We start from the raw sequence: 55,873 nt of genomic DNA on the forward strand, positions 1-55,873 counted from the left end.
GGTTAGGCGCCGGTGCGTAGGCGACGAAGGAGCAAGCACCGGCGCCTAACCGGCGGCCCCTTGGGGCCGCGACTCGAGCGCGCCAGCGCTCCAATAAACACAGCGTCAAACCTCAGGGACTACTCAAACCCAGGCTCTGCCAAACAACCCATCTAGCCCCTGCCACAACCCATCTGGGACTACCAAACCTCTGTGGCCTTGCCCTACAACCCAACCCGGTACTACCAAACAATCAACCCAGCTCGGTACGGCCTACCCCAGCACCACATTCCGGCGCTTGGCCAACAGCTTGTACAGCGTCTGCTGGATGGTCTCACGCACCTGGTCGGTGACATCGAACATCGTCATCGGATCATCGGCCTCTTCCGGCTCGAACGCCGTAGTCGCGATCGGCTCACCGAACTCGATGTACCACTTCGACGGCATCGGCACCGCACCCAACAGCCCCAGATGCGGGAACAGCGGCGTCACCGGGAAATACGGCAGCCCGAGCAGACGAGCGAGCGGCTTGATATCGGCCAGTTTCGGGTAAATCTCCTCCGAACCGACGATCGACACCGGAATGATCGGCACCCCGGCCCGCACCGCAGCCGACACGAACCCGCCGCGCCCGAATCGCTGCAGCTTGTACCGATCGGCGTAGCTCTTGCCCACGCCCTTGAACCCTTCCGGGAACACCCCCGCGATGTGTCCGGAGCGCAGCAGCCGCTCGGCATCGGGATGGCAGGCCAGCGTGTGCCCGGCCTTGCGTGCCAACGCGCCCAGCAGCGGCATCTCGAAGATGAGGTCGGCGGCCAGTAGTCGCAGTGCTCGCTGCTGCGGGTGCTTGTCGTGCACGGCCAGCTGCAGCATCAGCCCGTCGATCGGCACGGTGCCCGCGTGGTTGGCGACCAGCAGCGCGCCACCGACCGCGGGAATGTTCTCGATGCCAGCGACCTCGACGCGGAACCAATAGTCCGACAGCGGCCGCAGCGCGGGCAGGATGACCGATTCGAGCAGGTGCCGGTCGTAGCCGAACTCGTCGACCTGGTAGTCGCCGGTGAGTCTGCGGCGCGCGAACTCGGCAGTCTTCTCGATCTGCTCGCCGACGGCATCGCGCACGATGTCGGTGAGCGACTTCGCAGGCAGCGCGGGCATGCCGGGCCGACGCTCGCTGAGGGAGGTGACCGGCATCGCCTGCATCGGCTGATCCGGCCATCGCCGGGTCTGCGGTCGCTGTCGGGTCTCGACATTCACGTCGAGACGAATGACTTTCGCTCCCTCGTTCATGTACGCGCTCCTGTACCGGCCCCGATGAGGCCGAGCAGTTTGTGTTCCGCGGCGTCGATCCAAGCCGGATCGAAGACGGGCCGCAACGCTGCGCCCGCGATGAAGTCATCGAACGCCTGGACCGTGGTCCAGCGTGGGGTGAAACCGAGTTCGGTACGCATACGGGTGGTGTCGAGCCCGCAGCCGAAATAGAAATAGTCGGGTTGTTCGCCACTGAATCCGCGCATGATCGGGCCCATCAGCGAGCGGCCGACCGTGCGGAAGACGAAAAAGGGCACCGGCGCGACGATGCGCCCGGCTCGGCGGATGGCCTGCGACATGGCCAGCGCGCCGTCTCCGGCAATATTGACCGTGCCACCGTGCGCACGCTGCGCCGCGTGCACCAGCACCGCGACCGCGTCTTCCTCGTGCAGCAATTGCAGTCGGGCTTCGCGACCCAGGACGGTCGGGGTGATCGGCGAACGCAGGTATTGCACGCCCCGATCGGCCAGGCGCGGACCCACGATCGGCGCGAAACGCAGAATCGATGCGGAGATATCGGGCCTGCGCCGCGCCATTCCACGCACCAGCGCCTCGATATCGATCATGTCGCGCGCGAACCATCCCGCGGGCGGGGTGCGCGCGCCCATTTCCTCGGTGAATTTCGCCGGATCCTTGGCGCTGCAGCCGTACACCGCCGATGACGATCGCACGACCACGCGCCGCACCGACGGCGCCTTCTGACACACGGCGAGCAATTGCATCGCGCCGAGCACATTGAGATCCTTCATCACCGCACGTCCACCACCGGCGGGCGGACGGGTGAGCACGGCCGCGTGCACGACGGTGTCGACGTCGTTGTTCTCGACGACCTTGCGGATCAGCGGGTTTCTGATATCGGCGCGCACGAACTCGGCACTACCCATTTTTCGGCGCAGCTCACGGCTGGGGGTGACGGTGTCCACCGCGATGACACGTTCGACGCCGGGTTCGGCAGCCAAGCGTGCCGCGACGTTGCCACCGAAGAAGCGGCTGGCACCAGTGACCAGCACAACCTTCGGCGCGTGTCGTTCCCGTGTGTCGGAACTCGAACCTGACCCCACTCAAAGCCCCCTGCTCATCGTGTTTCGCGTACCAGAGTAGCCGCATTCGCGCCACTCACCGTCACGATCTACAAGCTTTTAACACTGGCGAGGTATTCGCACACAGCAAGATTCACAAACCGGGTCATTTCACAGCGAGAGCCCGCCACCATCGAAACGGTGACGGGCCCATCGCAGGCACGCAGGCTTACTTGCCGAGTTTGCGCCGCTGAACACGCGTGCGGCGAAGCAGCTTGCGGTGCTTCTTCTTCGACATACGCTTGCGGCGCTTCTTGATCACAGAACCCATAGGGTTTCCTCGCGTTCTCTCTACTCGGCATACACACGCGGTCTTCACGTGCGTCGTTTGGCGCCCGCGCCGCCGGGGCAACCGGACACCACGAACGGTGCCACCGGCAGGCGGACACGAACCAGTTGTCCATGCTACCGGTGGACCGTCGCGGCAACGAAACCGCCCTTACACCTGGCCGGACCAGCTCACCCAGCGTCGAAGTACGACGTCTCCAGGTAGTCGTGCACCGCCTTCGCGTGCACTCGGAACGAGCGGCCGACCCGCACCGCGGGCAGTTCACCCGAGTGCACGAGCCGGTACACCGTCATTTTCGACACCCGCATGAGATCGGCGACTTCGGCGACGGTGAGAAACTGCGTGCCACCGCCGATCACCGTTTGCGGGGTGGCGCCGACCCGTGGTGCGGGCGAACCCGAACCACCGCCCGACGCCGATGGATTACTTGACATTCTGTTCGCAGACATCATGGCACCATTGACCTCCGGCACGCCCGCGCCGCCGGCTTCCCCACCAGCGGAACAGACACGCACGTGCTTCTACGAGCTTAGCGGGACCAGTGGGATTACTGCGACGGGTGGGAGAAATCGGTTTTCAAACCGGGTACCCAATCGTCACTCGTTCGTTGCGCCCTGTTCGGCCGATCGCCGCTTGGCTGCGTGTAGCGCCTCGGTGAAGGCCGAGCGCAGCGAACCGCGCTCCAGCTCCCGCAGTGCCGCGGCGGTGGTGCCCGCGGGTGAGGTGACCGCGGCGCGCAGTTCGGCCGCGCTCTGACCGGTCTCGTCCAGCAGGGCCGCCGAGCCGATCATGGTCTGGACAACCAGTTCGCTGGCCACCTCGCGGGTGAGACCGAGGCCGACACCGGCATCGATCATCGCCTCGACGACGAGGAAGAAATACGCCGGGCCCGAACCGGACACCGCGGTGACCGCGTCCATCTGCGCCTCGGGCACCGTCACCACTTTACCGACGGCTTCGAGCATCTCGCCGACCTGCTCTAGCTGCTCGGCCTTGGCGTAGCGGCCGGGCGATTGCACGCACATACCCTGTCCGACCAGCATCGGAGTATTCGACATCACCCGCACGACCGCGAAACCGGCGGGCAGTTTCGACTCGAGCCGCGCGGTGGAGACACCGGCGGCCAACGAGACGAGCACCTGATCGCGACCGTTGTCGAGGTCGGCCTTTGACAGGTCGGTGAGCACCGAGTCGACCACGCCGGGCTTGACCGCGATGACCACGATGTCGGCGCCCTCGACCGCGTCGGCGACCGAACCGCTCACCCGAATCTTGAAGCGCTCGGCGAGCTGCGCGGCGCGCGCGGCGAGCGGCTCGACGACAACCAGATCCTTGGTCGCCCTACCGGATTCCAGCAATCCGGCCACCAGAGCCTCACCGATCCGACCGCCACCGACTACCGCAATTCTCGTCATGGGGACAAGGTTAGTTGGCCGGTCTGGGTCAGCGCGCCGCCGGGATCAAGGCCAGCTGACGACTCTGGGCCACCACGGCGCCGGTGGAGTCGATGACCAGGTGGTCCTCGTCGAACATGCGCTCGCCGACCTCACGGGCGGTGGCGATCACGCGTAGCCAGCCGGGGGCGGGGATGCGGCGCAGGTAGGTGGTCATCTGGACGGTCGGCGACCAGCCGAAGTGGCCGAGGTTCATCGGCACCGGCGGGCTGATGTCGGTGGCCATCATGGCGAAGGCGGCGCGGGCACGCGGATCGGCTTCGTCGCCGTCGAACGGGCGGATCCACAGCCGCAGCCGGGGCGGGCCGGTCTCGCCGCGCAGGAATTCGCCCCAGGTCGGGTCGATCACCATGTGCGCACCCTGGCTGACGTGCACGATCTTGCCCATCGGCGACTCGTCGGTGTAGCGGAACGACTCGTCGACGGGCTCGGCGGGCATGTCGGTATCGGGGCCGGTCCAGCGGGTTTCCGTCGAATCCAGGTGACCGAAGGTGAAGGCGGTGCGTACGAGGGTGCGGCCGTTCTGGATCAGGTCGACGTCGGCCAGGCAGATCTGGCGGCCCTTCTTGCGGATGTGCACCGCGTACTCGACCTCGCCGGGGTCGGGGGCGCCGAGGAAGTCGGTGCTGGCCGCGATGGGGGCCATCTGGGCGAGGGATTCGTCGGCCTCGGTGAGCCAGCGGGTGGCCGCGGCGGCGGTGGCGGCGACCATGGTGCCGCCGTGGACCTTGGGGCCGATGGTCCAGGTGGGGGCGATGACGCCGGTGTAGCGGCCGGTTTCGGCATCGGTGGTGGTGAGCTCGGTCAGGTCGAGGACCTGGCTGAACGGGGCGTCGGTCGCGAGTTCTCGCGTCATCGTCACTCCTGGTCGGGGGGTGCAGCGGTTCGTACAGCGTACAAGTGTGGTGGGGTCGCGGGTATTCCGCGGTGGGTGGTGGGAGGGTGGGAGGCAGGGGTGTGGCGGGTGTGGCGTGGTTTTGCTTGGCGGTTTTCCGGGTGCGGGTGGTGGCAGGCAGGTGTGCTCGGTCAGGGTGGTTTGCCTGGCGGTTTACCGGGTCCGGGGCAGCTGTACCTTTGCTGTGTTTTTGGAGCGCTGGCGCGCTCGAGCGGGGCCCCGGAGGGCCCCGATCTTCCCTCCCTGCGGGTACTCCTTCGTCGCACCCTCCGGTCAGTCCAGATCGGGGCGGGCCCCTTTGGGTAGAGACTGCCTGGTGATTACCCGACCCAGAGACGTGCTCAATTGGTTGCTACGCACCGGCGCTGACCCGACCCAGGATGTCAACATCGATCGTCGCTTCGCATCCACCCGACCCAGGATGTAGGCATCGGTCGCTACACATCTTGGCCCCCGACCCAGGGGGTGGACATCGATGGTCGCTACGCATCCACCCGACCCAGGATGTAGACATCGGTCGCTACACATCTTGGCCCCCGACCCAGGGTGCCAGCAACGGTCGCTTCGCACTGGCTGGCTGGACCCGTTCGATTACGGCAGGTCGGCGTGGTGGGGTTGGGGGTCGGGGGTGGCGCCGGTGAGGTGGCGGCGGGCGAAATCCAGGGTGCGGGCCAGTTGGGCTGAGCGTTCGGCGGTGGTTCGGGCGTTTTGGGTGTTGATCTCGGCGACGGCGTGGCCTCGGAAACCGGTGTGCACCAAGTGTTCACACAGTTGGGCGCATGGTTGGGTGCCGTCGCCGGGGACGAGGTGTTCGTCGTGGGCGGCGCCTCGGCCGTCGGCCAGGTGGAGGTGGGCCAGGCCTTCGCCCATTCGGCGAGCGAGTTCGAGGGCGTCGGCGCCGGCGGTGGCGGTGTGGGAGAGGTCGAGGGTGTAGTGGTCGAAGCCGGTGTCTGTGGGGTCGTAGGAGGGGCTGAACGCGCTCACTGCGCGGCCGGGGCCTGCGCGGCGTTCCAGCCTGCGGACGGCGCCGTCGCGGAACAGGGTGTCGGCGCGCATCGGGAACATGTTCTCCACGGCCACCTTCACGGGGTGGTGCGCCTCGAGCTCACCGACCTGATCGGCGAAGCCCCTGGCGTAGCGGCGCTGCCAGCGAAACGGCGGGTGCACCACCACGGTGTCGGCGCCGAGCGCCTCGGCGGTGCGCACGCTGCGTTCGAGTTTGGCCACCGGGTCGGCGCCCCAAACCCGTTGGGAGATCAGCAGACACGGTGCGTGCACGGCCAGTACCGGTACGCCGTAGCGCTTGGCGTAGGACTGCACGGTCGCGATGTCCTGGCTGGCCGGTTCGGCCCACACCATCAATTCGACACCGTCGTAACCCAATTCGGCGGCATAACGGAACGCCGCCTGCGTGTTCTCCGGATACACCGAGGCCGTCGACAACCCGATCGCGATGTCCGCTCGTGCGTTCCCCACAGCCCACTCCCTGTATTCAGCTGGTACTGAGGAGAAAGGCTAGCGGTCCCAGCGTCACGAAGACGCCCACGACGACGGCGATCACAGTGCTGAAGATGTCGTCGGTGCGGCGCAGGATGCGAACCAGTGCCACCAGACCGAGGATCACGACCGTCGCCAGCGCCAGCGCCACCAACGCCATCGACTCCCACAGCGTCTCGAAACCCTTGAACAGCAACATTCCGGCGATCGCCGCGCCGACGCTCTGCGCACCCAGGATCATCCACTGGCGGCGGTTGGCGTTGTCGTCGTCGCCGCGCGCCATGCTCGACACGCGCGCGGCCCGGCCTGCCATCGATCCACCGGCCCGATTGCCCGCCTTCCGGCTCGCGGCTCGCGACTCCGCGAGACTCGCGGGCTTCGCCCCGGCACGACCCGTGGCCTTCGACTCGGCGCGACTGCCCGGCTTCGCGTCCGCGCGGCGCGACATTTTCGACTTGGCCCGGCTGGTCAGCTTCGACGCGGCGGCCTTGGTCGCGGCGCGCCTGCCCGCCCTGGTCGGCTTCGGTTCGTAGTCGTCGTCGTACTCGTCGTCGAAAGCCGCGTCGTCGTACTCGGATTCGGCGTAGTCGGCGTCGGAGTAGTCGTTGTCGACGTAATCACGGTCGACGTAATCGGACTCGGCGTAGTCGTCGGTGTCCTCGTCATCGGCCTGGCTGACGCCCAGGTGATGCACCTCGGTGCGCGCGTCGACCTCGGGACCGCGATCGGCCCGCTGCCGCAGCAGATCCCCGGCCACCGACTGCCCGGCCACCAGCGGCTGCTCCTGGCTGACCGGCGACCACGCGGCCGTCGGAAAACCGTCGCTCTCGGGCGCCGGCGCGGTCTTGTCCGGCCGGTGCCTGCGCGCCGACCACGACGGCAACCCACCGGACTTCGGCTGGCCGCGTCGGCGATCGAGCGAGGGACGCTGATCGGCACCGCGCGCGGGCGGAGCATCCACACCCGGCGCGAGGTTGTAGGCCTGAGTGGCCTCGGCATTCGGCGAATACCCGTTGGAAGTGGCGTCGCCACGACCCCCGTTGAGTCCGGAAGCGGCGTCCCCACGACCCGGCGCGAACTGCCCGTTGAACCCCGATGCAGCATCGCCACGACCGGGCGCGTTCAGTCCGGGAGCGGCGTCGCCACGGCCTGGCGCGGGCTGCCCGGGTGAGGACTCGCCGCGACCCGGCGCGTTGAACCCCGGAGCACCGTTACGACCCGCTCCGTTGAACCCTCGGGCGGAATCGGGCCCCTGTCGCCCGTCGACGGGCTGCCCGTCGAAAGATTCCCCATGGCGCCCGTTGAAGCCTGTTGCGGGCCTACCGTCGAAAGACTCACCCGGTCGACCGTTGAAGCCCGGCGCGGGCCGAGTGTCGAAGGACGGCTCGGAGTAGCCCGGCTGATCGCCGAACCCGGGACCGATCTCGGGAAGATCGGCCAACCCACGAGACTGCCCCGGACGACCCATGAACGCCTGCGGCGCGTCGATGCCCGCCTCGTACAGCGGCGCGTCGAACGACGGACGAGGTGCCGGGCTCGGCTCCACAGCCTCTTCCGCGGCTTCGGCGGCCCGCCTGCGCGCCGCGCGCCCACCGGTGACCGGCGGCGGTTTCGGCGGCTCGGCAAACGCCGCGGCCTCCGGTTCTTCCGGCCGATGCCGTCTGCCGCCGCCGACAGCGGGCAGCGCACCGGAGCCGAACATCTCGGCAATACCGGGATCGACCGGCTGCGCGGGACCACCGGGAACACCGAGTCGGCCGGGCACACGGCCGCCGCGCGAAGTGGTGTCGCGCGCTTCGGCGCGGAAGGGCCCGAACGGATCCGACGTCGGTCGCTGTTCGGCGAGTCCGAGCGGATCGGAGTTACCCGCATCGGGGTCGAATCGAGTGATGGGGCCCGACATCGGCGAGAACGCGGGCTCGGCCGGACCGGGCGGCGGGTACGGCGCGGGCTGGTAGCTCGCGGGCGCCTCATAGGTCGGCTCGGGCGCATAGGTCGGCGCTGGCACGTAGGCGGGCGGCGGTTCCGGCGCAGGCGCGGCATGCGAATTCGGCTTCACAGCCGCGTTCTCGCCGGTCAGATCGTTGACCGAGACCCCGCGGCCACTGCGCCGCCGCCGTCCGCCACCGCCGGAAGCCGCGGGCGCGGCACCTTGGGCCGCATTTCGAGCCAGCAGCTCGGCCACCGATAGCTGTTTGGAATCCTCGCCACTCATACTGCGTCCCTCCGGCACGCTCTACTGCCCCGCGAACTGCCGCGAGCCACCGCCTTCGAAGCAGTCACATCAATGACAATCATGCCGTCTACGTTCGGCATGCTCGGACGCCCTCCGTGGTCACGCTTCGCTACCGCCTCCGGGTGCTGACCGCTCATGCCGACTCCACTTCCGCGACTGGTGTCACCGGCGGCACACCGACCGGTCCGCCTCCGTTGGGCTCGGCATCCAGTTTGCGCAAGATGAGGCCTTCGCGCAGCGCCCATGGGCAGATTTCGATGCTGTCGAGCGATAACGCCCGCATACTCGCCTCCGCGACCAATGCGCCTGCCACCAATTGCTGGGACCGGTCCGAACTCACGCCTTCCAGTTCCGCGCGGTCAGAGGCGGTCATCCGGGAGATGAACGCGATCAGCTGGCGCAGACTGGAGCTGGTCAGTGTACGGCGCACCCGTGGGCCCGCGGCCGAGGGTGCGGCGCCGGTCAGCCGGGCCAGCGAACGGAATGTCTTCGAGGTGCCGACGGCCAGGTCGGGCTTGCCCGCTTCGATGATGAGCTTGGACGGGGCGACCAGTTCGGCGTCGAGCCAGTCGCGCAGGACCGCGATCTTGCGCTTGCCCGGCGGGTCGTCGCGCAGCCATTCGCGAGTGAGTCGGCCCGCGCCGAGTTGCAGCGACAGCGCCACATCGGGTTCCTCGTCACCACCGTTGGACAACTCCAGCGAGCCGCCGCCGATGTCGAGGTTGATGATCCGGCCCGCGCTCCAGCCGAACCAGCGACGCACCGAGAGGAACGTGAGCCGGGCTTCGTCGTCGCCGGAGAGCACCTGCAGATCGACCCCGGTCATGGCTCGCACCCGGGCGAGGACTTCCTCGGAGTTGGTCGCTTCCCGCAGCGCCGACGTGGCGAACGGCATCAGCTCCACGCACTTGGAATTGCGTGCCAGATCAGCGAATTCGAGGATCGTCGCGATCAGCCGCGCCTCACCCTCCTCGGTGATCCGGCCCATCGAATCCATGCTCTCCGACAGCCGCAAAGCCGACTTCGAGGAGCTCATGGGCATCGGGTGGCCACCACGATGCGCGTCCACCACGAGCAGATGGACGGTATTGCTTCCGACATCGAGAACACCTAGCCGCACACGAATACGGTACTTGGTGATCCGGTACAACAGGCCAGGCGACTGAACTGTTAGCGTCACGAGTTGTGACCGAAGGCGCAGCTGGCACCGCGGAGACCGGGCTCCGACCTGGGAACAAGCTCGATCCGACCCCGGAAGTCGAGCTCGATTTCCCACGCGAGTGGATCGAGTTCACCGACCCAGCAAACGACGAGCACCAGATCGTCGCCGATCTGACGTGGCTGCTGTCGCGCTGGTCGTGCGTGTTCGGCACGCCTGCCTGCCAAGGCATCATCGCCGACCGCCCCGACGACGGCTGCTGTTCGCACGGCGCCTTCCTGTCCGACAAGGACGATCGCAAGCGCCTGTCGACCGCGGTGAAGATGCTCACTGCCGAGGACTGGCAGAACATGGACGAGGCCACCGAGAACGGCAAGGTCGTCAAGAAGGGTTACCTCGAACTCGACGAACTAGAGGACGAACCGGCCCTTCGCACCCGCCGCTTCGAGGGCGCGTGCATCTTCCTCAACCGCCCCGGTTTCGCGGCGGGCCCCGGCTGCTCGCTGCACATCATGGCGGTGCGCAAGGGCATCGAACCCCTCGAGGTGAAGCCGGACGTGTGCTGGCAGCTGCCGATCCGGCGCACCCAGGATTGGGTGGAACGCCCCGACGGCGTGCAGATCCTGCGCACCGTGGTCACCGAGTACGACCGGCGCGGCTGGGGCGCGGGCGGCCTGGATCTGGACTGGTATTGCACCGGCTCCCCCGACGCCCACGTCAGCGCGAAGCCGGTCTGGCAGTCCTACGGTCCGGAACTGCGTGAGCTGCTCGGTGCGCCCGCCTACGAGGAACTCTCCCGGCACTGCCGCCGTCGCGAGGGTCTGGGCCTGGTCGCGGTCCATCCGGCCACGGTCGAGGCCGAGCGGATGCACCCTCACACGGTGAAACACTCGGAGTGAGAACCTCGCAACAGTCCGGTTCACCTACTCGCCATGCGCCCGACACCGAGATGGGGTTGAGTACCGAATCATGTCGAAGAAAGCGCTCTCCCTGGCGACCCTCGTAATCGGCGCCACCCTCACCATGACCGGCCTGGCCAACGCCGAACCGAACGGCGACCCGGCCGCGTACGCGGACTTCACGGCCGACTTCGTGAACTACAACGACCCGGCGGCGATCGATGCCGCGAAGAACGGCAAATACATCATCATCTCCACGGTGGGCACCTCCTCCCCCATCGGCTGCCGCGGCAACGGCGCCGACGTGCCGATCTACGACTGCAAGCAGTTCGACGGCGTGGAGGTTGTCTCCCTGAAGAAGATCGAAACCCCGCTCGGCACCGCGTGGAGCGTGATCTGAGCTAGGTCCACCCTGGACGCAACAGAACCCGGCATCACCTCACAGCGATGCCGGGTTCGTTCGTTTCTACGCTTCGAGCTTGTAGCCAAGGCCTCGCACAGTAACGAGGTGTTCCGGCTTGGCGGGGTCGGCTTCGATCTTGGAGCGCAGGCGCTTGACGTGGACGTCGAGGGTCTTGGTGTCGCCCACGTAGTCGGCGCCCCAGACGCGGTCGATCAGCTGGCCGCGAGTGAGTACCCGGCCGGAGTTGCGGAGCAGGTATTCGAGGAGGTCGAACTCCTTGAGCGGCAACGTGACCTGGCCACCGTTGACGTGCACGGTGTGGCGATCCACATCCATCCGCACCGGGCCCGCTTCGAGCACGCCGTTCTCGCTACCCGAGTCCAGTTCGTCGCCCGCACCGCGGCGCAGCACGGCCCGGATGCGCGCGATCAGCTCGCGCGCCGAGTACGGCTTGGTGACGTAGTCGTCGGCGCCCAGTTCCAGCCCGACGACCTTGTCGATCTCGCTGTCACGCGCGGTCACCATGATCACCGGCACGCCGCTGCGCGTGCGCAACTGCTTGCACACGTCGGTGCCGCTCATCCCGGGCAACATCAGGTCGAGTAGCACGATATCGGCGCCGGAGCGGTCGAATTCGGCCAGCGCGGACGGGCCGTCGCCGACGACGGTGACGTCGAAGCCTTCCTTGCGAAGCAGGAACGCCAGCGGCTCGGCCAGCGAATCCTCGTCTTCGACGATCAACACACTCGTCATCTGCGTGCCTCCACACCGTTCGTTCGTCCCGCGAGAGTGCGCGGGACGGTGGTTTCTCTTGTGGTGGGCTCCGGCGTCTGTTCCGCGTCCTCGTCACCATCGGTTTCCAGATGGGCGGGGATGCGCAGCGTGAACGTCGAACCGGTGCCCAGTTTGCTCCACAGGGTGATTTCGCCGTTGTGGTTGGCCGCCACGTGTTTCACGATGGCCAAGCCGAGCCCGGTGCCGCCGGTGGATCGGGAGCGGGCCTTGTCGGAGCGGAAGAACCGCTCGAACACCCGCTCCTGGTCTTCCTTGGCGATCCCGATGCCACGATCGGTGACCGCCATCGCGACATGATCGCCGCGCAGCGACCGGCTCACCGACACATGCGAACCCTGTGGTGAATACGCGATCGCATTCTCCACCAGATTCGACAGCGCGGTCACCAGCAACGTTTCGTCGCCGAGCACTTCCAGCCCGCTCGGCCGGTCGGTGCTGACGGTGATGCCCGCGGCCTCGGCGGCGGTGCGCGAGCGGTCGACCGCCTGCTGCACCACCGTGTCGACGTCGACCACGGCCAGATCGGGCAGTTTCTCGGCGCCCTGCAATCGCGACAGCGCGATCAGCTCGGTCACCATCTTGCCGAGACGCCGCGATTCACCCAGCACGCGGGAACCGAAGTGGCGCACGGCTTCGGGATCGTCGGCCGATTCCAGCATGGCCTCGGCCAGCAGGCTCATCGCGCCGACGGGGGTCTTGAGTTCGTGGCTGACGTTGGCCACGAAGTCGCGTCGCGTCGCCTCCATGCGGGCCTGCTCGGAATCGTCGTCGGCGAACAGCACGACGAAGCTGGTTTCCTCGCGGGAGAGTTTGCGGGCCACGCCACGCACGGCAATCCGGCCGCGGCCGGGTAGCGGGTTCTTGGCGGTGAGGTCGTATTCGGCCGATTCGCCGGTCGCGAGGACCTTCTCCACGGCGGCCCACGCGCGTTCGTCGAGCAACCGGTTACGGACCAGCCCGAGTTCCTCGGCACGCGGGTTGACCAGCACCACATCGCGGTATTCGTCCACCACGGCGATGCCGGATTCGGACGCGAGCACGATCAGGTCGAGCACCTGCGACATCGTCAGCCCGGTGTCTTCCTGGGTCCGGGCGGCCTGCCTGGCGTTGACGAACGGGATCAGCAGGCCACCGACTGCCAGTCCGACGACAGCCGCGAGGACTGCCAACAGCACTGCCTGCGGAACACTCACAAGATTGATCGTACGAGCACAGACCGACATAACGTCGCCGGGTCGACGAAGTTTCGCGCAGGTCACAGGCACTTGGCACGGCGTTCTCTTGCCGTTCACCCGGCGGGCACTCAGACCGTCCCCGGGCGTGTCAGCCGAGCGGTTCGCCGTACATGGCGGCGGTCACCGCGGGCCCGTGTCGCTCGACCCATGCACCGAGCGCATGAATGGGAACGAGCAGATCGCGTCCCACTTCGGTGAGTTCGTATTCGACCCGCGGCGGCGCTTCGGCGTACCGCCGCCTGCGTACAAGCGTCATCCGCTCCATCCGCCGCAACGTCTGGGTCAACATCTTCTGGCTGATCCCGCCCGCGCCGGCGAGAAGTTCGCTGTGACGTTGCGGACCATCGCGAAGCAGGTACACCACGACCGGCAGCCACGAATTCGCGAACAGGTCCACGGCCATTCGCGCGGGACAGTCGGCCTCGAAGTCGCCGTAGGGCGGGAACTGCGCCGCGGTGGTCACGTGTTCCAGCGTGCCACCACCGAAAGGCACCCGCAGGTGCCTTTCGGCCTTTCTAGCGTCGGTGTGGTCGATGCCACCCGGCTCGACACTGCGACAGGAGTAAATTTCTCATGAGAATCGGAATCATCGGCGCGGGCGCGATGGCGGCGGCCTTGGGCGGTGGCTGGACCGCGGCCGGTCACGAGGTGCGGATCGGCGCCCGCTCGATCGACTCGGGGCGGGCGCTCGCGTCCGAGATCAACGCGGTACGCGGCGGGAGCTCGCCGGACGGCCACCGGAAGGTCGACGCGAACGGAACGCCCGCCCCGGTCGACGTGCACGCGACGACCATCGACGAAGCGATCGACTTCGCCGAGGTGGTGCTGCTCGCGGTACCGGTGAGTGCTCTCACCGAACTGCTCAGCACACATGATCTGGCCGGAAAGATCGTCATCGATTGCACCAATGCGTTCCTCCCCGACGAATCCGCGCCTGACGGTGTCACCGCGTTCGTCCTGAGCGAGGACGCGGTGGCGGAGCGGATCGCGGCAGCCGCACCGAAAGCCCACGTGGTCAAGGCTTTCAACCTGCTCGCCGCCGAAGTCTGGGCAGGTACCGACCGCGTCTTCGACGGTGCGCGCCTGGCCGTCCCGATCTGCGGCGACCATCCCGAGGCCGTCCGAACAGTCACCCAACTCGCCGAAGAGCTTGCCCTGCAACCATTCCTGGCAGGCGGGTTGCACCGAGCCAGATACCTGGAGGCGACCTCGGTCTTCACCGTGGGCCTCTGGTTCGCGGGCTGCGACGCCCGCGCCATGCTTCCGCCGCTGTCGGCCGCTTTCGCCGTGGCCGACGCCTGAACAACGGACGGCCCGGCGTAATCGTCCAAAACGACGCTCGAAAATCAGTTTTCTGATTATTTCGAGGCGAATTGGGTGATGACGCCGGGCTCGGGCGGCCCGCAACGGTTCACACCGCGAGGCCGAGGCCCAAGGCGACTGCGACCGGGGCCAGGTACAGCACCGGGAACGCGACGGTCTTGTACGACCGGGCCCGCAGCACCGTCACCACCGCACCGGCGAAGTACAGGATCAGCCCGATCGCGGCGAGCACCCCGATCACCGGCACGAACAACCCGATCAGCAGCCCGATCGAGCCGAGCGCCTTGGCGATGCCCAGCGGCGTCCACCAGGTCTGCGGGACGCCGTATTCCACCAGCGGTTCCACCACGAACGGGGCCCGGCGCAGCAGTGAGAACGCCGAGAACCCGACCCACAGTGCGGCGACGACAGTGACGATGACGTAGGCGGTGTTCATGCGCGTAACTCCTTCGGCGGCCGCGTTTTTCGCGGCGTCTACAGAGGTGACGACACAGCCGACGCGAGTGTGACATCACGGCCGGGCCGACCTGCGGATCGTGGTCGCACCACCATCAGATCGACGCCGCGGCGCCGGCGAAACGCGTCCAGCAGCGCAAAACGGCCCCACACCGTTCGCGCGGTGTGGGGCCGAAAAGGCTGACGGTTACTTGCCGCCCTGGTTGGCGACAGCAGCAGCACCGGCAGCGGCGGCGGCCGGGTCAAGGTATTCCGCGGCCTTCACCGGACGCATGTTCTCGTCCAGTTCGTAGACCAGCGGAATGCCGGTGGGGATGTTCAGGCCGGAGATGTCCTCGTCCGAAATACCGTCGAGGTGCTTGACCAGCGCGCGCAGCGAGTTGCCGTGTGCGGCGACCAGCACGGTCTTGCCGGTGCGCAGTTCCGCGGAGATGGTGTCTTCCCAGTACGGGACCATCCGCTTCACCACGTCGAGGAGGCATTCGGTCTTGGGGACCTCGATGCCCGCGTAGCGCGGGTCGCCTTCCTGGCTGTACGGGTTGTCGGGCTGGATCGGCGGCGGCGGCGTGTCGTAGCTGCGACGCCACAGCATGAACTGCTCCTGGCCGTACTGCTCGCGGACCTGCTCCTTGTTCTTGCCCTGCAGGTCGCCGTAGTGGCGCTCGTTGAGGCGCCAGTCGCGCACGACCGGGATCCACAGGCGGTCGGCGGTGCCGAGCGCGTTGTCGGCGGTGCTGATGGCGCGGCGCAGCAGCGAGGTGTAGACGATGTCGGGCAGGATGCCTGCTTCTTTGAGCAGCTCACCGGCCCGTTTACCCTCGGCGATGCCCTTGTCGGTGAGTTGCACGTCCACCCAGCCGGTGAACAGGTTGAGGGCGTTCCATTCGCTCTCGCCGTGGCGCAGCAGCACGAGGGTGTAGGTCATAGGGGCCATTCTGACATCACGGCGATGTCAGGCCCACTCCACCTCGTCGAAGCCGAGGACGATCTCGTAGGGCCCGCCTTTGACCAGCGCGTCGACCTGTAATCGGGACGCCACCGAGTCGACCTCGCGCACTACGGCGCACACCCCTTGGAACGGACCCTCCGGAATATGGACGACATCGCCCGGCACGTAGTGGGTAGCCACCTGCTCGAGGCTACGCCCGACGGCGGCGAGGGCGACCGAACGCGCCGGGGTCGGACCGAAGAGTCCCCGGGCGGCCGGGATTCAGTCCGACCTTCCCCGCGCTGCGGCTTCGACCGCGAGTACCCCGGCCCCCACCAGCGTCGCCCCCTCGCTCAGCGTCGAGAGTTCCACGGTCAATTCTCGAATGAAGTCGAGCCGCGCATGCCTGGCGACGGCGGCACGCAACGGCCCCCACAGCGGCTCCCCCGAATGCGCGAACCCCCCGCTGATCACCACCCGATCCACATCGAGTAGCGCGGCGGCCGACGAAATCCCCTGGCCGAGGGCAGTTCCCGCACGTGCCATCGCGGCGAGCGCGATCGGGTCACCATCGTGGGCCGCCGAGGCCAGCTCCACACCGGTGTCGCCTACCCAGCCGCGCGCCCGCGCCCACCGCACCGACGACATTCCACTCGCCACCGCCTCCACGCACCCGAATCCCCCACAGGGACAAGCAGTGTCGTCCCCCGGCACCACGATGTGCCCGATGTGTCCGGCATTGCCCGTGCGCCCCACGACAACTCGCCCATCGGCGATGATCCCCCCACCGACCCCCGACGACACCGTCAACGCCAGTCCGTTGTCCACCCCACGCAACCCGCCCACTCGATGCTCCGCCAGCACCAGACAGGCACCGTCGATCGCCAACCGCACCACCGCATCCGGGAACAGCGCCCGCACGTGTTCGACGATCGGGAACCCCTCGCGCCACGCCGCGAGGTTCAACGGCTCGATCACTCCCGCGGGCACATCGACCGGCCCCGCCGACCCGATCCCGACCGCGCTGACCTCGTTGTCACCCGCCACAGTGACCAGAAGGTCCCGACATGCCGCCCACGGGTCGTCCGAGGCGGCGGCCACCCGGCGCACCCCGTGCAGCGCGTAGTGCGGATCCACAACTGCGGCCGCGAATTTCGTCGCCCCGATATCGAGCGCGAGCATCGCCATCACCACTCCTGTCTGCTGCGTCGGATCGAACCGTCACCCCTGGTGTCGGTCACCGATGTGAACAGTCACAACATGTGGCACGCGACACTTTGACTACTGGTCGGTACAAATCACACCGTTTCGTTAGATACTTCAGCACGGGTCGGGTCGTTTGGTTGGGCAGCACTACTGTTGATGAAGGAAAGCTGTGTCGAAACTAGCTGTATTGGTGTTGAGTCTGCTCTCGGTGGGCTTGTTCGCCGCTCCCGTGGGTGCGAACCCGCTGTATCCAACGCCTGATCCGGATCCGTTCTTCACGGCACCGGCCGATATCAGCGCGCTGGCACCCGGTGACGTGGTGCGTACTCGTCACATCAACACGTGGATGTACCCCGGCACCGAAGGCCACCAGGTGGCGTTCCGCTCCACCAATTCGGCAGGCAACGCGATCATGGGCGTCACCACCGTGCTGATGCCGGTGGGCGTGAAGAACCCGCCGCTGGTGTCCTACCAGGCGCTGATCAACTCGATCGGCACCCGCTGCAATCCGTCGCAGTCGCTGTTCAACGGTGAGCTGCAGGACGCGCCCGGCGCCATGCTGCCGCTGGCGCGTGGCTGGGCGATCTCGTTTCCCGATTACCTGGGCCCGACGGTGGCCTACGGTGCGGCCAAGCTCAGCGGCATGGTCACCCTCGACAGCGTGCGGGCCGTGCAGAAGGTCACCGAGCTCGGCGTCGGCAACTCGCCGGTCGCGATCGCCGGTTACTCCGGCGGCGGCATGGCCACCGCGTGGGCGGGCGCACTGCAGCCCACCTACGCACCGGAGCTGAAGCTCGCGGCCGTGGTGTCCGGCGGTATCCCCGCCGACCTCGAGATGATGGCCGACGCACTGGGTTTCTCGCCGCACCCCGGGTTCGGTCTTGCCTTCGCCGCGGCGATGGGCATGGAGCGCGAGTACCCGAAGGAGCTGCCGATCTCGGATCAGCTCAATCCTGAGGGTCTGTGGTTCCGGGAGTTCACCAAGGACGCCTGCCGCCGCTTCCTGCTGTTCCACGGCATCCTGCGCAACGCCGACCAGATGGCGGCCTCACGCGAGTTGATGACCAGCGAGGTGGCCCGTGGCGTGCTGCGCGAGAACAGCCTGGTGCACTTCAAGGGCGCGCCGACCGCACCCACCTACATCTGGCAGGGCAAGTACGACATCCTCACCCCGTACGAGCCGGTCGCCCAGACCGTCGCGCACTGGTGCAAGTCGGGTTCGCCGGTGCAGTTGAACACGGTCGAGATCTCCGAGCACATGACCGCCGCGGTGGCGGGCTTCCCCGATGCCTGGAACTATGTCGAGGCCCGCTTCCGCGGTGAACCGGTGCCGACGAACTGCTGAACCGAAAAATGATGCCGGACAGGAACTTTCCTGTCCGGCATCATCTGTTTCAGGCCTTGTCGGCCTCGTCGATGAGGTGCTCGAAGGCGCGCAGGTTCTTCAGCGACTCACCCCGCGAGACCCGCCACTTCCATTCCTTGCGAATGGATTCGGCGAAACCGAGCTCGAGCAGGATGTTGAAGTCGTTGTCGACGGCTTCGAGGATTTGACCGAAGATCCGGTCGAGTTCGTCGGCGGTAACCGATTCGGCCGACATCCGGCCGACCAGGTAGATGTCGCCGACATTGTCGAGGGTGTAGGCCACGCCGTAGAGCCGACGGTTGCGCCGCAGCAGGTATTTGTAGACGCCTTCGAAATTCTCGTCGGGCTTGCGGCAGACGAACGATTCGATGCGAACCCCGTGCTTGCCGACGGTCAGCATCACGGTCGTCTTCAGCTTGCGCTCACCCGGCAGCACGACGATGAACGTGTCGTCGCCATGGCGGGTGTATTCGATCTCGCGATCGCGCAGCGTGTCGTCGATGGTCTGCGAAACGGCGCTCACCTGCGCACTCCCGTCCGGCGCCGCAACAGCGCCCGCGATCTGGCCTGTCTGGTCTCGCCCGCGTGCAGGGCGATGGGACCGCGTTCGGCGCGGAATCCGGCCATCGCGGCAGCGTAGCTGTCGAGCAGGCCGTCGGCGGTGTGCGCCCAGGAGAACCGGCTCGCGTGCTCGACGGCGGTGACGCCCATGCGGGTGAGCCGGCCGGGATCGTCGAGCAGGGCGGCCAGGGCGTCGGCCCAGTCGGGGGTGCGATGGCCGGGTACCAGCAGCCCGGATTCGTGATTCCGGACCGCGGTGCCGAGACCGCCGACGTCGGCGGCGAGTACGGGCGTCCCGCTGGCCTGCGCCTCGATGGCGACCAGGCCGAAGGATTCGTTGTAGCTGGGCACGGCCACCACGTCGGCGGCGCGATACACCTGGACGAGCTTGTCGGCCGGTTGCGGCGGCAGGAAGGTGACCTGTTCGGCGATGCCGAGGTCGGCGGCCAGTTCGATCAGCGCGTCGGGCCTGGCCAGCCCGGTACCGGAGGGTCCGCCCACGATCAGGACGCGCAGCTTGCGATTCGGGTCGCGGCGCAGCAGTTCGGCGGCGGCGCGCACGAGCACATCGGGGGCCTTGAGCGGCTGGATCCGGCCGATGAACGCCACGATCTGCTCGTCGGCGCGCAGCCCGAGTTCGGCGCGCGCGGCGAGCTTGTCGCCGGGCTGGTAGCGGGTCAGGTCGGCGCCCGGCGGCACGACGTCGATGCGGTCGGGCGAGGCGCCGTAGAGGTCGACGAGTTGCCGCGCTTCGTCACCGGTATTGGCCACGAGCCGATCGGATTCGGCGATCACCTGCTTCTCGCCGATCACCCTGGTCTCGGGTTCGGGGGTGTCACCGTCGGCGAGCGCGGCGTTCTTCACCGCGGCGAGGGTGTGCGCGGTGTGCACCAGCGGCACCCGCCAGCGGTCGCGCGCGAGCCAGCCGACCTGACCGGAGAGCCAGTAGTGCGAGTGCACGAGGTCGTAGTGGCCGGGCAGGTGCCGCGCTTCCTGGCGCAGTACCTCGGCGGTGAACGGACACAGCTGGGTGGGCAGCTCGTGCTTGTCGAGTCCCTCGAACGGTCCGGCGACCACGTGGCGCACGATCACGCCCGGTCCGGCTTCGGCGACGGCGGGGAGTTCCGAGGAGGTGGCCCTGGTGAAGATCTCCACCTCGGTGCCACGTTTGGCCAGCTCGAGCGCGGTTTGCAGCACGTAGACATTCATCCCGCCCGCGTCCCCGGTGCCGGGCTGCGCCAGCGGGGAGGTATGCACCGACAGCACCGCGATGCGATGGGGCAAAAGATCGGGACGACGCTGGCTCACACCCTCCAGTGTGCACGCCGCGACGCCGCCACCGTTGCCCCTACCGGGTTCGGTGACGGCTGTCACAGCGCAAACGCGTGTGAGTTCACGTACTCGTCGTCGTCGAGCTTGCCGGATCCGGCGCCGGAGCGCGAGCGGATTTCAGCCGTCATGCTCGGTTCAGCGCCGCCTCGAACACCGGCCACGACTTATGCATGTCCTGCTCCCAGTAACCCCACGAGTGAGTGCCGTGCGGGCGCATGTCGACGGTCGCGGGAATGCCGAGCGTTTGCAGTCGATCGCGCAGCTGCTGGGTGCACAGATTGGTGACGGCTTCGAGCCCGGCGCCGAACAGCAACTGCATGGTCAGCTGCATCGGGTTGCCCTGGGTTCCCGAGATGGTGTCGTACGGTCCGGGAAGGCCGGTGCCCGACGAGATGTAGACCTCGGTGCCGCGCAACGCTTCCGCGTGCAAGTAGGGATCGTTGGCCGACCACTCCGGGTCGGTGGGCGGGCCCCACATATTGGCCGCGTTGCCGAGCCTGCTGCCCACCACGGTCCGCACGATCGCCTGTCCGCGTGGATCACTGGTGCGCACGCACCCGCTGTAGGACCCGATGGCCCGGTACAGACCCGGTTCGGCGAGCGCGAGCTGGAACACCGAGGTCCCCGCCATCGACAGTCCCGCAATGGCATTGGCGCCGGTGCCGTCGAATTCCGCGTCGATCACCGGTGGCAGTTCCTTGGTGAGGAACGTGGTCCACCGCTGCTTGCCGAGCACCGGATCGTCGGTTCGCCAGTCGGCGAAATAGCTGCCCGCCCCGCCGAACGGGATCACCACATTGACCTGTTTGTCCTTGAAGAACTCGACGACATCGGTGCGATCGAGCCAGTTGCCGTCACTGCCCCCGCCGACCCCGTTGAGCAGGTACAGCGTCGGCGCGGGCGCCTCCGGATCCGCGGCTCGCAGCACTCGCACCCTGGTGACGATGTCCATCGCGGGCGAGTACACGCCCATATCGATGGTGCGATCCGGCTCGACCCGCTGATCCTCGATCCGGGCCTGCCCGGGATCGGCGCCGACGGGCACACCGAACACAGCCCCTGCGACCAAACCCAACACGGCCACTACGACCCGAGCGCCCACTGCCCGACCGAACATCATCGAACTCCGTTCTCGACGCTGAATCCTCTTCTCCGTCTACGATCCAACGACATTCCAGAACGCTACATACGAATTCACGATAAGTCTGTGACGATTCCCAGAAGATTATCCGGAATCCTGTTTCCGCAGCTGGTGCTGGTGCGCCGGAACAATCACAGCCCGATCACGTCGGCACGGCGAACCAATCACATCGGTGATCCCACCTGCGCAGACACCTCAACCATACCTGCCTTCATGGCCGCCGCGCCTGGCAGTTTTAGGCGGCGTAAACAGACCAATAGGGCCGCGGATCCGATGCCATGAATTGCGAAAGCCGAGCGCAACTGATTTGCGAATACATTTGCCGACCGGAAACGACAAGGTCAGCGCCTCGAGGCGCCGCCGGCTGAGCCCGCACCGCCGTCCGTTGAGCCTCGGACATGCTTCGGGGAAGCGTTCCGATTCAGTGCCGATCTCACCCCAGAGCGTCGATGAACGCGCCTACCTCGGCGACGAAACGCGGCCGGTCCTCGATGAACAACCCATGCTGGGCCCCCTCCCAGAAGGAACCGCGAGCATCAGGAGCGTTGTCGAGAATGTACTGTCCATTGACCGCCGGAACCACCGGATCGTTGGTGCCGTGCAGCACGAGTACCGGGATATCAAGGGCGCGAAGGGTTTCGGTGTTGTCGATCGTGCGGTAGAACAGCGCCTTGCGCACCGACGGCGGGGTCGCGAGGCTGCCGCCGAACAACCGCTGCGCATCGACACCCTTGTCGTCACCCGGCCCGGTGTTGGCATTGCCGAACACCGCGAACGCGCGCACCGCCCGCCCGGCGGCCTCGTCGAACACACCCGGAATCGCCTTCTCCATCGCGGGCCCGGGCGCCGCACCGGGCACATCCCGGCCGATATGGGCGGGCGCACCGCAGTAGATGACACCGGCGACCGCGGAAGTCCCGTAGGTGGCGAGGTAATCGGTGGCGACGATCCCGCCATAGGACCAGCCCAGCAGCACCGCCCCGGCATCGATACCCTCGGCGGCCAGCACCGCGGCCACATCGCCCGCCCACGCCTTCGGATCGTCGTAGCCCGCACCGGGATCGTCGGAATACCCGTGCCCGCGCAGATCGACCGCTATCACCCGATACCGCTGCGCCAGCTCGTCGGCTGCCGCACCCCAGCACCGCAGATTCCCGGCCCACCCGTGCAACAGCACCAGCGGCCTACCGGTCCCGCTCACCCGGTAGACGATCGTCGTTCCATCAGCGCTGACAGCATCACGAATAGCCATCCCGACAGGTTAATCGGCACCGTGATCCGAGCCATGGCGACCGGATATCCAGGGCGAATAAGATCGACAAACATGAGCATTCGCACCGCGGTCGTCACCGGAGCCAGCTCGGGCATCGGTGAGGCCACCGCCCGGGAACTGGCCAAGCAGGGTTATCACGTCTACGTGGGCGCCCGGCGGTTCGACCGAGTGCAGAGTCTGGCGGCCGAGATCGGCGGTACCGCGCTCGAACTCGACGTCACTTCCGAGGATTCGGTGCGCGCGTTCACCGACGCCATCGACCACGTCGACGTGCTGGTCAACAACGCGGGCGGCGCGAAGGGCCTGGCCCCGGTCATCGACGCCGACCTCGACGACTGGCGCTGGATGTGGGAGACCAATGTGCTCGGCACCCTGCGCGTCACCAAGGCGTTGCTGCCGAAACTGATCGCCTCCGGCGACGGCCTGATCGTCACCGTCACCTCCATCGCCGCCATGCTCACCTACGACAACGGCTCCGGCTACACCTCCGCCAAGCACGCCCAGGCCGTCGTCCACCGCACCTTGCGCGGCGAACTCCTCGGTCAACCGGTCCGCCTCACCGAGATCGCCCCCGGTGCGGTGGAAACCGAGTTCTCGCTGGTTCGTTTCGACGGCGACGCCGAGCGCGCGGCCAAGGTCTACGAGGGCATCGACCCGCTCTACGCCCAGGACATCGCCGAGATCGTCGGCTTCGCGGCGTCGCGGCCGTCGCACGTCAACCTCGACACCATCGTCGTGAAGCCCCGCGACCAGGCGGGGCCGGGCTCCTTCGCCCGCCGCTCCTGAACCTGTTTCCCCAGCTCCTGGCTGAATCAGCCACCTAAACGTGACACTCGACACTCTGGTGTTCACGCCCCGTCGCGACCCGCTTCGCCTGCCGTACCGATCCGGAAGCTCAATTCGAGGACGCGACAGGCGAATCCGGGCTGCCGCTCGTTCGAGTGGCGAGGCCGGCGACCGGAATTGATACTGACAACGACCCGTTCACGCATTGCCGCGAGTTCGCCATGCCGCGTGAACGGCCGTTAACATGGCCGTTTGCCGTTAGCCAGTCTTAGGAGTGCAAGTCCAATGCTCGGTCTGAAGTCTGTATTCAGTGGGTTCAAAGATTTTCTGATGCGCGGAAACGTCATCGACCTCGCGGTCGCTGTCGTGATGGGTACCGCGTTCACCGCGGTGGTCACCTCGGTCACCAAGGGCATCGTCAGCCCGCTGCTCGCCGTGTTCGGTTCGACCAATGAGCTGGGCCTGGGCTTCCAGCTGGTCGCGAACAAGCCGGCCACCTTCATCGCCGTCGGCCCGATCATCACCGGTCTCATCGACTTCGCCATGGTCGCGGCGGTGCTGTACTTCGTGCTGATGCTGCCCATGAAGACCCTCAAGAACAAGTTCGGCACCACCAAGGCCGCCGAGCCCACCGAGACCGAACTGCTCATCGAGATCCGCGACCTGCTCGCCAAGCAGCAGGGCCTGACCACCGACCAGGCCGTCGAACTGAGCAAGGAACGCGCGTCCGAGTCCGTCGAAGCCTGAGCCGCCGCTCCGGCCGGTGGCACAGCGTCCACCGGCCAGGCTGCTACTCCGCGCGTCGTCTCGGCAGCAGCAGCGCCGGAACCAGCGCGAGCGCGATCATGATCGGTGCGATCAGATAGGTGTGCTGGAACGCGTCTGCCAGGGCTGGCGCGAGTTCGGCCCGCTGATCCGAGGTCATGGCGTGCAGCGCCTGGAGCCCGCCCGCCACCGGGAGCAGCGCGCCCAGCGTCACCGATGTGACCGCGGTGCCGATCGCCATAGACGTGGTGCTGACCATGTTCAGCACGGTCGAACCGACGGGTTGTTGCGCGCGGCTCAGCGGCCGGGTCGCCGTGGTCATCACCGGCATCAATGTCCCGCCGCCGCCCGCACCCATCAGGATCATCGTGAGGCACAGCGCCCAGTACGGCGCGTCGGCGTCGAGCTGGATCACGAACAGCGCGAAACCGGTGAGCGCCACCGTGATCGAGACGGGCAGGTACCGGCCGGGCGGAATCCGATCGATCAAACGGCCCGCCACCTGCATCGTCGCACCCGATGCCAGCGCGAACGGAATACCCAGCGCGCCTGCCACGAGCGCTGATTCACCGCGCACGATCTGGAAGTACAACGGCAGCAACAGAATCGACCCGAAGTAACCGCCGGCGAACAGCCCGAGCAGCACCGCGGAAGTCCCGGTCGTCCGGTTGCCGAGCACTCGCAGGTCCAGCAGCGGCGCCGCGGTCCGCAGCGAACGACGGACGAACGCGGCGATCAACCCGACTCCCGCCAGCAACGGCACAAGCACAGCGGGCGTAGCGAATCCGGCACTCTCGCCTGCCGCGGTCACGCCGTAGATCACCAGCGCCAACCCCGGCGACATCAGCAGCAACCCGCGCACATCGAGCGCACGCGGCGGTTCCGGCGCGTCGTCGGGCACGATCCTGGCGGCCAACACCAGCACCAGCGCACCCAGCGGCAGATTGATGAAGAACATCCACCGCCACGACACCTCGTCGATGAGATAGCCGCCGACCACCGGCCCCAGCAGCGGGCCGACCAGGATGGCCAATCCGAGCGTGCTCATCAACTGCCCCAGCCGATCCGGCCCGGCCGCGCGCAGCAGGATCGTCATGGCGACCGGCATCAGCAGCCCGCCGCTCGCACCCTGGATCAACCGAAAGGCGATGAGCGACTCGATGTTCCACGACAATCCGGCCAGTACCGAACCGATCACGAACGCGGTGATCGCGATCAGATACAACCGCTTTGCCCCGAACCGGCCGACCAGCCACGCCGAGGTCGGCACCACCGCGCCGAGGGCGAGCGAGTAGCCGGTCGACACCCACTGAATCGTGCTCAGGCCGGTGTGGAATTCCGCCGACAGCTTGTTGATGGCCACGTTCACGATGGTCTGATCGAGGGTCGCCATGATCATGCCGAGCACCAGAACCAGCGCGATGCGCATCGGATTGCGGGTAGTGACCGGTTCGACGGTGGTGATCATCGCCGTCACTTCCCGTACGGCTGGGCCAGGCGAGCGGTGCGCAGGGCCTCGCCCCACCAGCTCAGCTGATCCAGCATGGTGGCCGCGGCGCCGTCGGCGCCGTCGGGTGCGGTCAGCTCGCCCGCGGCGTCGAATCGGCCCCACGGATTCGGGAAGGCGACCGAGTCGCGCACGGTGACCGCGTGCAGTTCGGCGAAGACCGGGCGCAGGTGTTCGACGGCGCGCAGGCCGCCGGAGATGCCGCCGTAGGAGACGAAGCCGACCGGTTTGGCCTGCCATTCGGCGTGGTGGGTGTCGATCAGGTTCTTCAGCGAGCCCGGGTAGCTGTGGTTGTACTCGGGAGTCACCACGACGAATGCGTCTGCGTTCGAAAGCTTTTCGGTGGCCGCGGCGACGGATGGGTGGTCGGTGACGGCGCCGAACGCGTGCGGCAGTTCGATGTCGCGGGTGTCGACGATGTCGACGGTGAGGGTGTCGCGCAGGGCAGCCTGCCGGACGAACCAGTTCGCGACCGTCGGGCCGAACCGCCCCTCCCTCGTGCTGCCGATGACGACCGCGAGCCGCAGCGGGCGAATGGTGGTGCGGGCGTTGTCGATCGTGGCGCTCATGACGTTCCTGTCCGTCGGTGGCAACCCTTCGGGCCGCGCTGCGCTCCACCGTCCTACCTCAACGGTCCTTCAGGTCAAGTCGAAGAATTCTCGGTGGCACGGGAATACTCGACGGCTTATGCTGCTTATTGCATTCATACGCAGATAAGCAGTATCGAAAGGGCCGCGCCATGACCACCTCACTGTTCGCCCACCGCGACTACCGACTGCTGTTCACCGCCCAGGTCGCGGCCCTGTTCGGCACCGGACTCACCACCGTGGCGCTCGGCCTGCTCGCCTACGAACTGGCCGGCGGCAATGCGGCCATCGTGCTCAGCACCGCGTTGACGCTGAAAATGGTCGCCTACGTGACCGTCGCGCCGATCGCGGGTGCCTACGCAGGCAAACTCCCGCGCAGGCAATTCCTGATGGCGCTCAACGGCATTCGCGGCGCGATCGTGCTCGCCCTGCCCTTCGTCGACCAGATCTGGCAGATCTACGTGCTCATCACCGCACTGCAGATCGCGTCGGCCGCCTACACCCCCACCTACCAGGCAGTTCTGCCCGACATCCTCCCCGACGAGCACGACTACACCAAGGCACTCTCGGCCGCCCAGCTCGCGGCCACCATGGAAACCCTGCTCAGCCCGATGCTCGCGGCACTGGCCCTGAGCCTGATCAGCTTCCACTGGCTGTTCGTCGGCACCGGCCTCGGCTTCGCCGTCTCCGTCGCCCTGGTGATGGCGGCACGCATCCCGAACGCGGTGGTCGGCGACGGCGCGATCAAGGAACGACTCGCCGCCGGACTGCGACTGTTCGCGGCGACTCCCCGGCTGCGCGGGCTGCTCGGCCTGAACCTGGTGGTCGCCGCCGCGGGTTCGGTCGTGATGGTCAACACCGTGAACTACGCGCGAGACGTACTGGGCGGCAACCAGTCCGGCGTCGCCCTGCTGCTCGCGGCGAACGGCCTCGGCACCATGCTCATCGCCCTCACCCTGCCCGAGATCCTCGACCGCCGCGGCGAACGCCCCGTCATGCTCACCGGCGCCGCGGTTCTCCTCACCGGCCTCACCGCCGCACTGGCCCTGTCCACCCTCCCGACCGGCGCCTGGCACTGGCCCGCCGCCCTCACCACCTGGGCCACCATCGGCGCGGGCACCGCCCTGATCCTCACCCCCACCGGCCGCGTCCTACGCCGCTCCGCCCGCCCAGAAGACCGCCCCGCCCTGTTCGCCGCCCAGTTCTCCCTCTCCCACCTGGCCTGGCTGATCACCTACCCGATCACCGGCTGGCTCGCCACCACCGCGGGCTTCACCACCACCTGGGCAACCCTGGCCACCATCGCCGCCCTCGGCACCGCAGCCGCCATCCGCTTCTGGCCCCGCCACGACCCCGCGGAAATCACCCACGTCCACGAACTCGGCTCGGTGGACCCGGCAATCCTGGTCGATGCCATCAAGATCGGCCCTCGCCACTACCAGCACACCCACCCCTACGTCATCGACAGCAACCACCCCCGCTGGCCTACCCACCTCTCCGCGTCTTTTGCCGGCCATTGAGACGCCGCCTGTCACGCATCGGGCATGCGGACTTCGGGTGGTCGGATCATGGGCGTCGTCAGGACTAGCGCGGCTGCGCGACTCCTGATCCGGCGGGCAACGCCGACATCGACTGCCACGTCGACCAGTCGATCGCCCAGTCGTAGATGTCCCCGTCGGCCTGGGACAACTCGATCGAGGTGCCGGTCACTTCGACCGGGTCGCCGTAGCGGGCGGTCGGGAAGTAGGCCTGGGCATCGGCGGGCGAGAGGTTGATGCAGCCGTTGGTGACGTTCGACGAGCCCTGCGCCGAGAGGGATTCGGGGTTGGCGTGGATGAATTCGCCGTTGTTGGAGATGCGCACCGCCCAGCGTTCCCGCACGTTGGTGTAGTACGGCGGGTTCGACATCATGAAGTCCTCGTACTTCTCGGTGACCACGTGCACGCCCGAGCGAGTGACATTGCGCGGTTCGTTGCCTTCGCCGTAGGAGACCCCGAAGTCGAAGACGGTGACACCGTCGCGAACCACCTGCATGCGGTGGCTCGGGGCGTTCGCGATGACGATCTGGCTGCGGCCGATGGTGAAATCGGAGGTCACATCGGCGTCGCCGTAGGCACCGTTGCCGAGGTCCACGCCGTAGAGCTTCGCGGCGACGTGCACGGTGGTGCCGGGGGTCCAGTAGTTCTTGGGCCGCCAGTGCACGCGCGAACCACCGTCGTCGGGCAGCCACGCCCACGACCCTTCGGTGGGCTGACTGGTGGTGACGGTGAGCGCCTTCTCCACGGCCGCCTTGTCGGCGACGGGCCCGGCGAACTTCAGGATGATCGGGGCGGCGATGCCGACCTCCTGGCCGTCGCCGATGTTGATTGTGGCCGGAATGGTCGACTGCGGGCTGATCGTGGTGAAGCTGCCGTCGATCGGGACCGGTTTCGCGTCGGTGCCGATGGCCGTGCCGGTCCAGGTGTAGGACGCGCCGTAACCGAGCGGTTCGGACACCTCGTAGGTCGTGCGGTCGGGGCTGAGCTCACCGGTGATCTGCTTGCCCGCGGCATTGGTGAGCGCGATCTGGTCGATCGTGCCGTCGGCGACCGTCACCGAGACGGGCGCGACCGGGTCGACATCGGTGGCGCCGGGCGCGGGCGCGATGGTGACCCTCGCGACCGGTCCAGCCGGTTCGGAATCCCCACCCGACCCACCGCTCGTGCACCCGGTCAGCACAACGAGCACCGCCAGCAAGATCACCGCAACCACGGGACGCCCACCACGAACACGCATTTCACGCCCCCGCGCCGATGAACTCCGCCGCGCGGCCTTCTGCGCGCGCAATAACCCGGTTACCGAAAGTTTGCTCACGCATCGAATGTACGCCGAGCTACCGATCTCGACCTCGTGAGCGCTGTCACCGATCCGAACCTGAGCGACTCGTCGATCGCGCGGATTCCGTCCGGCGCGGCAGACCGTCGCGGTGGCCGCGCCGCGGCTGGAGCGGCCACGCGCCAGGCGGGTCGCCCCGAGCCGACTCCGGTGTAATCACACAATCGGCCTCGTTCGAATCAGAATTCTGACTGGAACGAGCCGTTTTGCATGATTACGCCGGGTGCCCGCCGAATCTACTGGCGGTTCAGCCATTCCTCGGTGAAGGTGGCCTCGTTGCCGAGCAGTTCGATCAGCCGCTCGGAGATGGCCGCCTCGATCTTGCCGCCGAACAGCGGGATCTTCACCTCGATAGTGCCCGCGATGGCGGTGGTGGAACCGGTGCCGCCGTCGGGGGCCATGGTGACCGTGCCGCGCACGACAGCCGGAGCGCCGTCGACGTGGGCTTCGAAGATGCCGCCGGTGCCGGTGTAGGTCTCGGTGCGCGGGATGACGAGGTCGCCGGGGCGAACGGCGGTGATGGCCGGGGGAAGCTGGTCGGCCGGGATGGACTGCACCATCTGGACACGGACCTGATCACCCTCGACAGCGAAGGAGTCGAGGCGGGCACCGGGGCCGCCGACCTCGGCGATCCGGGCCTTCCAGTACTGCTCGTCGGAGTACGCGGCGCGCACCGCGTCAACGGAATGCGTGTAGCCGGCAGTGAACGCCAGAGGTGTAGCCATGCCCGACACGGTACCGTCTGCGAACGTGCGTACAACACGGGTGGTGTCCTCCGATCAGCTGCGTGACCTGCTTGCCGAGACCGGCGCAACGGTCCGCGATTCGGTGCGTTTGTCCGAATTGACGACGTTGCGGGTCGGCGGGCCCGCCCTGGTCGCCGAATGCGCGAGCACCGAGTCCCTGGTGTCCACGGTGAAAACCCTGGATGCGGCCGGTATCGCGGTGCTGTTGGTGGCGGGCGGGTCGAACCTGCTCATCGACGACGCGGGCTTCGACGGAGTGGTCGTCCGGGTGCTGACCACCGGTGTCGAACTCGGGCCCGGCGGCGTGGTGGCCGAGGCGGGCGCCGATTGGGATTCCGTCGTCGCGGCGACCGTCGCGGCCGGTTTGGGCGGCCTCGAGTGCCTGTCCGGGATTCCGGGTTCGGCCGGTGCGACGCCGGTGCAGAACGTCGGCGCGTACGGGGTGGAAGTGGCTTCGCTGTTGCGGCGGGTCCAGCTGCTCGATCGCAAGACCGGCGAGGTGCGCTGGGCGGAGCCCGCCGAACTCGGCTTCGGTTATCGGACGAGCGTGCTCAAGCACACCGACGACGGCGTGATCCTCGCCGTCGACTTCGCCTTGGACCCGAGCGGGATGAGCGCACCGCTGCGCTACGGCGAACTGGCGAAGGTGCTCGGTGCGGGCGACGGCGAGACGCGCCCCGTCGAGCAGGTCCGCGCGGAAGTGCTCCGCCTGCGAGCGGGCAAGGGCATGGTCCTCGACCCCGCTGATCACGACACCTGGAGTGCGGGTTCGTTTTTCACCAACCCCGTCGTCACCGAGGACCAGCTTCCCAGGGTTCTGGCCGCAATCGCCGCGCACGTCGGCGACGACGTGAAGGTCCCCACCTACCCCGCCCCCGACGGCACCAAGCTCTCGGCGGGCTGGCTCATCGAACGCGCCGGTTTCGCCAAGGGCTTCCCGGGCGAAACCGCCGCCGCCCGCCTGTCGACCAAACACACCTTGGCCCTGACCAACCGCGGCACAGCGACAGCGGCCGACATCGTCGCCCTGGCCCGCACCGTGCGCGCGGGCATCCAGGAACGCTTCGGCGTGACCCTGGAGCCGGAGCCGGTCACGGTCGGCCTCACCCTGTAGAACACGCAGCCAGCTGGCGCGGCGTCGCCCGGACAACCGAGCCGGGCGCTCGGCCCTCGTCGGTGCGCGCCGATGGCGTACGTCAGCGTGGCGTGGCGACGTGACGTGGCGTGGTCGCGACGTGGCGACGGGGGCGTAGCGACGGGGTGGCGTGGGACGACAGTTCGGCACGCCGCACGCCGAACACGGCCGCTCGAATTGGGAGCCTCAACAACATCCCCACCTCTTACGTCAGTGCCCGGCTCAACCCCGTAACGTGTCCTGCCATGGCACGCAGACTGGACTACTCCGCTCGCTACCCCCTGCACACCACCGAAGAGCTGTACGCGGCACTGCAGAGCAGGGACTACTGGGAAGCCCGCGTCGCCGAGATGCGTAAGTACGCGCCCAACAACGAAGTGGTCAGCCTCGACGTCTCCGACGACGGCATCGACGTGGTTCTGCACCACACCCTCCCGCGCGAGATGCTGCCCGAGATCGCCCAGACCGTCATGCGCAAGGACATGGTGATCACCCGCAAGGAGAGCTGGGGCCCGTTCGACCACGACGAGACCGAGGGCAAGTTCTCCGCCTCGATCCCCGCCGGTCCCGGCAGCCTCACCGGCACCATCCGCCTTTTCCCCACCGAGACCGGCGCCACCATGCGCTTCTCCCCCGTCGCCAAGGTCTTCATCCCCATGGTCGGCCCGCGCCTGGAACAGCTCATGCTGGTGAACCTGGTGGACCTGTTCCGCGCCGAGCAGGAGGAAACCATGCGCTACCTGGATCCGCAGACCGCCGACAAGTCGGTCTGACGCACCCCCGAGAAACCCCGTGGCCCCGAGCCGCAAGGCCATCGCACCGGTCGGCACCATCACCCGTGGCACCACCGGCGTCAACCGCCTGCGGCGCAGCGACCGCTGGCTCGTCAACGACGAACTCGTCAGCACAACCCTGCGTGAATCCCCCACCCCCTTGGTCGTCGATCTCGGCTACGGCGCCGCGCCATGGACCACTTTCGAACTGGCCGCCCGCCTGCGCACGGTCCGCCCCGACCTCGAGGTGGTCGGCCTCGAGATCGACCCCGCCCGGGTGGTCGAACCCCGCGACGGCGTCCGCTTCGCCCGCGGCGGCTTCGAACTGGCAGGCCTGCGCCCGACCCTGGTCCGCGCGTTCAACGTCCTACGCCAATACCCCGAGGACGCGGTCCCCGAAGCCTGGTCACGCATCCAGTCCAACCTCGCCCCCGACGGCCTCCTGGTCGACGGCACCTGCGACGAACTCGGCCGCCGCTGCGCCTGGGTACTGCTCGACCGTCACCGCCCCCTGTCGTTCACCCTGGCCTGGGATCCCTTCACCGTAGACCGACCCTCCGACATCGCCGAGCGCCTGCCGAAGGCCTTGATCCACCGCAACATTCCCGGCGAGAAGATCCACGCGCTGCTCACCGCGGCCGACCAGGCCTGGGACCGCTCGGCGGCCATGGCACCCTACGGCCCGCGCGTCCGGTGGCGAGAGGCCGCGGAGATGTTGCGCGCCAACGGTTTCCCGCTGCGCACCTACAACCGGAGAATGCGCGACTGTGTGCTGTCGGTCCCCTGGGACGTGGTCGCCCCGTCAGACCCGGCTTAACGCCCGCCGCACCCGCGCCGCCGCCCGCGGCGCCAATTGCTGCCCACCCCACCAGATCTCGTCGGTATCGCACCGGTGAATCGCCACCGCGTCGGCCACCACCTCGTCCAATGCCGACTGCGAGATCTCGGTCTCGGCCAGATCCAGGACTGTCCGCACCGGCGTCGTCACCAGGAACGGCCCCGCCGATTCCACATCCGCACCGGCGAGCTTGCGCCGCGTCAGCACCAACCGCGGCGTCACGGGCGGGCGTCCCGCCGACACCGACAGGTGCAGAAATCGCGGCTGCAACCGTCCGATCCCGTGCAGTTCCGCCGCACTCTGATACGACACCGCCGCCGCCCCGTCGAACCAGGCCGCCCACATCGCGTACTCGTCGAGCGGTCCCACCCGCCACTGCCCCAGCCGCATCATCCCGACCCCGGCACGAGTCACCGACCCGTCCCCTAAAGCCGCCCTGACCTGCGATTCACACCCGGTCCGCAGCACCTGACGCGTGGTGAAGAAGCCCGCGTGCCGTCCGGCCAGGCGCCGCAGCACCCGCCATCGATGATCCGCTGTCCCCGCCACCCGGCGCGCGCCCTCGCCAGCCATGTTGCCCAGATTACGCCCGATTGCGTGCGCCACGTCACATTTTGCTGTGAAGGCTTTCACGCGGTCCTCAGAGCAGACTCATAAAGATCGGGAAGAATCCGATGCCATGACCACACAGAAGCCCGCACGCTCCAGAATCGGTCGGCGCCCGCTGGTGATCGCGTTGGTGGTGGTCGCCATCCTGCTCGTCGCGGCCATCGGCGGCACCGAAGCCTATGCCCGCCACAAGATCTCGAACTGCATCAGCGGCGCGTTCGAGCAGCAGATGGGCTCGGGCATCGACGTGGGCTTCGGCGCGCGGCCGATTCTGCTGTCCTATGTGGACGGCAAGGTCGGCTCGGTGACCGTCGACAGCGAGGACAACAAGTTCGGTCCCGCGGTCGGCATGGTGGTGCACGCGAAGTTCAACGACATCGAACTCGTCGACCGCGGTCGCGGCGGCGGCACCATCGGCAGCTCGTCGGCCGACGTGACCTGGAACAACGATGGCATCCGCGAGACCCTCGGCACCATGGTCAGCGGCGTGCGCTCCTCGGCGAGCACCGGCGTGCTGACCCTCGACGTGCTCGGCGGCCTCGCCCAGCTGGAGGTGCAGCCGATGGTCCGCAACGGCAACATCACCGTGGACACCAAGTCGGCGCAACTGCTCGGCATCGGCCTGCCCACCGACCTCGTGCAAGGCATCGTCGAAACCTTCACCCAGAGCTTGCAGAGCTACCCGCTCGACATGCGCGCGCAGGAGGTGAAGGTCACCGACGACGGTGTGACAGTGCACCTTTCGGGCGGCAAGACCACCCTCGACTCCGCGAGCAACACATCCGGTCAGCAGTCCGACTTCACCTGCTGATCAGTCCGGAAAACCGTCGAGCACCACAGCTGATTTCGACAACCCGAGCCGTGTAGCACCGGCCTCGATCATGGCGGCAGCGTCGGCGGCCGTGCGAATCCCACCGCTGGCCTTCACCCCGAGCCGTCCACCGACGGTCTCGGCCATCAACCGCACGGCGTGCACACTCGCACCGCCGGCGGGATGAAAACCGGTGGAGGTCTTCACGAAATCGGCACCGGCCTGCTCGGCCGCCCGGCACGCGCCGACGATCGCCGCATCGGTGAGTGCGGCCGATTCGATGATCACCTTGAGCACGGCGCGTTCCGAAGTCGCCTCGCGCACGGTGATGATGTCGGCGAGCACGGCGTTGAAATCACCGGCCAGCGCCGCGCCGACGTCGATCACCATGTCGACCTCGGCGGCGCCCTGGTCAACGGCCAGCCGCGCCTCGGCACCCTTCACCAGCGAATGGTGTTTGCCGGACGGGAAACCCGCGACCGTCGCCACCACCAGCCCCGGCGCACGCACCGGCAGCATCGAGGGCGAGATGCAGATCGCGTACACGCCGAGCTTGCGCGCGTCGGCGATCAGCGCATCCACCTCGGCCGGAGTCGCTTCCGGGGCGAGCAGGGTGTGATCGATCATGTCGGCCACGGCGGCCCGAGTCAGCGGCGCGGAAGTCATTTCCCGAGCATTCCACATTCAGGGGCGAACATTTCGGGCACCGCACATCATTGCGCTCCTGTACCCAAATCCTGGACACTTAAGCCTGTGCTGATCCGTCGCGAGACCCCAGCGGACGCCCCGGCGATCGCCGCGATCCACCGCGCCGCCTTCGCCCCGCATTACGCGGGCGATCCGGCCGTCACCGAACCACCCGAACCCGCCCTCGTCGAGACATTACGCACCGACGAGTCGTGGATGCCGACGCTGTCGCTGGTCGCGCTCGAATACGACACCGTGGTGGGGCACATCTGTCTCACCAGAGCCGGTATCGGCCCGTTCCCGGTGCTCGCGCTCGGCCCGCTCGGCGTCGATCCTGACCATCAGAAGTCCGGTGTCGGTTCGGCGCTGGTGCACGCCGCCCTCGGCGCCGCGGATGCCCTCGACGAATCGGTCGTCGGCCTGGTCGGCGATCCCGACTACTACGCCCGCTTCGGCTTCGTCCCCGGCCCGCGCCTCGGCATCGTGCCCGATCAGGCCGACTGGGCGCCGTACTTCCAGGTCCGCCCGCTCACGGCCTACGATTCCGCCGTCACCGGCGAATTCCGTTATGCCGCACCGTTTTACGACCTGTAGGTCACTCGAAGACGACCGTGCGCCGACCGTGCACGAGCACCCGGCCCTCGAGGTGCCAGCGCAGCCCGCGTGCGAGCACCACTCGCTCGATGTCGCGTCCCTGACGGACCATGTCGCGCACGTCGTCGGCGTGATCGACCCGGATCACGTCCTGCTCGATGATCGGCCCCGCGTCCAGCTCGGCGGTGACGTAGTGACACGTCGCCCCGATCAGCTTCACCCCGCGCGCGTACGCCTGGTGATAGGGCCGCGCGCCGACGAACGAGGGCAGGAAGCTGTGGTGGATATTGATCGCCCGCCCGGCCCAGTGCGCGCACAGCTCGGCGGGCAGCACCTGCATGAACCTGGCGAGCACCACCGCGTGCGGATCGTGGGAGTCGACGAGCTCGCGCACCTGCTCGAAAGCCGGACCACGCTCGGCCGGGTCCTTCGGGAACGGCACGTAATGGAATTTCACCCCGTGCGCCTCGGTCATCCCCGCGAGGTCGGGGTGGTTGCCGATCACGGCCTCGATGGTCGCGGGCAGCTCACCGGCCTGCGCGCGTCCGAGCAGGTCGTGCAGGCAGTGCCCGTCCTTGCTCACCAGCAGCACCACCCGGCGCGGCGGCCCGGAATCGTGTACCTGCCACTCCGTCTCGGGACCGAACTCGGCGGCCACCTCGACGAACCGAGCGCGCAGCTCGTCGATGGAGAACGGCACCGTCGAGGCCGTCACGGCCTGACGGGTGAAGAACCAGCCGATGTCACCGTCGGAGTGGTACCCGGCCTCGGAGATCGAGCCGCCGAACTCGGCGATGAACGAGGAGATCCGGGCGATGATGCCCGGCCGGTCCGGGCACCCGAGGGTGAGCACGAACCGGCGGTCGTCCGAGGTCACAGCGGTATAGCTCATCCGCCGATTCTCGCAGGCGATCAGGCCAGCGCGCGCACGGGCTCGCGGACGGAAGCGAGCACTTCGGCCACTTCGGCATTGAACAGGTCGAAGCGTTCGACATTGCCGAGGTGCCCGGTCGGCAGCACCTTGAAGCCCGCCAGGCAGCCCGCTTCCTGCAGCAGCGCGGCCAGGCGCTCCGCGTGCAGTGCCGGGGTCATGTCGTCGCGGTCACCCGCGAGCACGGTGGTCGGGACCGAGAAGTTCTTCGCGTCATCGCCCAGGTGCAGCTCGGTGAGCAGGAACCCGTAGCGCGAACGCGTCATCATCGGACAGCCGCGCACCACCGACAGCGCGTAGTTCAGTTTCTCGCGCGAAGTGTCGAGAGTCATCACCTGACGGGCGAAGATCCAGCGCACCGGCTTGATCGGCGGGAGCACCACGGGGGTGCCGAGGATCAGCTTGCCGAGCCAGTCCGGCGTCGGCATCGCCCGGCCGCGCAGAATCCGCAGCGGCACATTCAGACCGGGCACCATGGTCGACACCTCGACCAGCGAATGCGCGCCGGTATTGGTGAGAATCACCGCGGCGGCCTGCTCGGCGACTCGCTCGGGATAGCGGCCCGCCCAGGCGATGAGCGTCATCCCGCCCATGCTGTGCCCGGCGAGCACCGCGCGCTGACCCGGCAGCAGGACGGCGTCGAGCACATCGCACAGGTCGTCGGCGAGCAGGTTCGTGCTCGGGCGGGCGTAGCCGTTGGTGCTCTCACCGTGGCCGCGCTGGTCGTAGGCGACCACGCGGTACTCGCCGGCGAAGGCGTTGATCTGGGCGTTCCAGTATTCGAGCGAACAGGTCCAGCCGTGCGCGAACACGATGACGGGCGCGTCGACCGGGCCGTAGGCGTGCACCCGCAGGCGGGCGCCGTCGGCGGTGACCACCGGGATCACCTCGTGTGGCACCCGTGGCGGATCGAAGGCCGCGATCCCGTGCGAGCGGGTCCGCAGGTCGGCCCGGTGGGCCGCCAGCACGGTCTTGACCACGGTGGAAGCCTGACCGACCAGGTTCACCACAGCCGTCGGCAACGTTGCACGCATCGGCACACTCCTTCGTGTTACTGCTAGATACAGTAACACCGCGTACCACGCACCCGCGAGCCCTCAGCGCGACCGATTTACCAGCGCGGGCCGCGCTGCACCTCGTCGACCTTCGGCCGCACATCGGCCAGGTAGACACCGGTCGCGACGATGCCGATGATCGCGATGAACCCCAGCCCGCCCGCACCGAGCAGCAGGAACACCAGCGCACCGCCCAGAATCGCCAGCCAGATCGGCTTGCTCAACTTGTCGACCGCGGTGAAGGCGTCGGCACGCTGCCGGATCGCGTGCACGATCGCGAACAGGGTCGCGCCGAGGGCGCAGGCCCACAGGACCAGCAGGATCAGCGAGGTCAGACTGTTCACGATGTTCACACCCCCCATCATACGAACAGCGGCCCCACACACGCGTGGTGTGCGGGGCCGCTGTCGGCAGTGATGCGAAGGGTATTAGACCTTCTTGGGCGCGGCAGGATCAAACCGTCCGGGCCCGGACGGGTAGACCTCTACTAGACCTTCTTCGGCGCGACCTTCTTGGCCGGGGCCTTCTTGGCCGGAGCGGCCTTCTTGGCGGCCGGAGCCTTGGCCGGAGCGGCCTCTTCGGTCACGGCGACGACCTCGGCCTCGACAACAGCGGAGACGGTGTCGGCAGCGGCCTCGGCCTCAGCCTTGCCACGGCCCAGCAGGTCGTTGACCTTGGTCAGGGCGTCCTCGGCGCGAGCCGAAGCATCCTTGTAGAGGGTCTCGACGCGGCCGATCTGCTCGTCGACGGCCTCGTTGGCACGCAGCCGGTCGACGGTCTCCTCGCCGCGCACGGCGAGGTCGGCGTAGATGTCGAGCGCCTGGCGGTAGTACTGCTCGGCCAGCTTGCGCAGCTCTTCGGGGGTGAACTTCTCGCGCAGCTCGGCGAGGTCCTCCGGCAGCTCCGAGGGCAGGCCGGAGATGCGCTCACGCAGGGTGTCGAACTGGGCCTGCACGTCGGCGGGCACGTTCGCGATGCGCTCGCGGGCCTCTTCGACGCGGGCCTTCGGGTCGGCGGTGGCAACGCGGCCACGGACGTCGGCGACAACGTCGTTCACGGCGGCGTAGATGGCGTCACCGGCGCCGACGGTGGCGAACAGCGGCTTGGTCACAGTGGCGGTCTTCTCGGTCATCAGTCTTCATTCTCCTGGTGTGGCGGAGTGTCAGTTGTCGTGAACGAAACGTCAGTGTCTCGTTCGTTCCCCCCTGAGCCGGTGTCTTCCCCGTTTTCCCGGCGAAACGACTCATAGATTTCCAGCAACACCTGTTTCTGCCGTTCGGACACCGAAGTGTCGGCCAGCAGGGCGTCACGGACCGGGCTGTGCGGACGCTGTTCCAGAAATCCGGCCCGCACATACAACACCTCCGAAGAAACCCGCAGCGCCTTGGCGATCTGCGCGAGTACTTCGGCGGAGGGATTGCGTAATCCGCGTTCGATTTGGCTCAGGTACGGATTACTTACCCCCGCCAGAGCGGCGAGCTGACGCAGGGACACCTGCGCGCCTTCGCGCTGTGCCCTGATGAAACCTCCGATATCTTGAGCCGCGTGCGCTACACGACTCTCGGGTTGGTCTGTCATCGCTCACCTTCTGGCGTTGTAAGGCCAATACTAGAACAGGGTGCTAGCTATTGCAAGCACTACAGTTAGCACTCCATCGGCTAACCCTCACTACCAGCACTTTCAGTGGAAAAGCAGCTGCGAAATCGTGTAGATGACCAGGCCGGCGAGTGATCCGACCACCGTGCCGTTGATCCGGATGAATTGCAGATCCCGACCCACCTGCAATTCGATCTTCCGGCTCGCCTCGTCGGCATCCCAGCGCGCGACCGTATCGGTCACCAGGGTCGAGATCTCGCCGGAGTAGTTACCGACCAGATAGCGGGCACCGCGATCGATCCACCCGTCCACCTTGCCACGCATCGCCGGGTCGTCACGCAGACGCTCGCCCAGCTGTTGCACATTCTCCGCCACCTTGCGGCGCAACGTGGAATCGGGATCCTCGGCCGATTCCAAGATCAACCGTTTCGCGGCGCGCCAGGTGGCCTCGGCCATTCCGGTGATCTGCTCGCGGCCCATGATCTCGGCCTTGACCTTCTCCGCCTTGGCGATCATCGCGTCGTCGTGTTGCAGGTCCTCGGCGAAATCCTGCAGAAAGCGATCGGCCGCCCGGCGCAATTCATGATCGGGATCCGAACGCACCTTCCAGGTGAACTCGACCAATTCCCGATAAATTCGCTCCGAAAGCAACGTATTGACGAATTTCGGTGCCCACTGCGGCGAATCGCGCACCACGATCCGGTCGATCGTGTCCTGTGAACCCAGCGCCCACTGATGCGCGCGCTCGGCCAGCAGATCGATGAGCGGGCGCTGCCGGTTGTCGGCGATCATCTCCGAGAGCACCCGGCCCAGCGGCGGCCCCCACAGCGGCTCGGCGATCCGCTTGACGATGGTGTTGTCGATGATCTGCTCGACATCCTCGTCGCGCAGGGTGTTGACCACTGCGGTGAGGATCGTCGCGCTCTCCTGCGCCACCCTGGCCGCGTGCGCCGGATCGGCCATCCAGCGCCCCACCCGCAGCGAGATCTGCGCCGATTCCAGCCGGGCCGAGACCACATCGGGGGCGAGGAAGTTGGTGCCGACGAAGGAGCCGAGACTCTCGCCGAGCTGGTCCTTCTTCTTGCGGATGATCGCGGTGTGCGGGATCGGCAGACCGAGCGGGTGTTTGAACAGCGCGGTGACCGCGAACCAGTCGGCCAGTGCGCCGACCATGCCCGCCTCCGAGGCCGCGCGCACATAGCCCACCCACTCGCCACCGCCGCCGCGCGATTCGAGCCAGCGGCACAGCAGGTAGATCACGCTGGCCACCACCAGGAAACCGGTGGCGAGCGCCTTCATCTTGAACAGGTCGCGTTTCTTGCCCGCCTCGTCGGTCAGTACCGCGAAGCCGGCGGGCTGCGTGGCGGTCTCGGTGCGCGGCGTGAGAACCGCCGTGTTGCCGGGAGATTTCTCCATAGCTCCCATTCTGCTGTGCGCGCGGCGAGTATGCCGCCGCCAACCCCGCGTGGCGCCGTCGACGACACGCGAACCGCGTGGTTTGTCGTACGCGCGAGTAAACAACGAAGTGTGGTAAATGCCCCAACGTGGACCAAAGGAGGGCCACCCCACACAGTCGCGCCTAAGCTGTGGGGCAGAGTCCACCAAAGAGACGCCAACATCGATCACAAGGGGGCTGTTCTGTCCACCGAAGACCTTGTCGAGATCGGCGAGCAGTCGAGCCGGGCGACCGTGCGCGGCGGCGCCCAGGCCGACGGCCGCAAACGTCGGTGGCGCCAGCACAAGATCGACCGCCGCGAGGAACTGGTCGACGGCACCCTCAACGCCATTCGCGTGAAGGGCAGCCAGGCGGGCATGGACGAGATCGCCACCGAGATCGGCGTGTCCAAGACCGTGCTCTACCGCTACTTCGCCGACAAGAACGACCTCGTGCACGCCACCATGCAGCGGTTCATCGAGACCACGCTGCTGCCGCGGGTGTACGGCGCGATCAGCCTCGACGCCGACGAGTACCAGCTCGTGCGCGCCGCGATGACCGAATACGTCGGCACGGTCGACGACGACCCCGAGGTCTACCGGTTCATCATGAGCAATTCCGCGGGCGACAAGTCCTCGCTCGCGGAGTTCGAGCGGCTGTTCGCCGAGGTGGTCACCACGGTGCTGGTCGACCGGGCGGGCGCGAAGGGCGTGCGTACCGACGGCGCGATGTTGTGGTCCTACGTACTGGTGGGCGGCATTCAGTTGGCCACGCACTGGTGGACGACCACCGACAAGGCCATGCCCCGTCAGGACGTCATCGACTACCTGACGATGATGGCCTGGAGCGCGCTCGAGGGCATCGTCCGTGCCGGTGGCTCACCGGCGTACTTCAACGCACAGCCGCACCTGTTTCCGGAAGTTCCCCCGGATCTGGCCTGACCGGCGCTTTCTTCCGCCGAGGGGAGCCGGGCTCGACAACGCCACACGGTTGGCTACGCTGAACCCGGGCGGGACGCTGTGGCTTGCGTCACCGCCGTGCGCGTCGGCACCAACGGAGGTATCTCGATGGCGAAGAACGTGCCGACTTCCCGGCTTGCCCGCGGGACGAAGCTGGGCGCGGTCGCGGCGGGGTCGGTTATTCGATCGAAGAAGACCAGGCTGTCGATGCGTGGCCGGTCGGAGGCCGTGCGCGAACGGATGGCCGAGGAGTCGATGATCCGCACCACCGAACAGGTGGTCATGGTGCTGGGCACCATGAAGGGCGTGGCCATGAAACTGGGCCAGATGATGTCGGTGCTCGATCTGGATCTGGTGCCCGAGAACCATCGCGAGCGGTTCCAGCAGCGCCTCGCCGTGCTGCGCAACGCGGCGCCGACGGTGTCGTTCGAGTCCATGCGCGCGGTGATCGAGCAGGATTTCGGTGCCCCGCTGGCGGAGATCTTCGCCGAGTTCGATCCGAAGCCGATCGCCGCCGCCTCGATCGGCCAGGTCTACCGGGCCACGCTGCACGACGGTCGCGCCGTCGCGGTGAAGGTCCAGTACCCCGGTGTCGATGCCGCGGTGCGCGCGGATCTGAAGAACCTCACCATGTTTCGCCGGGTGCTGGCCTCGGCGATGCCGTGGATCACCCCCGCGGTGCTCGACGAGCTGAAGCTGAACATGGAGAGCGAGCTCGACTACCAGGCCGAGGCCGCCACCCAGGCCGAGATCGCGCACCTGTACCGCGAGCACCCGTTCATCGTGGTGCCCTCCTCGGTGCCCGAGCTGTCCACCACCCGGGTGCTGGTCACCGAGTTCATCGACGGCGACGGCTTCGACGAGATCCGGAAGATGCCTGCGGCGCAGCGCAATCGGGTCGGCGAGATCATCTACCGCTTCTATGTCGGTTCATTGTTCAGCTTCAACGAGTTCTGTGGCGACCCGCATCCGGGCAATGTGCTGCTCGCCCGCGACGGCCGGGTGGCCTTCCTCGACTTCGGGCTGTTCAACCGGATGGACCCGCAGCTGGTCGAATTCGAGAAGCAGTGCCTGCGCGCGGCGGCCGAGGATCGCGCGGAAGATCTGCGGCAGTTGATGATCGATCGCGGCGTGATCGATTCGCCCGAGGAGATCGGCGCCGAGGAATGCCTCGAGTACGTGCTCGCGGCGTCGGAATGGTGTCTGGTCGACGAGGAACTCACGATCACCCCCGAGCTGGCCAGCGGCGCGTTCCTGCTCGCCGTCGATCCGAGGGCCAGCGAGTTCACCGGCATGAAGCAACAGAATCTGCCGCCCGAGCACCTTTTCTCACGCCGCGCCGACTTCCTCACCTTCGGCATGCTCGGCCAACTCGACAGCACCAACAACTGGCATTCGATCGCCCGTGAATGGCTCTACGGCGAACCACCGCTCACCGAACTCGGTCTGGCCCACCGTGATTGGCTCAGCACCCATCCACCGAAACCGGTGAAGAAGACGCGCGCCCGCAAGGCACCAGCCACCAAGCCCTGATCATCTTTCGAAAGGCGCACCATGCCGCAGCACCGTGAGTTCGACCTGATCCTGTTCGGCGCAACGGGTTTCGTCGGCAAACTCACCGCCGAGTACCTGCTCACCGCGGCCCCGGCCACTGCGCGGATCGCCCTGGCCGGTCGCTCGGCGGGCAAGCTCGCCGCCACCCGCGACGAACTGGGCCCGGCCGCCGCGAAGTGGGAACTCGTCGTCGCCGATTCCAGCGATCCCGCCTCCCTGGCCGCGATGGCCGAGCGCACCAAGGTCGTGGTCACCACCGTCGGCCCGTACCTGCGCTACGGCATGCCGCTGCTTGGCGCGTGCGCCGCGGCGGGCACCCACTACGCCGACCTCACCGGCGAGCCGCTGTTCATCCACGATGCCATCGAGAAGTACGAGCAGACCGCGGTCGACTCGGGCGCCAAGATCGTGAATTCCTGTGGCTACGACTCGATTCCGTCGGATCTGAGCGTGTACGAGATCTACCGCGCCACCCTCGCCGACAACACCGGCGAGCTCGAGGACACCACCCTGGTGGCCGCGTTCAAGGGCGGAATGAGCGGCGGCACCATCGACTCGGGTCGCGCGATGATGGAAGACGTCGCCGCCGACTCCGCGCGCGGCAAGATCCTGGCTCACCCGTATTCGCTGAGCCCGGACCGCAGCATGGAGCCCGATGTGGGCCGTCAGTCCGATCAGGCGCTGGCCCGCGCCGAGAGCATCGACCCGAGCTTGGACGGCTGGGTCACCACGTTCGTGATGGCCTCCCACAACACCAAGGTCGTGCGCCGCACCAACGGCCTGCTCGGCTGGGCCTACGGCAAGCAGTTCCGCTACCGCGAGGTGATGAACGCGGGCACCTCGGCGGCCGCGCCGCTGGTCGCCGCGGGTATCGCGGGCGGCATCGTGGCGAGTATGGCCACGGGCGCGGTCCTTTCGCGGGTTTCGCTCGGCCGCAAGCTGCTCGACCGGATCCTGCCCAAGCCCGGCACCGGCCCCGACGAAAAGGCCCGCCGCAGTGGCTGGTTCACCATGAAGACCTTCGCCCGCACCAGTTCCGGCGCCAAGTACCGGGCCACCTTCTCCAGCACCGGCGACCCCGGCTACCAGGCCACCGCCGTGCTGCTCGGCCAGGCGGGCCTGAGCCTGGCCTTCGACACCCTGCCCGACCGCGCGGGCGTGCTCACCCCGGCTTCGGCGATGGGCGAAGCGCTCACCGAGCGGCTGCGCGCGGCAGGCATGACGATCGAGGTCGCACGGCAGTGAATCTCGCCCGCAAGACGATGAACGCCCCGGCGCTGGCGGCGGTGTACGAGCACGCGTGGCGACCCACGCTGTTCTACCTCGCCAGCGGCCGGACTACCGGCACCGACCGCCGCGAAGCGGTCGACATGCTGCGCCTGAGCGGCCCCATGAAAGTCCTCGACCTGGCATGTGGCCCAGGCAATTTCACGGAGTACCTGAGCACCTACCTCACCCGCGGCGGCTTCGTCACCGGCCTGGACTACTCCCCCGCGATGCTGGCCAAGGCCGCCACCGACAACGCCAGCCCACGCGTCGGCTACGTCCGCGGCGACGCCCGCACCCTCCCCTTCGCCGACAACACCTTCGACGCCGTCTGCTGTTTCGGCGCCCTCTACCTGATCCCCGACCCCCTCACCGCCACCCGCGAAATGATCCGCGTCCTGAAGCCGGGCGGCCGCATCGCGATCAGCACCAGCTACCGCGAGAACAACCTATTCGGCTCCGCGAGCAGCATGGCCGCGAGCCTGAGCGGCCTGCGGCTGTTCGACCGCGACACCTTCCCGAAGCTGTTCGTCAGGGCGGGCCTCACCGAAGTCGACCAGCGCGTCCACCGCTTCATGCAGTACGTCGACGCCACTAAGCCGCTCTGACGTGGTGTAGCAAACTTGCTACACTCGTAGCATGACCGCCGTGCCAGCTCGCGACCTGCGCAATCACACTGCCGAAGTGCTGCGGCGCGTCGAGGCGGGGGAGGAAATCGAGATCCTGCGGGACAACCGACCCGTGGCGAAACTGATTCCCTTCCCCACTCGCCGAGAGTGGATCCCAGCGGCAGAGATCATCGGCGAACTGGTCCAACTCGGCCGCGACACCACCGGAATGCGTGCCGACCTCCGTGAAATCCTGTCCGAGACCACGGATGACCTCCGTTGGTGAGTGAATCACGGCGCGCACTGGCCGACACCTCGATCTTCATCGGACTGGAAGCACAGCGGTTCGACCGAGCCGCAGTCGCGGACTACGAGTGGGGCGTGTCCGTGGTAACCCTGGGAGAACTGCGGCTGGGCGTCTTGCACGCGAAAGACCCCGAGTCCGCGTCGCGGCGGCTGTCGACCTACCAACTCGCACAACGCTTCACCCCGCTCGGCATCGACGAGAAGGTCTCGGAGTCGTGGGCGCTGTTGGTTTCGAGACTACGAGCCGCAGGCCGCAAGGTTCCGGTCAACGACAGCTGGATCGCCGCCACGGCCATCGCCCTCGATATTCCACTCGTGACACAGGACAGCGACTACGACACCATGCCGGGTCTTCAGGTCATCAAGCTCTGACAGGTGTTCAGACCAGGCTGAGCCAGTAGTCCTGGAACTTCAGGAACACCAGCAGCAGCACCACCGCGTAGAACAGCACCACCAGGGTCCAGCGCCATTCGGCGAGGATGCCGAGCACCCCGCGCGAGCGGCCCCACAGCTCCTGGGTGGTCACCGCGAACAGCACCGGCACCGCTGCCCACACCACCATGCAGTACGGGCACAGCGCGTTGATCCGGTACAGGCTCTGGAAGATCAGCCAGCACAGCCCGGCGATGCCGAGGACCGTGCCGATCCACAGCCCACCCCAGATCCAGCGCGGGAAACCGACGCCCACCACCGAAAGCACGGCGAGGGTCACCACCACCGAGAACCCGACGACGCCGATCAGCGGGTTCGGGAAGCCGAAGACCGCGGCCTGGTCGGTCTTCATGATCGACCCGCACGACAGCACCGAGTTGATGCTGCACGAGGTGACGTAATCCGGGTCGACGAACAGCTTGAACCGTTCGACGGTGAGCGTGAACGACGCCAGCCAGCCCGCCAGCCCGGCGATCAACAGCAGCCAGGCCGAGCGGGCGGGGGCGGTGATCACTTGGCCGCGTCAGCGATCACGGAGGCCAGGCCGTTCTCGGTGAAGATCGCGTCGGTCTGGTTCAGCTGACCGTTGATGTACACCGACGGCGTCGACTCCACCCCGCTCTGCAGCGTGGCCTGGGTGAAGCGCTGGATATCGTTGTTGTAGGGCTTGTCATTGATGCAGGTCGCCACGGCGGGATCGGTGTAGCCCACGTCAGTGGCGACCTTGATGAGCCCCTCGTTGCTGGTACCGGCACCGCCCTCGGCGGGCTGCTGTTCGAACATGGCCTGCAACCAGGACTGGTACTTGGTCGTATCGGACTTCGCCACACAGAACGAGGCGTTGGCCGCGCGCGAGGAGTACTGGTTGGTCGAGGCCTTGTCGAGGAACGAGATGATCTGGTACTCGACCGAAGCGGTGCCGTTGGCGGCGGCCTCGGCCAGTGCGCGCCCGTTGGCGGTCTCGAACTTCTTGCAGGCCGGGCACTGCAGGTCGGCGACGACGCGCACCTTGACCTTGGCGTCGGGATTGCCGATCACGACCGAGCCGGTGGGCGTGACCGCCCCGCCCGTAGCGGGCAGCTGCGCGGCCGACGTGGCAGTCGACTCGGTATCCGAATCGGACTTCTTCACCGCCAGCCCGATGCCGATGGCCGCGACCAGCGCGACCAGCACCGCGGCAACGCCGACCTGAATCGCGATCTTGCGCTTCTTGTCGGCCGCCTCGGCCGCCGCCAGCGGATTCTTGCCCGAAGGCCGGTTGCTCACCGTCGTCACACGCCTTTCGCTCGTTGGCCCCCTCGGGGAACATCATGCGGGCCGAACCTGAGAGTTTCCGCAAAGCTCGTGTCAGGACTCGTCGAGTCGCCGCAACTGCTCGGCGATATCGAAGTTCGCGGGCGGCCAGTCCAGTTTCAGCTGGGCCAACGCGCCGATCAACAGCTCGGTGACCGCCAGTCGCGAGTACCACTTGCGGTCCGAGGGCAGCACGTACCAGGGGGCGTAATCGGTGTTGGTGCGATCGAGAACGGCCTGGTAGGCCTTCTGGTACTCGGGCCAGTAGGCGCGCTCGGTGATGTCGGCAGGGTTGAACTTCCAGTACTTGTCCGGGCGTTCCAGCCGTTCGCGCAGCCTGGCCTTCTGTTCGTCGAGGGAGACGAACATGGCGACCTTCACGATGACGGTGCCCGCGTCGGTGATCTCCTTCTCGAAGGCGTTGATCTGGTCGTAGCGCTTGCTCCACTCCGATTCCGGCACGAGATCGTGCACGCGAACCACCAGCACGTCCTCGTACTGGGACCGGTCGAACACCCCGATCTGGCCGTGCGCGGGCAGTCGCTTGCGAATCCGCCACAGGAAATCGTGCTGCTTCTCGAGGTCGGTCGGCACCCCGAACGAGGCGTGGTCGACACCCTGCGGGTCGACCGAACCGATGACATGGCGCACGATGCCGCCCTTGCCCGCGGTGTCCATGCCCTGCAGGATCAGCAGCACACTGCGCTGCCCGCCGACGCGACCGTGCGCGAACAGTTTCTCCTGCAACACCGACAGCACCGTCGCGCGTTCGGCCAGCAGCGCTTTGCCCTCGGTCTTGTCTCCGTCGAAACCCGGTGTGCTCGAAGTGTCGAGATCGGCGACGCGCTGACCGTCGGCCCGTAGTGCGAGATCAGCCCGTTCGGTCCATTGTTTCGCCATTTCCCATGCCTACCACTAGTCGCCTGCTTTGCCGGGCAAGCTCGACGCAATCGTTGTCTGCCAGCACTGCACGCCCGCCGGGTCGGCGATGTCGGCACTGTGCACGTAGACCGGGTCCTCACCCGCGCGCCGCTGGGCCCGGTAGTCGGCGAGCAGGCGGAACGCGATCGCGCCCAGTGGGATGATCGCGGCCAGGTTGACCAGGGCCATCGCGCCCATGAACACATCGGCGAGGTTCCAGACCAGGGCCACCGAGCCGAGCGAACCACCGAACACCGCGACCAGCACCAGCACCCGGAACGCGGTGAGCGCCTGGGGACGGGTGGTGATGAATTCGATGTTGGTGCGCCCGTAGTAGAAATTGCCGATCATCGAACTGAACGCGAGCATGAACACCACCGCGGTGAGCACATGCCCGGCCCAGCTGCCGAGAGCGTGATGCAGTGCGCTCTGGGTGAGGTCGGCGCTGCGCCGTTCGGACAGGTCGGGGTCGCTGGTCAAGATGATGAACGCGGTGATCGAGCAGATCAGCAGCGTGTCGAAGTAGACGCCGAGCGACTGCACGAGGCCCTGCTTCACCGGATGCGAAACATCCGCTGCCGCAGCGGCATTGGGTGCGGAGCCGAGTCCTGCCTCGTTGGAGAACATGCCGCGCCGAACGCCCTGGGCGATCGCGACACCGATCCCACCGCCGATCACCTCGCGCAACCCGAACGCCCCGCCGACGATATCGGCGACCACGCGAGGCAGGTCGCTGATGTTGAGCGCCACCACCGCGATCCCGAGCAACAGGTACACCAGGGCCATGACCGGCACCAGCACCTCGGTGATATGGCTGATCCGGCGCACCCCACCGAAGATCACCAGCCCGAGCAGCACGACCAATCCGAGCCCGACCAGCGGGGCATACCAGTCGCCGTCGAGGCCCGACAGCGAGACGCGACTGGTGGCCACGATGGTGTTGGCCTGCACGGCGTTGAACACGAAACCGAAGGTCACCGTGATGATCACCGCGAACAGCAACCCCTGCCAGCGCCGCCGCAACCCGTACTCCATGTAGTACGCGGGCCCGCCGCGAAAGGTCCCCGGTTCGCTCTCGCGCCGCTTGTAGAGCTGGGCGAGGGTCGATTCCACGAATGCCGACGCGGCGCCGACCGTGGCCATCGTCCACATCCAGAACACCGCACCCGGTCCACCGACACTGATCGCGGTCGCCACCCCCGCGATATTGCCGGTCCCCACTCGCGCCGCCGCCGAAATACTGAACGCCCCGAACGCCGACACCGACTTCTTCCCGTCGGGGGCCGTCGGTCCCTTCTCCGCGACCACCCGGAACATCTCGGGCAGCATCCGCAACTGCACCACCCCGCTGCGCACGGTGAAGTACAACCCGGCCACTACAACCAGCGGAATCAGCAGCCAGTTCCAGAAGGCATCGTTGATGTCGACGATCACCGAGTTCAGGGTGTCCATTCGGCGAACGCTACCGCCGCCGCGCGCGGTCTCCGGTCAGGCCGGTCCGGTGTCGTTTGCTCGTATTTGGGCGACTAGTTGGGTGTGCCCTGTGCCAGCACCGCCTCGACGGTTCGGGTAGCGCCGTCCGGGGAGGTGACATCGAGCCGGACCGAGTCGGCGGGCTTGCGGATGTTGATGGCCGCGCTCAGTGCCTTCGCGGTGGTGATCGAGGCGCCGTCGACCGCGGTGATCACATCCCCGATACTGATCCCGGCCTCGCGTGCGGGCTGGCCGTAGAAGGCCCAGCTCACCTGGGCGCCCGCCGGTCTGGCATCGATGACCTGCACGCCGAGGCTGGCGGTCGGGCCGATGTGGACGGTGTCGGTGGGTACCCCCGAACGGATCTGCGCCACGATGCGCATGGCGGTGTCGATCGGGACCGCGTACCCGTTGGGCGGTTTGCCCGCGGCACGGGAGTCCTCGCCCGACGCCGCCGTGATCACCCCGACCACCGCGCCCGACGCGTCCGCCAGCGCACCACCGGACTGCCCGCCCATCACCGGCGCGGCGACCTCGACCATGCCGTTGAGTGCCTTGCGGGTCAGATCGGCGGAGTTCATGGCGACGATCGTCGCGTCCAGATCGGTGATCGGCCCCGCGACCGAGGTCGGTTCGCCGCCGTCACCGCCCGCGTCGCCGATGGCCAGCACCTCTTGGCTGATCCGCAGGTCAGCGGAGGTGCCGAGCCGAGCGGTCGGCAATCCTGACGCCCCACCCAGTGACAGCAGCGCGATGTCGGCGCCGGAGTCGTAGCCGAGCACAGTGGCGTCGTAGACGAGACCGTTGGCGATATCGGTGACGCGCAGCGCTTCGGCACCCTTGATCACGTGATGACTGGTCAGAATCTGGCCGTCCTCGGTGAGCACGATCCCCGATCCGGCCGCCCCGATGCCGAAACCTGACGCGTCGACGTCGATATTGACCAGCACCGACTCCAGCTGTCCGGTGACCGCCACCGGATCGAGCGGCACCAGCACCGGCGCCTGCGCTTGCGCCACGAATTCGGGCTCGACCAGGGCGAATTCCCCGCGATACCCGAGAAACGCGCCGACCCCCAGCAGCGCGACCAGCATCGTCACCAGCACTCGTCCGACACGTTTCACAGCACATGTCCTCTCTTGCGAGCCGACCAGTCCATTGTCACCTGTTTTCCGCTCCCGCTGGTCTCGAAATGGACGCGGTAGTCGGCTGATGTTGGCGCAAGCACCCATGCGGCTGTAGGCATGTAGCCATGAGCACCGCTGCCGCCTACGCCAAGCCCTCCCCCGACGGCGCCTTCGAGAAGGTCACCATCGAACGTCGCGAAGTCGGCCCCGACGACGTGCTGATCGACATCAAATACGCCGGTATCTGCCATTCCGACATCCACACCGCCCGCGACGAGTGGGGCGGCGCGAAGTACCCGTGCGTGCCCGGTCACGAGATCGCCGGCATCGTCGCCGCGGTCGGCTCGTCGGTGCGCAAGTACCAGGTGGGCGACCGGGTCGGCGTCGGCTGCCTGGTGAGTTCCTGCGGCAAATGCGTGCCGTGCCTGGCAGGCGAGGAGCAGTACTGCACCAACGGCCCCACCTGGACCTACAACTCGCCTGTCCCCGAAACCGCGCAGCCCGGCGGCTACACGATGGGCGGCTACTCCACCCAGATCGTGGTCGACGAGAGCTTCGTCGTCGCGATTCCCGAGGGCATCGGCCTCGATGTCGCCGCACCGCTGCTGTGCGCGGGCATCACGCTGTATTCGCCGCTCAAGCACTGGAACGCGGGACCGGGCAAGAAGGTCGCGATCATCGGGATGGGCGGGCTCGGGCACGTCGGGGTGAAGATCGCCGCGGCGCTGGGCGCGGAGGTGACGGTGCTCAGCCAGTCGCTGCGCAAGCGTGACGACGGCCTGCGCATGGGCGCCGACCACTACTACGCCACCAGCGACAAGGAAACTTTCCGTCAGCTGCGCGGCCAGTTCGACCTGATCATCAACACCGTCTCGGCCGACCTGCCCATCGACAACTACCTGCGCCTGCTCGCCCTCGACGGCACACTGGTCATCCTGGGCCTACCCGAGAACCCGATGAGCGTCACCGGCCGCAACCTGGCCGGTTTCCGCCGCTCACTGGCCGGTTCGATGATCGGTGGCATCGCGCAGACCCAGGAGATGCTGAACTTCTGCGCCTCGCACGGCATCGGCGCGGAAATCGAACTGATCTCGGCCGACGAAATCGACTCGGCCTACGACCGGGTGGTCGCCAGTGATGTGCAGTACCGATTTGTGATCGACACCGCCACGGTGTGATTGGAGCGCTGGCGCGCTCGAGCGCGGCCCCTGAGGGGCCGGGTCGTTGTGGTTGGCTTGTTGACGCGCGCCGTGGCATCTATGTGTGCCGAATCTCGGTAGCGTGACATTCGTGGTTGCCCAGGACGAATCCGCTGAACCCGCCGCACAGTCCGCCGACCTGCCCGCCTTCTGGTCGGTGCGAACACCGCCGCGCTGGCTGCCGCGCGCGCTGTTCTACGCGGTACTCGCGGTCGCCGGGCTGATCGCGGCGTTCTGGATACTCGGCAAGATGCAGGGTCTGCTGACCGTGCTGCTGGTGTCGCTGTTCCTGGCGTTCGCGATCGAGCCCGCGGTGAATTGGCTTGCGGCGCGCGGTGTTCGGCGCGGGGCGGGCACCGGTGCGGTGTTCCTGGTGGTGCTGGTGGTGATCGTCGCGTTCGTGTGGACGCTGGGCGCGCTGCTCGTCAACCAGGTGACGATGCTGGTGCAGAACGCCCCGGACTACGTCCAGGACTTGGTCCACTGGGTGAATTCGACTTTCCACCAGGATATTTCGGGCGATGACCTGACCAAGTACGCCTCGGAGTGGAGTTCCACGATCGAGAAGTACCTGGTGGGCCTTGCCGGAAATGTCTGGGGCATCGGCACTGTCGCGATCGGTGCGCTGTTCCAGCTGCTCGGGGTACTGCTGTTCACGTTCTACTTCGCCGCCGACGGCCCGCGTTTCCGCTCCTGGGTGTGTTCGCTGCTGCCGCCGCGACAGCAGAAGCATGTGTTGCGGGCCTGGGACATCGCGGTCGACAAGACCGGCGGCTACATCTATTCGCGCGCCCTGCTCGCCCTGTGCTCGGCGATCGCGCACTACGTGGCGTTGCGGGTGCTCGATGTGCCGTCGGCGTTCGCCTTGGCGCTGTGGGTCGGCGTTGTCTCCCAGTTCATCCCGACCGTTGGCACGTACATGGCGGGCGCGCTGCCGGTGCTGGTGGCGTTGGTGCACGACCCGATCACCGCGCTGTGGATTCTGCTGTTCATCGTGGCCTACCAGCAGTTCGAGAACTACGTCCTGCAGCCGCGCATCACCGCGACCACCCTCGACATGCACCCGGCGGTGGCCTTCGGGGCGGTGATCGCCGGCGCGGCGTTACTCGGGCCGACCGGCGCCCTGCTCGCGATCCCGGTCACCGCCACCCTGCAGGGTTTCGCGGGCGCGTACGTGCGTCGCTACGAAGTCACCGAAGAGGCCGACGCACCGCCGCAGAGGAAGAAGCGTAAGAAGTCACCGTCCACCGACGAATAGGCAGCTCATGGCGATCCTGTTGTCCCTGGTGTCGATGTTGTCGACGCTGTTCGGCGGTTTCGTCGCCATGCGGATCGGCGACCGCAAACACCTGGTACTCGGCTTGGCCGCGGGCGTGATGTTCGGTGTGGTCGCGTTCGACCTGATCCCCGAGGCCTTGGAACAGACCGACGGCATGTTCCGCGGCATCCCCTATGTGCTGATCGCCGCGGTCCTCGGCTTCCTCAGCCTGCATGTGATCGAGCGCGCGGTCGCCATCCACCGTGGCCACGAACAGGAATTCGGCACGCACAAACACGGTTTCGAGTCGGTCGGGCTGCTGGCCGCGGGCGGCCTGATCTTCCACAGCACCCTGGACGGGTTCGGTATCGGCCTGGGCTATCAGGCGGGCGCGGCGGTCGGCATGTCCGTCGCGATCGCCGTCATCTGCCACGACTTCGCCGACGGTTTCAACACCTTCACCATCCCCACCGTCTACGGCAACGCCCGCAAACGCGCCCTCATCCTGCTCGGCCTCGACGCCATCGCGCCGGTGGTGGGCGCCATCCTCGGCACCCTGATCTACGTCCCCGAGAACTGGATCGGCCTCTACATGGGCTACTTCGCCGGCTTCCTGCTCTACCTCGCCACCGCCGACATCCTCCCCGAAGCCCACGCGGGCCACCCCTCCCGGTTGACTCTGCTGTGCACCCTGCTCGGCGTCGCCGCCATGTTCGCCGTGGCCGCGCTCAGCCACTGACTCGTTCTCACCCTGAGGGGATGAGGCGGGGTGGCGAAGACCGGTGTGCACTGGTCGTCCGGCGGTAACGAGACCGAGAACGAGGTGTGTCGATGACGAATCAGGAATTGGTCGATCAGACTGCGCGGGCGTACCTGTACGGATTTCCGCTCGTGGCAGATCTGGATCAGGTTCATCGGTACGTCACCGCCGGGGTCGGGTCCACTCCGGCGGCGCCGTTCAACACCCTCGCGCACACGCGGACGTTGGCGGGGCCCGCCGAAACTTTCGTCTCGATCAACAACGACACCGTCTACACCCAGGCACAGCTCGACTTGTCGGTAGGGCCTGTCACACTGCATGTTCCGGACACGGCGGGCCGGTACTACGTGATGCAGTTCGTCGACGCCTGGACCGACAACTTCGCCTATGTCGGCAAGCGCGCCACCGGAACCGATGCGGGCGATTTCCTGCTCGTGCCGCCGGGGTGGACGGGCAGTGCGCCCGACGGCGTCACCGTGATCGAATTCCCGACCCGCATCGCCTCGATCGTCGGCCGGTGGGCCTGCTCGGGGGTCGACGACCTCCCCGCGGTGCACGCGCTCCAGGACGCGACGACACTGACCCCGCAGGATCCCGCGGCGAAACCAGCGGGCTTGCCAACACCGGACCCGAAAACCGACCCCGACCTGCTGTTCCTCGAGAAACTGCGGATCTGGTCGCAAGCGTTCCCGCCGGCTCCCCGCGACCATGCCCTCCAGGATTCGTACAAAGGGCTCGGCATCGACCAGCCGGGCCCGTCGCCCTATACCCAGCCCGACGCCGCCCTGAGCGCCGGAATCGAAGCGGGCAAGAAGAAGCTCGAGTACCTACTGACCCACACTGCGGGTGCTCCGGTCAACGGCTGGCAGGTCAACCTGCACATCTTCGACTACAACCTCGACTACTTCCAGGTCGGCACGATCGACTCCCCCCAGTACAAGATCACCGACCCCGAGCAGCGGATCGCAGACCGAGCGATCGCCGCCAGGGCGGGCCTGTGGGGCAACAACGCCTACGAGGCCGCCTACTTCCCCGTCTACGTCGACGACCAGGGCCAGCGCCTCGACGGTGCCAACACCTACACCTTGCGCCTGGACCCCACCCCACCCGTCGGCGCGTTCTGGTCGCTCACCATGTATTCGGTGCCCGACTTCTACCTGGTCGACAACCCGATCGACCGCTACTCCCTCGGCGACCGCACCCCCGGCATCGTCTACGCCGACGACGGTTCCCTCACCATCACGATCAGCCACACCGCCCCGACCGACCCCACCGCCCGCGCCAACTGGCTCCCGTCGCCCGCGGGCGAGTTCCGGCCGTTGATGCGCATGAACCAACCCGAAGCGGCGGTACTCGACCTGTCCTACGTACTGCCCCCGATCATCAAGAGCTGAAACATCATTCGATCGTCTGCAGTAGTTCGACCAGCGTCAGTCGCAGCTTCTCCATCTGGGTTCGGCTGTAGTGCGCGGTGTCGTACTCGAGTTGGAGAGTCAGGCGGCCTCCGATGGTGAAGGCGGTGATCTTGGGCGGCATGCCGGGGCCCATGGCGTAGACGTCGTCGCGGACGAAAGCGAGGTCGTCGGGGATCGAATGTGGTGGCAGTTTGCCGACATTGGAGATCGCGATGGTGGGCGGCGCGGCGAGCAGCGCGGCGGTTTCCTCGTTCACGAGCTGGACCGCCAGGGGGAACAGGGCGGGTTCGCGACGGTCGAGGCCGGCGCGCAGGCCGGTCTCGACCAGTCGGGCCAGCTCGAGCTGGTCGGCTTCGTCCGTCGCGGCCACCAATGCCCCTGCCCCGGAAGCGAAGTTGACGATCGTGTGAGCGGGTACCGGCGGATCGACCTCCCCACGAACATCGACGGCGAACCCGCAGAACATCGGCACCACACCCACCTCGGGAAACCGAGTTCGCAGGGCGGCCAAGGCCGTTCCGCTGATCACGCTGTTCACCGACAGCCCGTGCGAGCGCGCCACCGCCACGAGTTGAGCGGTCTCCTCGGCGGTCAATTCGATGCGCTGCATCGCGAATCTCTCGAGTGAGTCACCGCCGTCGCGCGGCAGCGTGCGCGGCGCATCCGAGGGGTGCATGGTCGCCGCGCCCGCCTGGACCATGCCCAACCACGCTTGCGCCTCGGCCGTTGAAACCACTTCGGCCAGACGGACATCCA

At 67.3% G+C, this 55,873-nt stretch carries 60 protein-coding genes (1 of these 60 cut by a window edge); 22 read left to right on the forward strand and 38 right to left on the reverse strand.

Features of this window, described 5'->3' with window-relative positions; translation table 11 throughout:
- Positions 1 to 252 precede the first annotated feature (252 nt).
- The 9 genes from ACFW6D_RS13295 to ACFW6D_RS13335 all read right to left on the reverse strand — a co-directional run bounded on the left by ACFW6D_RS13295 (position 253) and on the right by ACFW6D_RS13335 (position 9,860).
- Positions 253 to 1,269: a lysophospholipid acyltransferase family protein gene (locus ACFW6D_RS13295; RefSeq protein WP_379327835.1), complete on the reverse strand. Its 1,017-nt coding sequence runs from the start codon at positions 1,267 to 1,269 to the stop codon at positions 253 to 255.
- Positions 1,266 to 2,300, reverse strand: coding sequence for an NAD-dependent epimerase/dehydratase family protein (locus tag ACFW6D_RS13300; protein WP_379327837.1), 1,035 nt, complete (start codon positions 2,298 to 2,300; stop codon positions 1,266 to 1,268). The genes ACFW6D_RS13295 and ACFW6D_RS13300 overlap by 4 nt, the downstream gene beginning before the upstream one ends.
- A 238-nt stretch (positions 2,301 to 2,538) precedes the next feature.
- Positions 2,539 to 2,640 carry a 30S ribosomal protein bS22 gene (locus ACFW6D_RS13305; RefSeq protein WP_003402602.1) on the reverse strand — a complete coding sequence of 34 codons (102 nt, stop codon included), beginning with the start codon at positions 2,638 to 2,640 and terminating at the stop codon, positions 2,539 to 2,541.
- Positions 2,641 to 2,828: 188 nt separating this feature from the next.
- Positions 2,829 to 3,110: a helix-turn-helix domain-containing protein gene (locus ACFW6D_RS13310; protein ID WP_228537168.1), complete on the reverse strand. Its 282-nt coding sequence runs from the start codon at positions 3,108 to 3,110 to the stop codon at positions 2,829 to 2,831.
- A 144-nt stretch (positions 3,111 to 3,254) separates the two neighbouring features.
- Positions 3,255 to 4,073 carry a pyrroline-5-carboxylate reductase gene (proC, locus tag ACFW6D_RS13315; protein WP_379327839.1) on the reverse strand — a complete coding sequence of 273 codons (819 nt, stop codon included), beginning with the start codon at positions 4,071 to 4,073 and terminating at the stop codon, positions 3,255 to 3,257.
- 28 nt (positions 4,074 to 4,101) lie between these two features.
- Positions 4,102 to 4,968, reverse strand: a complete 867-nt coding sequence (locus ACFW6D_RS13320; RefSeq protein WP_379327841.1) for a thioesterase family protein — start codon at positions 4,966 to 4,968, stop codon at positions 4,102 to 4,104.
- A 630-nt stretch (positions 4,969 to 5,598) separates the two neighbouring features.
- On the reverse strand, positions 5,599 to 6,456 hold the full coding sequence (locus tag ACFW6D_RS13325) for a sugar phosphate isomerase/epimerase family protein (protein WP_379328182.1): 858 nt from the start codon (positions 6,454 to 6,456) through the stop codon (positions 5,599 to 5,601).
- A 43-nt stretch (positions 6,457 to 6,499) separates the two neighbouring features.
- A complete protein-coding gene (locus ACFW6D_RS13330; RefSeq protein WP_379327843.1) occupies positions 6,500 to 8,719 on the reverse strand; it encodes a hypothetical protein in 2,220 nt (739 codons plus the stop codon).
- A gap of 154 nt (positions 8,720 to 8,873) precedes the next feature.
- Positions 8,874 to 9,860, reverse strand: coding sequence for a hypothetical protein (locus tag ACFW6D_RS13335; RefSeq protein WP_379327845.1), 987 nt, complete (start codon positions 9,858 to 9,860; stop codon positions 8,874 to 8,876).
- A 65-nt stretch (positions 9,861 to 9,925) separates the two neighbouring features.
- Here ACFW6D_RS13335 and ACFW6D_RS13340 point away from each other — a divergent pair, with 65 nt between their 5' ends.
- Both ACFW6D_RS13340 and ACFW6D_RS13345 read left to right on the forward strand, forming a co-directional pair.
- On the forward strand, positions 9,926 to 10,798 hold the full coding sequence (locus tag ACFW6D_RS13340) for a hypothetical protein (RefSeq protein ID WP_379327847.1): 873 nt from the start codon (positions 9,926 to 9,928) through the stop codon (positions 10,796 to 10,798).
- 70 nt (positions 10,799 to 10,868) lie between these two features.
- Positions 10,869 to 11,198, forward strand: a complete 330-nt coding sequence (locus ACFW6D_RS13345) for a hypothetical protein (RefSeq protein WP_379327849.1) — start codon at positions 10,869 to 10,871, stop codon at positions 11,196 to 11,198.
- 66 nt (positions 11,199 to 11,264) lie between these two features.
- Here ACFW6D_RS13345 and ACFW6D_RS13350 read toward each other — a convergent pair whose 3' ends face one another.
- The 3 genes from ACFW6D_RS13350 to ACFW6D_RS13360 form a co-directional block, all read right to left on the reverse strand.
- Complete coding sequence (locus ACFW6D_RS13350) at positions 11,265 to 11,954, reverse strand: response regulator transcription factor (protein WP_056814516.1); 690 nt, start codon at positions 11,952 to 11,954, stop codon at positions 11,265 to 11,267.
- On the reverse strand, positions 11,951 to 13,189 hold the full coding sequence (locus ACFW6D_RS13355; protein WP_328657567.1) for an ATP-binding protein: 1,239 nt from the start codon (positions 13,187 to 13,189) through the stop codon (positions 11,951 to 11,953). Before ACFW6D_RS13355 ends, ACFW6D_RS13350 begins: the two co-directional genes overlap by 4 nt.
- A 130-nt stretch (positions 13,190 to 13,319) precedes the next feature.
- On the reverse strand, positions 13,320 to 13,694 hold the full coding sequence (locus ACFW6D_RS13360; protein ID WP_379327851.1) for a winged helix-turn-helix transcriptional regulator: 375 nt from the start codon (positions 13,692 to 13,694) through the stop codon (positions 13,320 to 13,322).
- A gap of 110 nt (positions 13,695 to 13,804) precedes the next feature.
- On the opposite strand from ACFW6D_RS13360, the gene ACFW6D_RS13365 reads away from it, so the two are divergent.
- Entirely contained in the window at positions 13,805 to 14,533 is a 729-nt protein-coding gene (locus tag ACFW6D_RS13365; RefSeq protein WP_379327853.1) for an NADPH-dependent F420 reductase, read from the forward strand.
- A 109-nt stretch (positions 14,534 to 14,642) separates the two neighbouring features.
- Here ACFW6D_RS13365 and ACFW6D_RS13370 read toward each other — a convergent pair whose 3' ends face one another.
- From ACFW6D_RS13370 to ACFW6D_RS13385, 4 genes are all read right to left on the reverse strand, one after another.
- Positions 14,643 to 14,990, reverse strand: a complete 348-nt coding sequence (locus ACFW6D_RS13370; protein WP_379327855.1) for a DoxX family protein — start codon at positions 14,988 to 14,990, stop codon at positions 14,643 to 14,645.
- 207 nt (positions 14,991 to 15,197) lie between these two features.
- Positions 15,198 to 15,935 (reverse strand): phosphoglyceromutase, encoded by a 738-nt coding sequence (locus ACFW6D_RS13375; protein WP_379327857.1) that lies wholly within the window; start codon positions 15,933 to 15,935, stop codon positions 15,198 to 15,200.
- Positions 15,936 to 15,962: 27 nt separating this feature from the next.
- A complete protein-coding gene (locus tag ACFW6D_RS13380; RefSeq protein ID WP_379327859.1) occupies positions 15,963 to 16,139 on the reverse strand; it encodes a hypothetical protein in 177 nt (58 codons plus the stop codon).
- Between the two features lie 81 nt (positions 16,140 to 16,220).
- Positions 16,221 to 17,126 carry an ROK family protein gene (locus ACFW6D_RS13385; protein WP_379327861.1) on the reverse strand — a complete coding sequence of 302 codons (906 nt, stop codon included), beginning with the start codon at positions 17,124 to 17,126 and terminating at the stop codon, positions 16,221 to 16,223.
- A 187-nt stretch (positions 17,127 to 17,313) separates the two neighbouring features.
- Here ACFW6D_RS13385 and ACFW6D_RS13390 point away from each other — a divergent pair, with 187 nt between their 5' ends.
- Entirely contained in the window at positions 17,314 to 18,489 is a 1,176-nt protein-coding gene (locus tag ACFW6D_RS13390; protein ID WP_379327863.1) for a lipase family protein, read from the forward strand.
- Between the two features lie 49 nt (positions 18,490 to 18,538).
- Here the strand turns inward: ACFW6D_RS13390 and ACFW6D_RS13395 are convergent, their stop codons facing one another.
- The 4 genes from ACFW6D_RS13395 to ACFW6D_RS13410 form a co-directional block, all read right to left on the reverse strand.
- Positions 18,539 to 19,033, reverse strand: coding sequence for a YbjN domain-containing protein (locus ACFW6D_RS13395; RefSeq protein WP_379327865.1), 495 nt, complete (start codon positions 19,031 to 19,033; stop codon positions 18,539 to 18,541).
- The gene (mshA, locus tag ACFW6D_RS13400) at positions 19,030 to 20,388 is read right to left on the reverse strand and encodes a D-inositol-3-phosphate glycosyltransferase (RefSeq protein WP_379328184.1); all 1,359 of its coding nucleotides are present in this window, start codon (positions 20,386 to 20,388) and stop codon (positions 19,030 to 19,032) included. Before mshA ends, ACFW6D_RS13395 begins: the two co-directional genes overlap by 4 nt.
- 139 nt (positions 20,389 to 20,527) lie before the next feature.
- Positions 20,528 to 21,520, reverse strand: coding sequence for an alpha/beta hydrolase (locus tag ACFW6D_RS13405; protein WP_379328186.1), 993 nt, complete (start codon positions 21,518 to 21,520; stop codon positions 20,528 to 20,530).
- A 457-nt stretch (positions 21,521 to 21,977) separates the two neighbouring features.
- A complete protein-coding gene (locus tag ACFW6D_RS13410) occupies positions 21,978 to 22,796 on the reverse strand; it encodes an alpha/beta fold hydrolase (protein WP_379327867.1) in 819 nt (272 codons plus the stop codon).
- A gap of 72 nt (positions 22,797 to 22,868) precedes the next feature.
- Here ACFW6D_RS13410 and ACFW6D_RS13415 point away from each other — a divergent pair, with 72 nt between their 5' ends.
- On the forward strand, positions 22,869 to 23,603 hold the full coding sequence (locus ACFW6D_RS13415) for an SDR family NAD(P)-dependent oxidoreductase (protein ID WP_379327869.1): 735 nt from the start codon (positions 22,869 to 22,871) through the stop codon (positions 23,601 to 23,603).
- Positions 23,604 to 23,933: 330 nt separating this feature from the next.
- Complete coding sequence (locus ACFW6D_RS13420; RefSeq protein ID WP_379327871.1) at positions 23,934 to 24,350, forward strand: MscL family protein; 417 nt, start codon at positions 23,934 to 23,936, stop codon at positions 24,348 to 24,350.
- Between the two features lie 43 nt (positions 24,351 to 24,393).
- Here ACFW6D_RS13420 and ACFW6D_RS13425 read toward each other — a convergent pair whose 3' ends face one another.
- A complete protein-coding gene (locus ACFW6D_RS13425) occupies positions 24,394 to 25,836 on the reverse strand; it encodes a DHA2 family efflux MFS transporter permease subunit (protein WP_379327873.1) in 1,443 nt (480 codons plus the stop codon).
- 5 nt (positions 25,837 to 25,841) lie between these two features.
- The gene (locus tag ACFW6D_RS13430; RefSeq protein WP_379327875.1) at positions 25,842 to 26,444 is read right to left on the reverse strand and encodes an NADPH-dependent FMN reductase; all 603 of its coding nucleotides are present in this window, start codon (positions 26,442 to 26,444) and stop codon (positions 25,842 to 25,844) included.
- Positions 26,445 to 26,614: 170 nt separating this feature from the next.
- On the opposite strand from ACFW6D_RS13430, the gene ACFW6D_RS13435 reads away from it, so the two are divergent.
- The gene (locus ACFW6D_RS13435; RefSeq protein ID WP_379327877.1) at positions 26,615 to 27,982 is read left to right on the forward strand and encodes an MFS transporter; all 1,368 of its coding nucleotides are present in this window, start codon (positions 26,615 to 26,617) and stop codon (positions 27,980 to 27,982) included.
- A 64-nt stretch (positions 27,983 to 28,046) separates the two neighbouring features.
- Here ACFW6D_RS13435 and ACFW6D_RS13440 read toward each other — a convergent pair whose 3' ends face one another.
- Both ACFW6D_RS13440 and ACFW6D_RS13445 read right to left on the reverse strand, forming a co-directional pair.
- Positions 28,047 to 29,237: an Ig-like domain-containing protein gene (locus ACFW6D_RS13440; RefSeq protein ID WP_379328188.1), complete on the reverse strand. Its 1,191-nt coding sequence runs from the start codon at positions 29,235 to 29,237 to the stop codon at positions 28,047 to 28,049.
- A gap of 335 nt (positions 29,238 to 29,572) precedes the next feature.
- Positions 29,573 to 30,061 (reverse strand): DUF2505 domain-containing protein, encoded by a 489-nt coding sequence (locus ACFW6D_RS13445; protein WP_379327879.1) that lies wholly within the window; start codon positions 30,059 to 30,061, stop codon positions 29,573 to 29,575.
- Positions 30,062 to 30,104: 43 nt separating this feature from the next.
- On the opposite strand from ACFW6D_RS13445, the gene ACFW6D_RS13450 reads away from it, so the two are divergent.
- The 3 genes from ACFW6D_RS13450 (at position 30,105) to ACFW6D_RS13460 (ending at position 32,807) form a co-directional block, all read left to right on the forward strand.
- Positions 30,105 to 31,196, forward strand: a complete 1,092-nt coding sequence (locus tag ACFW6D_RS13450) for a UDP-N-acetylmuramate dehydrogenase (RefSeq protein WP_379328190.1) — start codon at positions 30,105 to 30,107, stop codon at positions 31,194 to 31,196.
- 266 nt (positions 31,197 to 31,462) lie between these two features.
- Complete coding sequence (locus ACFW6D_RS13455; protein WP_379327881.1) at positions 31,463 to 31,990, forward strand: DUF2505 domain-containing protein; 528 nt, start codon at positions 31,463 to 31,465, stop codon at positions 31,988 to 31,990.
- Positions 31,991 to 32,009: 19 nt separating this feature from the next.
- Positions 32,010 to 32,807 (forward strand): class I SAM-dependent methyltransferase, encoded by a 798-nt coding sequence (locus ACFW6D_RS13460; protein WP_379327883.1) that lies wholly within the window; start codon positions 32,010 to 32,012, stop codon positions 32,805 to 32,807.
- Here the strand turns inward: ACFW6D_RS13460 and ACFW6D_RS13465 are convergent.
- The gene (locus ACFW6D_RS13465) at positions 32,793 to 33,401 is read right to left on the reverse strand and encodes a hypothetical protein (RefSeq protein WP_379327885.1); all 609 of its coding nucleotides are present in this window, start codon (positions 33,399 to 33,401) and stop codon (positions 32,793 to 32,795) included. The genes ACFW6D_RS13460 and ACFW6D_RS13465 overlap by 15 nt on opposite strands.
- A 106-nt stretch (positions 33,402 to 33,507) precedes the next feature.
- Between ACFW6D_RS13465 and ACFW6D_RS13470 the strand changes: the two genes are divergently transcribed.
- Positions 33,508 to 34,248, forward strand: coding sequence for a DUF2993 domain-containing protein (locus ACFW6D_RS13470; protein WP_379327887.1), 741 nt, complete (start codon positions 33,508 to 33,510; stop codon positions 34,246 to 34,248).
- On the opposite strand, the gene deoC is transcribed toward ACFW6D_RS13470, so the two are convergent.
- Positions 34,249 to 34,914: a deoxyribose-phosphate aldolase gene (gene deoC, locus ACFW6D_RS13475; RefSeq protein WP_379327889.1), complete on the reverse strand. Its 666-nt coding sequence runs from the start codon at positions 34,912 to 34,914 to the stop codon at positions 34,249 to 34,251.
- A gap of 87 nt (positions 34,915 to 35,001) precedes the next feature.
- Between deoC and ACFW6D_RS13480 the strand changes: the two genes are divergently transcribed.
- Positions 35,002 to 35,529: a GNAT family N-acetyltransferase gene (locus ACFW6D_RS13480; protein ID WP_379327891.1), complete on the forward strand. Its 528-nt coding sequence runs from the start codon at positions 35,002 to 35,004 to the stop codon at positions 35,527 to 35,529.
- Position 35,530: 1 nt separating this feature from the next.
- Here the strand turns inward: ACFW6D_RS13480 and purU are convergent, their stop codons facing one another.
- The 6 genes from purU to ACFW6D_RS13510 all read right to left on the reverse strand — a co-directional run bounded on the left by purU (position 35,531) and on the right by ACFW6D_RS13510 (position 40,527).
- Positions 35,531 to 36,421 carry a formyltetrahydrofolate deformylase gene (gene purU / locus ACFW6D_RS13485; protein WP_379327893.1) on the reverse strand — a complete coding sequence of 297 codons (891 nt, stop codon included), beginning with the start codon at positions 36,419 to 36,421 and terminating at the stop codon, positions 35,531 to 35,533.
- 20 nt (positions 36,422 to 36,441) lie between these two features.
- Positions 36,442 to 37,494 (reverse strand): alpha/beta fold hydrolase, encoded by a 1,053-nt coding sequence (locus tag ACFW6D_RS13490; RefSeq protein WP_379232919.1) that lies wholly within the window; start codon positions 37,492 to 37,494, stop codon positions 36,442 to 36,444.
- Positions 37,495 to 37,571: 77 nt separating this feature from the next.
- A complete protein-coding gene (locus ACFW6D_RS13495; RefSeq protein ID WP_379327895.1) occupies positions 37,572 to 37,877 on the reverse strand; it encodes a DUF2516 family protein in 306 nt (101 codons plus the stop codon).
- 125 nt (positions 37,878 to 38,002) lie between these two features.
- Positions 38,003 to 38,647, reverse strand: coding sequence for a heparin-binding hemagglutinin (locus ACFW6D_RS13500; protein WP_379327897.1), 645 nt, complete (start codon positions 38,645 to 38,647; stop codon positions 38,003 to 38,005).
- Positions 38,647 to 39,093 carry a helix-turn-helix domain-containing protein gene (locus ACFW6D_RS13505; RefSeq protein WP_379232915.1) on the reverse strand — a complete coding sequence of 149 codons (447 nt, stop codon included), beginning with the start codon at positions 39,091 to 39,093 and terminating at the stop codon, positions 38,647 to 38,649. Before ACFW6D_RS13505 ends, ACFW6D_RS13500 begins: the two co-directional genes overlap by 1 nt.
- Positions 39,094 to 39,195: 102 nt before the next feature.
- Positions 39,196 to 40,527, reverse strand: coding sequence for a DUF445 domain-containing protein (locus tag ACFW6D_RS13510; protein ID WP_379327899.1), 1,332 nt, complete (start codon positions 40,525 to 40,527; stop codon positions 39,196 to 39,198).
- Positions 40,528 to 40,800: 273 nt separating this feature from the next.
- On the opposite strand from ACFW6D_RS13510, the gene ACFW6D_RS13515 reads away from it, so the two are divergent.
- From ACFW6D_RS13515 to ACFW6D_RS13540, 6 genes are all read left to right on the forward strand, one after another.
- A complete protein-coding gene (locus tag ACFW6D_RS13515) occupies positions 40,801 to 41,487 on the forward strand; it encodes a TetR/AcrR family transcriptional regulator (protein WP_379328192.1) in 687 nt (228 codons plus the stop codon).
- A gap of 126 nt (positions 41,488 to 41,613) precedes the next feature.
- The gene (locus ACFW6D_RS13520; RefSeq protein WP_379327901.1) at positions 41,614 to 43,038 is read left to right on the forward strand and encodes an ABC1 kinase family protein; all 1,425 of its coding nucleotides are present in this window, start codon (positions 41,614 to 41,616) and stop codon (positions 43,036 to 43,038) included.
- A 21-nt stretch (positions 43,039 to 43,059) separates the two neighbouring features.
- On the forward strand, positions 43,060 to 44,304 hold the full coding sequence (locus ACFW6D_RS13525) for a saccharopine dehydrogenase family protein (RefSeq protein WP_379327903.1): 1,245 nt from the start codon (positions 43,060 to 43,062) through the stop codon (positions 44,302 to 44,304).
- A complete protein-coding gene (locus ACFW6D_RS13530) occupies positions 44,301 to 44,933 on the forward strand; it encodes a class I SAM-dependent methyltransferase (RefSeq protein ID WP_379327905.1) in 633 nt (210 codons plus the stop codon). Before ACFW6D_RS13525 ends, ACFW6D_RS13530 begins: the two co-directional genes overlap by 4 nt.
- A gap of 31 nt (positions 44,934 to 44,964) precedes the next feature.
- On the forward strand, positions 44,965 to 45,219 hold the full coding sequence (locus ACFW6D_RS13535; protein ID WP_379232906.1) for a type II toxin-antitoxin system Phd/YefM family antitoxin: 255 nt from the start codon (positions 44,965 to 44,967) through the stop codon (positions 45,217 to 45,219).
- Positions 45,216 to 45,611 carry a type II toxin-antitoxin system VapC family toxin gene (locus ACFW6D_RS13540; RefSeq protein ID WP_379327907.1) on the forward strand — a complete coding sequence of 132 codons (396 nt, stop codon included), beginning with the start codon at positions 45,216 to 45,218 and terminating at the stop codon, positions 45,609 to 45,611. The genes ACFW6D_RS13535 and ACFW6D_RS13540 overlap by 4 nt, the downstream gene beginning before the upstream one ends.
- Positions 45,612 to 45,618: 7 nt before the next feature.
- Here ACFW6D_RS13540 and ACFW6D_RS13545 read toward each other — a convergent pair whose 3' ends face one another.
- The 5 genes from ACFW6D_RS13545 to ACFW6D_RS13565 form a co-directional block, all read right to left on the reverse strand.
- On the reverse strand, positions 45,619 to 46,185 hold the full coding sequence (locus ACFW6D_RS13545) for a vitamin K epoxide reductase family protein (RefSeq protein WP_379232902.1): 567 nt from the start codon (positions 46,183 to 46,185) through the stop codon (positions 45,619 to 45,621).
- A complete protein-coding gene (locus ACFW6D_RS13550; protein WP_379327909.1) occupies positions 46,182 to 46,937 on the reverse strand; it encodes a DsbA family protein in 756 nt (251 codons plus the stop codon). The genes ACFW6D_RS13545 and ACFW6D_RS13550 overlap by 4 nt, the downstream gene beginning before the upstream one ends.
- A gap of 81 nt (positions 46,938 to 47,018) precedes the next feature.
- The gene (locus ACFW6D_RS13555; protein ID WP_379327911.1) at positions 47,019 to 47,864 is read right to left on the reverse strand and encodes a polyphosphate kinase 2 family protein; all 846 of its coding nucleotides are present in this window, start codon (positions 47,862 to 47,864) and stop codon (positions 47,019 to 47,021) included.
- Between the two features lie 15 nt (positions 47,865 to 47,879).
- Positions 47,880 to 49,337 (reverse strand): alanine/glycine:cation symporter family protein, encoded by a 1,458-nt coding sequence (locus tag ACFW6D_RS13560; protein WP_379327913.1) that lies wholly within the window; start codon positions 49,335 to 49,337, stop codon positions 47,880 to 47,882.
- A 74-nt stretch (positions 49,338 to 49,411) separates the two neighbouring features.
- The gene (locus ACFW6D_RS13565; protein WP_379327915.1) at positions 49,412 to 50,482 is read right to left on the reverse strand and encodes a S1C family serine protease; all 1,071 of its coding nucleotides are present in this window, start codon (positions 50,480 to 50,482) and stop codon (positions 49,412 to 49,414) included.
- Positions 50,483 to 50,610: 128 nt separating this feature from the next.
- Between ACFW6D_RS13565 and ACFW6D_RS13570 the strand changes: the two genes are divergently transcribed.
- From ACFW6D_RS13570 to ACFW6D_RS13585, 4 genes are all read left to right on the forward strand, one after another.
- A complete protein-coding gene (locus ACFW6D_RS13570) occupies positions 50,611 to 51,663 on the forward strand; it encodes an NAD(P)-dependent alcohol dehydrogenase (protein ID WP_379327917.1) in 1,053 nt (350 codons plus the stop codon).
- 103 nt (positions 51,664 to 51,766) lie between these two features.
- Positions 51,767 to 52,942 carry an AI-2E family transporter gene (locus ACFW6D_RS13575; protein WP_379327918.1) on the forward strand — a complete coding sequence of 392 codons (1,176 nt, stop codon included), beginning with the start codon at positions 51,767 to 51,769 and terminating at the stop codon, positions 52,940 to 52,942.
- Between the two features lie 7 nt (positions 52,943 to 52,949).
- Positions 52,950 to 53,681, forward strand: a complete 732-nt coding sequence (locus ACFW6D_RS13580) for a ZIP family metal transporter (protein ID WP_379327920.1) — start codon at positions 52,950 to 52,952, stop codon at positions 53,679 to 53,681.
- Between the two features lie 92 nt (positions 53,682 to 53,773).
- Positions 53,774 to 55,096, forward strand: a complete 1,323-nt coding sequence (locus ACFW6D_RS13585; RefSeq protein WP_379327922.1) for a DUF1254 domain-containing protein — start codon at positions 53,774 to 53,776, stop codon at positions 55,094 to 55,096.
- 4 nt (positions 55,097 to 55,100) lie between these two features.
- Here ACFW6D_RS13585 and ACFW6D_RS13590 read toward each other — a convergent pair whose 3' ends face one another.
- Positions 55,101 to 55,873, reverse strand: partial view of a hypothetical protein gene (locus ACFW6D_RS13590; RefSeq protein WP_379327924.1) — the 3' portion only. Its footprint extends 502 nt past the window's final position; only the last 773 of its 1,275 coding nucleotides appear in the window; the start codon falls outside the window, past its right edge; it ends in the stop codon at positions 55,101 to 55,103.

The organism is Nocardia sp. NPDC058705, assembly GCF_042749305.1.
GTDB lineage: Bacteria > Actinomycetota > Actinomycetes > Mycobacteriales > Mycobacteriaceae > Nocardia.

Coding starts and splice junctions, on each gene's coding strand:
- ACFW6D_RS13495 (WP_379327895.1), bottom strand. CDS start 37,877: ATGGGGGGTGTGAACATCGTGAACAGTCTGACCTCGCTGATCCTGCTG.
- proC (WP_379327839.1), bottom strand. CDS start 4,073: ATGACGAGAATTGCGGTAGTCGGTGGCGGTCGGATCGGTGAGGCTCTG.
- ACFW6D_RS13440 (WP_379328188.1), bottom strand. CDS start 29,237: ATGCGTGTTCGTGGTGGGCGTCCCGTGGTTGCGGTGATCTTGCTGGCG.
- ACFW6D_RS13305 (WP_003402602.1), bottom strand. CDS start 2,640: ATGGGTTCTGTGATCAAGAAGCGCCGCAAGCGTATGTCGAAGAAGAAG.
- ACFW6D_RS13535 (WP_379232906.1), top strand. CDS start 44,965: ATGACCGCCGTGCCAGCTCGCGACCTGCGCAATCACACTGCCGAAGTG.
- ACFW6D_RS13345 (WP_379327849.1), top strand. CDS start 10,869: ATGTCGAAGAAAGCGCTCTCCCTGGCGACCCTCGTAATCGGCGCCACC.
- deoC (WP_379327889.1), bottom strand. CDS start 34,914: ATGACTTCCGCGCCGCTGACTCGGGCCGCCGTGGCCGACATGATCGAT.
- ACFW6D_RS13465 (WP_379327885.1), bottom strand. CDS start 33,401: ATGGCTGGCGAGGGCGCGCGCCGGGTGGCGGGGACAGCGGATCATCGA.
- ACFW6D_RS13570 (WP_379327917.1), top strand. CDS start 50,611: ATGAGCACCGCTGCCGCCTACGCCAAGCCCTCCCCCGACGGCGCCTTC.
- ACFW6D_RS13455 (WP_379327881.1), top strand. CDS start 31,463: ATGGCACGCAGACTGGACTACTCCGCTCGCTACCCCCTGCACACCACC.
- ACFW6D_RS13370 (WP_379327855.1), bottom strand. CDS start 14,990: ATGAACACCGCCTACGTCATCGTCACTGTCGTCGCCGCACTGTGGGTC.
- ACFW6D_RS13430 (WP_379327875.1), bottom strand. CDS start 26,444: ATGAGCGCCACGATCGACAACGCCCGCACCACCATTCGCCCGCTGCGG.
- ACFW6D_RS13405 (WP_379328186.1), bottom strand. CDS start 21,520: ATGTTCGGTCGGGCAGTGGGCGCTCGGGTCGTAGTGGCCGTGTTGGGT.
- ACFW6D_RS13435 (WP_379327877.1), top strand. CDS start 26,615: ATGACCACCTCACTGTTCGCCCACCGCGACTACCGACTGCTGTTCACC.
- ACFW6D_RS13510 (WP_379327899.1), bottom strand. CDS start 40,527: ATGGAGAAATCTCCCGGCAACACGGCGGTTCTCACGCCGCGCACCGAG.
- ACFW6D_RS13445 (WP_379327879.1), bottom strand. CDS start 30,061: ATGGCTACACCTCTGGCGTTCACTGCCGGCTACACGCATTCCGTTGAC.
- ACFW6D_RS13375 (WP_379327857.1), bottom strand. CDS start 15,935: ATGACCTACACCCTCGTGCTGCTGCGCCACGGCGAGAGCGAATGGAAC.
- ACFW6D_RS13410 (WP_379327867.1), bottom strand. CDS start 22,796: ATGGCTATTCGTGATGCTGTCAGCGCTGATGGAACGACGATCGTCTAC.
- ACFW6D_RS13585 (WP_379327922.1), top strand. CDS start 53,774: ATGACGAATCAGGAATTGGTCGATCAGACTGCGCGGGCGTACCTGTAC.
- purU (WP_379327893.1), bottom strand. CDS start 36,421: ATGAGCTATACCGCTGTGACCTCGGACGACCGCCGGTTCGTGCTCACC.
- ACFW6D_RS13385 (WP_379327861.1), bottom strand. CDS start 17,126: ATGGCGATGCTCGCGCTCGATATCGGGGCGACGAAATTCGCGGCCGCA.
- ACFW6D_RS13470 (WP_379327887.1), top strand. CDS start 33,508: ATGACCACACAGAAGCCCGCACGCTCCAGAATCGGTCGGCGCCCGCTG.
- ACFW6D_RS13425 (WP_379327873.1), bottom strand. CDS start 25,836: ATGATCACCACCGTCGAACCGGTCACTACCCGCAATCCGATGCGCATC.
- ACFW6D_RS13500 (WP_379327897.1), bottom strand. CDS start 38,647: ATGACCGAGAAGACCGCCACTGTGACCAAGCCGCTGTTCGCCACCGTC.
- ACFW6D_RS13365 (WP_379327853.1), top strand. CDS start 13,805: ATGAGAATCGGAATCATCGGCGCGGGCGCGATGGCGGCGGCCTTGGGC.
- ACFW6D_RS13350 (WP_056814516.1), bottom strand. CDS start 11,954: ATGACGAGTGTGTTGATCGTCGAAGACGAGGATTCGCTGGCCGAGCCG.
- ACFW6D_RS13295 (WP_379327835.1), bottom strand. CDS start 1,269: ATGAACGAGGGAGCGAAAGTCATTCGTCTCGACGTGAATGTCGAGACC.
- ACFW6D_RS13525 (WP_379327903.1), top strand. CDS start 43,060: ATGCCGCAGCACCGTGAGTTCGACCTGATCCTGTTCGGCGCAACGGGT.
- ACFW6D_RS13505 (WP_379232915.1), bottom strand. CDS start 39,093: ATGACAGACCAACCCGAGAGTCGTGTAGCGCACGCGGCTCAAGATATC.
- ACFW6D_RS13555 (WP_379327911.1), bottom strand. CDS start 47,864: ATGGCGAAACAATGGACCGAACGGGCTGATCTCGCACTACGGGCCGAC.
- ACFW6D_RS13520 (WP_379327901.1), top strand. CDS start 41,614: ATGGCGAAGAACGTGCCGACTTCCCGGCTTGCCCGCGGGACGAAGCTG.
- ACFW6D_RS13580 (WP_379327920.1), top strand. CDS start 52,950: ATGGCGATCCTGTTGTCCCTGGTGTCGATGTTGTCGACGCTGTTCGGC.
- ACFW6D_RS13420 (WP_379327871.1), top strand. CDS start 23,934: ATGCGCGGAAACGTCATCGACCTCGCGGTCGCTGTCGTGATGGGTACC.
- ACFW6D_RS13330 (WP_379327843.1), bottom strand. CDS start 8,719: ATGAGTGGCGAGGATTCCAAACAGCTATCGGTGGCCGAGCTGCTGGCT.
- ACFW6D_RS13415 (WP_379327869.1), top strand. CDS start 22,869: ATGAGCATTCGCACCGCGGTCGTCACCGGAGCCAGCTCGGGCATCGGT.
- ACFW6D_RS13490 (WP_379232919.1), bottom strand. CDS start 37,494: ATGCGTGCAACGTTGCCGACGGCTGTGGTGAACCTGGTCGGTCAGGCT.
- ACFW6D_RS13310 (WP_228537168.1), bottom strand. CDS start 3,110: ATGATGTCTGCGAACAGAATGTCAAGTAATCCATCGGCGTCGGGCGGT.
- ACFW6D_RS13320 (WP_379327841.1), bottom strand. CDS start 4,968: ATGACGCGAGAACTCGCGACCGACGCCCCGTTCAGCCAGGTCCTCGAC.
- ACFW6D_RS13560 (WP_379327913.1), bottom strand. CDS start 49,337: ATGGACACCCTGAACTCGGTGATCGTCGACATCAACGATGCCTTCTGG.